The 57,671-nt window shown below is 56.7% G+C and carries 50 protein-coding genes and 1 pseudogene; 40 read left to right on the top strand and 11 right to left on the bottom strand.

All coding sequences use genetic code 11. From position 1 onward, the window contains the following. Positions 1 to 260: 260 nt before the first annotated feature. From Y5S_RS13305 to Y5S_RS13295, 3 genes are all read left to right on the top strand, one after another. A complete protein-coding gene (locus Y5S_RS13305; RefSeq protein WP_052041609.1) occupies positions 261 to 1,376 on the top strand; it encodes an efflux RND transporter periplasmic adaptor subunit in 1,116 nt (371 codons plus the stop codon). Then, positions 1,373 to 4,465 (top strand): efflux RND transporter permease subunit, encoded by a 3,093-nt coding sequence (locus Y5S_RS13300; RefSeq protein WP_035233613.1) that lies wholly within the window; start codon positions 1,373 to 1,375, stop codon positions 4,463 to 4,465. Before Y5S_RS13305 ends, Y5S_RS13300 begins: the two co-directional genes overlap by 4 nt. Positions 4,466 to 4,687: 222 nt before the next feature. Then, a complete protein-coding gene (locus Y5S_RS13295; RefSeq protein WP_035233612.1) occupies positions 4,688 to 5,353 on the top strand; it encodes a M48 family metallopeptidase in 666 nt (221 codons plus the stop codon). A gap of 223 nt (positions 5,354 to 5,576) precedes the next feature. On the opposite strand, the gene Y5S_RS13290 is transcribed toward Y5S_RS13295, so the two are convergent. The 4 genes from Y5S_RS13290 to Y5S_RS13275 all read right to left on the bottom strand — a co-directional run bounded on the left by Y5S_RS13290 (position 5,577) and on the right by Y5S_RS13275 (position 9,268). After that, the gene (locus Y5S_RS13290) at positions 5,577 to 5,978 is read right to left on the bottom strand and encodes an REP-associated tyrosine transposase (protein WP_231552691.1); all 402 of its coding nucleotides are present in this window, start codon (positions 5,976 to 5,978) and stop codon (positions 5,577 to 5,579) included. A 422-nt stretch (positions 5,979 to 6,400) separates the two neighbouring features. Continuing rightward, on the bottom strand, positions 6,401 to 6,604 hold the full coding sequence (gene cspE / locus Y5S_RS13285) for a transcription antiterminator/RNA stability regulator CspE (RefSeq protein ID WP_011590014.1): 204 nt from the start codon (positions 6,602 to 6,604) through the stop codon (positions 6,401 to 6,403). 194 nt (positions 6,605 to 6,798) lie between these two features. Beyond that, positions 6,799 to 7,686 carry a D-hexose-6-phosphate mutarotase gene (locus tag Y5S_RS13280; RefSeq protein ID WP_035233610.1) on the bottom strand — a complete coding sequence of 296 codons (888 nt, stop codon included), beginning with the start codon at positions 7,684 to 7,686 and terminating at the stop codon, positions 6,799 to 6,801. A gap of 208 nt (positions 7,687 to 7,894) precedes the next feature. After that, positions 7,895 to 9,268: a WS/DGAT/MGAT family O-acyltransferase gene (locus Y5S_RS13275; protein WP_035233707.1), complete on the bottom strand. Its 1,374-nt coding sequence runs from the start codon at positions 9,266 to 9,268 to the stop codon at positions 7,895 to 7,897. Between the two features lie 599 nt (positions 9,269 to 9,867). On the opposite strand from Y5S_RS13275, the gene Y5S_RS13270 reads away from it, so the two are divergent. Together Y5S_RS13270 and Y5S_RS13260 are read left to right on the top strand one after the other, a co-directional pair. Continuing rightward, positions 9,868 to 11,466 carry an isocitrate lyase gene (locus Y5S_RS13270; protein WP_035233609.1) on the top strand — a complete coding sequence of 533 codons (1,599 nt, stop codon included), beginning with the start codon at positions 9,868 to 9,870 and terminating at the stop codon, positions 11,464 to 11,466. Between the two features lie 350 nt (positions 11,467 to 11,816). Then, a complete protein-coding gene (locus Y5S_RS13260; RefSeq protein WP_035233607.1) occupies positions 11,817 to 12,242 on the top strand; it encodes a hypothetical protein in 426 nt (141 codons plus the stop codon). 14 nt (positions 12,243 to 12,256) lie between these two features. Here the strand turns inward: Y5S_RS13260 and Y5S_RS13255 are convergent, their stop codons facing one another. From Y5S_RS13255 to Y5S_RS13235, 5 genes are all read right to left on the bottom strand, one after another. After that, complete coding sequence (locus tag Y5S_RS13255; RefSeq protein ID WP_035233606.1) at positions 12,257 to 13,570, bottom strand: choice-of-anchor Q domain-containing protein; 1,314 nt, start codon at positions 13,568 to 13,570, stop codon at positions 12,257 to 12,259. Between the two features lie 154 nt (positions 13,571 to 13,724). Next, complete coding sequence (locus Y5S_RS13250; protein WP_035233605.1) at positions 13,725 to 16,655, bottom strand: COG1361 family protein; 2,931 nt, start codon at positions 16,653 to 16,655, stop codon at positions 13,725 to 13,727. 585 nt (positions 16,656 to 17,240) lie between these two features. Continuing rightward, positions 17,241 to 19,055: an acyl-CoA dehydrogenase C-terminal domain-containing protein gene (locus Y5S_RS13245; RefSeq protein ID WP_035233604.1), complete on the bottom strand. Its 1,815-nt coding sequence runs from the start codon at positions 19,053 to 19,055 to the stop codon at positions 17,241 to 17,243. Between the two features lie 540 nt (positions 19,056 to 19,595). Continuing rightward, positions 19,596 to 20,405 carry an SDR family NAD(P)-dependent oxidoreductase gene (locus tag Y5S_RS13240; protein ID WP_035233603.1) on the bottom strand — a complete coding sequence of 270 codons (810 nt, stop codon included), beginning with the start codon at positions 20,403 to 20,405 and terminating at the stop codon, positions 19,596 to 19,598. Between the two features lie 45 nt (positions 20,406 to 20,450). Further along, positions 20,451 to 22,151, bottom strand: a complete 1,701-nt coding sequence (locus tag Y5S_RS13235; RefSeq protein ID WP_035233602.1) for a potassium/proton antiporter — start codon at positions 22,149 to 22,151, stop codon at positions 20,451 to 20,453. Between the two features lie 370 nt (positions 22,152 to 22,521). Between Y5S_RS13235 and mnmG the strand changes: the two genes are divergently transcribed. The 16 genes from mnmG (at position 22,522) to glmS (ending at position 38,972) form a co-directional block, all read left to right on the top strand. Then, positions 22,522 to 24,417 carry a tRNA uridine-5-carboxymethylaminomethyl(34) synthesis enzyme MnmG gene (mnmG, locus tag Y5S_RS13230; protein WP_035233601.1) on the top strand — a complete coding sequence of 632 codons (1,896 nt, stop codon included), beginning with the start codon at positions 22,522 to 22,524 and terminating at the stop codon, positions 24,415 to 24,417. Next, a complete protein-coding gene (gene rsmG, locus Y5S_RS13225) occupies positions 24,414 to 25,043 on the top strand; it encodes a 16S rRNA (guanine(527)-N(7))-methyltransferase RsmG (RefSeq protein WP_035233600.1) in 630 nt (209 codons plus the stop codon). Before mnmG ends, rsmG begins: the two co-directional genes overlap by 4 nt. 159 nt (positions 25,044 to 25,202) lie before the next feature. Then, positions 25,203 to 26,000 carry a ParA family protein gene (locus tag Y5S_RS13220; RefSeq protein ID WP_035233599.1) on the top strand — a complete coding sequence of 266 codons (798 nt, stop codon included), beginning with the start codon at positions 25,203 to 25,205 and terminating at the stop codon, positions 25,998 to 26,000. A 108-nt stretch (positions 26,001 to 26,108) separates the two neighbouring features. Further along, entirely contained in the window at positions 26,109 to 27,029 is a 921-nt protein-coding gene (locus Y5S_RS13215; protein ID WP_035233598.1) for a ParB/RepB/Spo0J family partition protein, read from the top strand. Between the two features lie 110 nt (positions 27,030 to 27,139). Continuing rightward, entirely contained in the window at positions 27,140 to 28,252 is a 1,113-nt protein-coding gene (locus tag Y5S_RS13210; protein WP_035233597.1) for a hypothetical protein, read from the top strand. A gap of 246 nt (positions 28,253 to 28,498) precedes the next feature. Continuing rightward, positions 28,499 to 28,927, top strand: coding sequence for an ATP synthase subunit I (locus Y5S_RS13205; protein ID WP_231552690.1), 429 nt, complete (start codon positions 28,499 to 28,501; stop codon positions 28,925 to 28,927). Positions 28,928 to 28,942: 15 nt separating this feature from the next. Continuing rightward, positions 28,943 to 29,854 carry a F0F1 ATP synthase subunit A gene (gene atpB, locus Y5S_RS13200; protein ID WP_035233595.1) on the top strand — a complete coding sequence of 304 codons (912 nt, stop codon included), beginning with the start codon at positions 28,943 to 28,945 and terminating at the stop codon, positions 29,852 to 29,854. Between the two features lie 56 nt (positions 29,855 to 29,910). Then, the gene (atpE, locus tag Y5S_RS13195; protein ID WP_007151035.1) at positions 29,911 to 30,132 is read left to right on the top strand and encodes a F0F1 ATP synthase subunit C; all 222 of its coding nucleotides are present in this window, start codon (positions 29,911 to 29,913) and stop codon (positions 30,130 to 30,132) included. Positions 30,133 to 30,181: 49 nt separating this feature from the next. After that, complete coding sequence (locus tag Y5S_RS13190) at positions 30,182 to 30,652, top strand: F0F1 ATP synthase subunit B (protein ID WP_035233594.1); 471 nt, start codon at positions 30,182 to 30,184, stop codon at positions 30,650 to 30,652. A 15-nt stretch (positions 30,653 to 30,667) separates the two neighbouring features. Beyond that, complete coding sequence (locus Y5S_RS13185; protein ID WP_035233592.1) at positions 30,668 to 31,204, top strand: F0F1 ATP synthase subunit delta; 537 nt, start codon at positions 30,668 to 30,670, stop codon at positions 31,202 to 31,204. Between the two features lie 16 nt (positions 31,205 to 31,220). Continuing rightward, positions 31,221 to 32,765: a F0F1 ATP synthase subunit alpha gene (gene atpA, locus Y5S_RS13180; protein ID WP_035233590.1), complete on the top strand. Its 1,545-nt coding sequence runs from the start codon at positions 31,221 to 31,223 to the stop codon at positions 32,763 to 32,765. A gap of 23 nt (positions 32,766 to 32,788) precedes the next feature. Then, on the top strand, positions 32,789 to 33,649 hold the full coding sequence (atpG, locus tag Y5S_RS13175; RefSeq protein ID WP_035233588.1) for a F0F1 ATP synthase subunit gamma: 861 nt from the start codon (positions 32,789 to 32,791) through the stop codon (positions 33,647 to 33,649). 58 nt (positions 33,650 to 33,707) lie between these two features. After that, complete coding sequence (gene atpD / locus Y5S_RS13170; RefSeq protein WP_035233586.1) at positions 33,708 to 35,090, top strand: F0F1 ATP synthase subunit beta; 1,383 nt, start codon at positions 33,708 to 33,710, stop codon at positions 35,088 to 35,090. A gap of 20 nt (positions 35,091 to 35,110) precedes the next feature. Next, positions 35,111 to 35,533 (top strand): F0F1 ATP synthase subunit epsilon, encoded by a 423-nt coding sequence (locus tag Y5S_RS13165; protein WP_035233584.1) that lies wholly within the window; start codon positions 35,111 to 35,113, stop codon positions 35,531 to 35,533. 146 nt (positions 35,534 to 35,679) lie between these two features. Beyond that, positions 35,680 to 37,038, top strand: coding sequence for a bifunctional UDP-N-acetylglucosamine diphosphorylase/glucosamine-1-phosphate N-acetyltransferase GlmU (gene glmU, locus Y5S_RS13160; RefSeq protein WP_035233582.1), 1,359 nt, complete (start codon positions 35,680 to 35,682; stop codon positions 37,036 to 37,038). 104 nt (positions 37,039 to 37,142) lie between these two features. Beyond that, on the top strand, positions 37,143 to 38,972 hold the full coding sequence (gene glmS, locus Y5S_RS13155) for a glutamine--fructose-6-phosphate transaminase (isomerizing) (RefSeq protein ID WP_035233580.1): 1,830 nt from the start codon (positions 37,143 to 37,145) through the stop codon (positions 38,970 to 38,972). A gap of 359 nt (positions 38,973 to 39,331) precedes the next feature. Here the strand turns inward: glmS and Y5S_RS13150 are convergent, their stop codons facing one another. Together Y5S_RS13150 and Y5S_RS13145 are read right to left on the bottom strand one after the other, a co-directional pair. Beyond that, on the bottom strand, positions 39,332 to 40,273 hold the full coding sequence (locus Y5S_RS13150) for an ADP-ribosylglycohydrolase family protein (RefSeq protein WP_052041608.1): 942 nt from the start codon (positions 40,271 to 40,273) through the stop codon (positions 39,332 to 39,334). Between the two features lie 23 nt (positions 40,274 to 40,296). Then, positions 40,297 to 41,031, bottom strand: a complete 735-nt coding sequence (locus Y5S_RS13145) for an NUDIX domain-containing protein (protein WP_022985894.1) — start codon at positions 41,029 to 41,031, stop codon at positions 40,297 to 40,299. Between the two features lie 128 nt (positions 41,032 to 41,159). Here Y5S_RS13145 and Y5S_RS13140 point away from each other — a divergent pair, with 128 nt between their 5' ends. The 19 genes and pseudogenes from Y5S_RS13140 to Y5S_RS13050 all read left to right on the top strand — a co-directional run. Beyond that, positions 41,160 to 42,218 (top strand): bifunctional nicotinamide-nucleotide adenylyltransferase/Nudix hydroxylase, encoded by a 1,059-nt coding sequence (locus tag Y5S_RS13140; RefSeq protein WP_035233577.1) that lies wholly within the window; start codon positions 41,160 to 41,162, stop codon positions 42,216 to 42,218. 19 nt (positions 42,219 to 42,237) lie between these two features. After that, positions 42,238 to 43,332 carry a PIN domain-containing protein gene (locus Y5S_RS13135; RefSeq protein ID WP_052041607.1) on the top strand — a complete coding sequence of 365 codons (1,095 nt, stop codon included), beginning with the start codon at positions 42,238 to 42,240 and terminating at the stop codon, positions 43,330 to 43,332. Further along, a complete protein-coding gene (locus tag Y5S_RS13130; RefSeq protein WP_052041606.1) occupies positions 43,322 to 44,428 on the top strand; it encodes a class I SAM-dependent methyltransferase in 1,107 nt (368 codons plus the stop codon). The genes Y5S_RS13135 and Y5S_RS13130 overlap by 11 nt, the downstream gene beginning before the upstream one ends. A gap of 208 nt (positions 44,429 to 44,636) precedes the next feature. Next, a complete protein-coding gene (locus tag Y5S_RS13125) occupies positions 44,637 to 46,049 on the top strand; it encodes a nicotinate phosphoribosyltransferase (RefSeq protein WP_035233575.1) in 1,413 nt (470 codons plus the stop codon). Positions 46,050 to 46,382: 333 nt separating this feature from the next. After that, positions 46,383 to 47,276 carry an urease accessory protein UreD gene (locus tag Y5S_RS13120; protein WP_052041605.1) on the top strand — a complete coding sequence of 298 codons (894 nt, stop codon included), beginning with the start codon at positions 46,383 to 46,385 and terminating at the stop codon, positions 47,274 to 47,276. 29 nt (positions 47,277 to 47,305) lie between these two features. Continuing rightward, the gene (gene ureA / locus Y5S_RS13115; protein ID WP_035233573.1) at positions 47,306 to 47,608 is read left to right on the top strand and encodes an urease subunit gamma; all 303 of its coding nucleotides are present in this window, start codon (positions 47,306 to 47,308) and stop codon (positions 47,606 to 47,608) included. A gap of 12 nt (positions 47,609 to 47,620) precedes the next feature. Next, on the top strand, positions 47,621 to 47,926 hold the full coding sequence (locus tag Y5S_RS13110) for an urease subunit beta (RefSeq protein ID WP_035233572.1): 306 nt from the start codon (positions 47,621 to 47,623) through the stop codon (positions 47,924 to 47,926). Positions 47,927 to 48,059: 133 nt separating this feature from the next. Continuing rightward, the gene (gene ureC, locus Y5S_RS13105) at positions 48,060 to 49,754 is read left to right on the top strand and encodes an urease subunit alpha (RefSeq protein WP_269319447.1); all 1,695 of its coding nucleotides are present in this window, start codon (positions 48,060 to 48,062) and stop codon (positions 49,752 to 49,754) included. A 31-nt stretch (positions 49,755 to 49,785) separates the two neighbouring features. Then, positions 49,786 to 50,328: an urease accessory protein UreE gene (gene ureE / locus Y5S_RS13100; protein ID WP_035233567.1), complete on the top strand. Its 543-nt coding sequence runs from the start codon at positions 49,786 to 49,788 to the stop codon at positions 50,326 to 50,328. Between the two features lie 43 nt (positions 50,329 to 50,371). Further along, positions 50,372 to 50,956 carry a HupE/UreJ family protein gene (locus tag Y5S_RS13095; RefSeq protein ID WP_035233565.1) on the top strand — a complete coding sequence of 195 codons (585 nt, stop codon included), beginning with the start codon at positions 50,372 to 50,374 and terminating at the stop codon, positions 50,954 to 50,956. 9 nt (positions 50,957 to 50,965) lie between these two features. Continuing rightward, a complete protein-coding gene (locus tag Y5S_RS13090) occupies positions 50,966 to 51,655 on the top strand; it encodes an urease accessory protein UreF (RefSeq protein WP_035233564.1) in 690 nt (229 codons plus the stop codon). A 95-nt stretch (positions 51,656 to 51,750) separates the two neighbouring features. Then, positions 51,751 to 52,398, top strand: coding sequence for an urease accessory protein UreG (gene ureG, locus Y5S_RS13085; RefSeq protein ID WP_035233562.1), 648 nt, complete (start codon positions 51,751 to 51,753; stop codon positions 52,396 to 52,398). Positions 52,399 to 52,724: 326 nt separating this feature from the next. Continuing rightward, a complete protein-coding gene (locus tag Y5S_RS13080) occupies positions 52,725 to 53,741 on the top strand; it encodes a hypothetical protein (RefSeq protein WP_035233560.1) in 1,017 nt (338 codons plus the stop codon). Positions 53,742 to 53,887: 146 nt separating this feature from the next. Then, entirely contained in the window at positions 53,888 to 54,346 is a 459-nt protein-coding gene (locus tag Y5S_RS13075; RefSeq protein WP_035233559.1) for a hypothetical protein, read from the top strand. Positions 54,347 to 54,429: 83 nt separating this feature from the next. Continuing rightward, a complete protein-coding gene (locus tag Y5S_RS13070; RefSeq protein ID WP_035233558.1) occupies positions 54,430 to 54,813 on the top strand; it encodes a hypothetical protein in 384 nt (127 codons plus the stop codon). A 162-nt stretch (positions 54,814 to 54,975) separates the two neighbouring features. Then, positions 54,976 to 55,881, top strand: a complete 906-nt coding sequence (locus Y5S_RS19210; protein ID WP_052041604.1) for a hypothetical protein — start codon at positions 54,976 to 54,978, stop codon at positions 55,879 to 55,881. Between the two features lie 227 nt (positions 55,882 to 56,108). Beyond that, a complete protein-coding gene (locus Y5S_RS13060; RefSeq protein WP_035233557.1) occupies positions 56,109 to 56,501 on the top strand; it encodes a hypothetical protein in 393 nt (130 codons plus the stop codon). Positions 56,502 to 56,683: 182 nt separating this feature from the next. Further along, a complete protein-coding gene (locus tag Y5S_RS13055; protein ID WP_035233702.1) occupies positions 56,684 to 57,331 on the top strand; it encodes a hypothetical protein in 648 nt (215 codons plus the stop codon). A 134-nt stretch (positions 57,332 to 57,465) separates the two neighbouring features. Beyond that, positions 57,466 to 57,671: pseudogene (locus tag Y5S_RS13050) on the top strand (transposase); the annotation flags it as partial.

Genomic DNA, 57,671 nt, shown 5'->3' with positions numbered 1-57,671 from the left:
TGAAGAAATCCCTATGGGCTGCATTAACTAATGTAGGCACCCTAGCAGCCTCCGAATCCTGGCAACATTAACCGAAAGAATAGGGTGCGTGGCGTTTCTGGATCGGTTTGCCTGATCTAGCGCTGCCTGTTGCGTGAAGCAGGAAGCATAAAAATGAATTATCTTCATATTCCGCTGTCATCCTAACGCCATCTGTACGCAATGCTTGCATAATTGGCATCTAGACTAGGCGGCTGAACTTGAATAATACGGAGAATTCCATGGGGCGGGTGATAACGGGGTTGGTGGTGCTTGTTGTGATTGCAGCAGCAGCCTGGTGGTTGTTGGCACCGCAGGAGGGCCCCCGTGGACAGCGTCCGCCTACAGCAGTGAATCTGGCTCCGAGTATCGAGCGTGATCTGGTGGATCAAGTGGAAGCGGTGGGAACGTCTCGAGCGGCTCAGGCGGTAGTCGTGTTGGCGGAGGTGCCTGGCCGGGTTGCGGAGATTCATTTTCAACAGGGCCAGGAGGTCAAGCGCGGCCAGCTGCTGGTATCACTGGATGATCGTAATGCCCGTGCCGATCTGGCCCGTGCTGAAGCGGAATATCAGCGTGCGCTGGATGATTATCGCCGTGGTCAGCAACTGGTGGCCAAGCGGGCAATTTCAGAATCCGAGGTGGACACCTTCCGTACCTCTCTGGAGTCTGCCCGAGCCAACCGGGAGGCCGCCCAGGCCAACCTTCATGATCATCGCATTCGCGCCCCCTTTGCGGGTGTTGTTGGCCTGCGTCAGGTGGATGGCGGCGCTTACCTGCAAACCGGAGATGCCATCACCACTCTGGATAATCTGGGGCACATCGAAGTGGATTTCCAGGTACCGGAACGCTATCTGGCCCGGCTCTCTGTCGGTCTGCCTGTGCTGGCCAGGAACGATGCTTTTCCGAATACCCTCTTCCAGGGCGGCATCAGCCATCTCGATTCCCGGGTGAACAGCAACAGCCGAAGCCTGACAGCCCGCGCCCGTTTGAATAACCCGGGTGATCGCATGCTGCCGGGACAATTCCTGCGTATTACTGTGCAGTTGGATCGTCGCCCGGCCCTGCTGGTGCCGGAACAGGCCATCATTACCCAGGGGGCACAAAGTTACGTGTTCACGGTTGATGCGGCTCAAAATGCGGTGCGTCATCCGGTTACTCTGGGTGGTCGCCGCGACGGCTGGGTGGAAATTACCAGTGGCTTGAGTGATCAGCCGGATGTGATCGTCAATGGACACAGCCGCTTGGGCAGCGGTCAGCCGGTGAATGTCATCGACAATCCAGAGGCGTTGTTGCCTGGCCAGCGAGTCCTGCTCACTCCGGAGAACCAGAACGTCGCAGCCCAGGATGCCGCAGCATGATCTTGTCGGATGTTTCCATCAAGCGGCCTGTATTTGCCACCGTCATCAGTTTGTTGATTGTTGTTTTTGGCATCAGCGCACTGATGAAACTGCCGGTGCGGGAATACCCGGATATTGATCCGCCCGAGGTGTCGGTCAGTGTGGATTATGCTGGTGCCGCGCCAGAGGTGATCGATACCCAGATTGTTCAGGTCATCGAAGGGGCCTTGGCCGGTGTGGAAGGGGTACGCAAGATTGAATCCCGAAGCCGCCTGGGTTCTGCCCGCACCAGTGCAGAATTCACTCTGGATCGGGATGTGGATATTGCCGCCAATGATGTGCGCGATGCGGTGTCCCGAGTGCTGAACCGGTTACCGGAAGAAGCTGATACACCGGTAATTGCCAAGTCTGATGCCGATGCCCGTCCCATCATCTGGGTGACACTGACCAGTAGCACCCTGGCGCCCCAGGAGCTTACCGATTTTGCCGAGCGTTCGCTGGTGGATCGCTTTGCTGTTCTCGACGGCGTATCAGAAGTCATTATTGGTGGTGAGCGACGCTATGCCATGCGGGTGTGGCTGGATCGTCAGCGCATGGCCGCCAACCAGATCACCGTGACGGATATTGAGCAGGCCCTGCGCAGCAATAATGTGGAATTGCCCGCCGGGCGTCTGGAGTCACAATCGCGGGCATTCACCGTGCGTGCGGATAACCGGCTGGACACGGTGGCCGCTTTCGAAAAGCTGGTGGTGCGACGTAGTGGTGATTACCTGCTGCGTCTTGGTGATGTGGCCCGGGTGACGCTGGGGGTGGAGAACGATGACTCCGTGCTGCGCGCTAACGGCCAGACGGCTATTGGTTTGGGCGTTGTCAGGCAGTCCAAGGCAAACACCGTGGCCGTGTCTGACCGGGTACGTGATGAAATTGAGGCCGTGCGTGAAAGTCTGCCTGCGGATATCAGTCTCGACATCAACTACGATGAATCCCTGTTCATTCGTGCCTCAATTCGTGAGGTGTTGATTACTTTGGGAATTTCTGTGGCGCTGGTGATCGGCGTGATCTTTGCGTTCCTCGGTAATCTGCGTGCCACCCTGATTCCCGCAGTGACCATTCCGGTCTCGGTGGTGGGGGCCTTTATCGGTTTCGGCGCACTGGATTTCTCTATCAATGTGCTCACCCTGCTGGCATTGATTCTTGCCATCGGGCTGGTGGTCGATGATGCCATCGTGATGCTGGAAAATATCCAGCGTCGAATCGATGAAGGGGAAAGTCGTTTGGTGGCAGCCTATCTGGGCGCGCGCCAGGTGGCCTTTGCGGTAGTCGCCACCACCCTCACCCTGGTAGCGGTATTTGTTCCTATCTCCTTCATGGCCGGTAACGTGGGTCGTTTGTTTGGCGAGTTTGGTTTTACCCTGGCATCGGCGGTGATTATTTCCAGTATCGTGGCGCTGAGCTTGGCACCCATGTTGTGTTCCCGCTGGCTGCATCGGCACAGCGTCAAGGAGCTGGAGGGGAAAGGTAACTGGCTCGAACGGGGGCTGTCTCGCCTGAACCAGGGCTATGCCGCCGGTCTCAAGGCTACCCTTGGTAAACCCTGGCCGCTGGTCGCGGGTTGTGTGGTGCTTTGTGGTATCGCAATACTGCTGTTCCGTCAGCTTCCGCAGGAATTGGCTCCCACAGAAGACCGTGGCGTTTTCATTATTCCCGCTACCGCCCCCCAGGGTTCCACCATCGAATATGGCGAGCACCATACCCGCTCGCTGGAAAAGATATTGATGCCATTGGTGGAGAACGGAGAGGCAGAACGAGTGCTCGCGATCGTGGGTTTTCGTGGAGTGGCCGAACGGGCATTTACCATTGTCCGTCTGAAGGACTGGGATCAACGTGATCGTACCCAGCAAGAGATCGTCAACAGCATTCGCGGGCCCTTGTCTGAGGTGACTGGCCTGCGTGCCTTCCCGGTGAATCCGCCGGGCCTGGGGCAAAGCCCGTTCGGTCAGTCCCTGGAAGTGGTCGTGGCGGGTCCGGATTACGAACTGGTCAAGGCCTGGAGCGAAACCCTGATGGCAGGGATGCGCGACAACCCGAGTCTGACCAGTATTGATACGGACTTTGAACAGACCCAGCCGCAACTGGATGTATCGCTTAATCGTGAACGTGCCGCCGATCTTGGCATTACTGCTACCGATGTGGGGGAAACCTTGCAAGCCATGTTCGCCACCCTGACGGCATCCACTTATGTGGACCGTGGCCGCGAGTACGATGTCATTCTGGAAGCAGAAGAGGGCTCCAGTCAGGGACCAGAAGATGTGTTGCCAATTTATCTGCGCAGCGGCAGCGGCCAGCTGGTACCGTTTTCCAGCGTGGTGGAAGTGACCACCACCGGGGATTCTCCCGAGCTGCGCCGGGTGGATCGATTGCCAGCGATTACCCTGTCTGCGAATCTGGCGGAAGGCTATGACATGGCCAGCGCCATGGCGTACATCGAGAAGACCGCTCAGGAGACTTTGCCGCTGGAAGCCAGGATTGGTTACAAGGGCATGGCGGAGGAATTGCAGCGCTCTTCTTCCGCTATTCTGGTGACGTTCTCGCTGGCACTGATCATCGTGTTCCTGGTGCTGGCAGCCCAGTTTGAAAGCTGGATCCACCCCCTGATCATTATGCTAACTGTGCCATTGGCGCTGGCAGGTGCGGTGGTGGCCATGACCATGACGGGTGACAGCCTCAACATCTACAGCCAGATCGGCATGATCATGTTGCTGGGTTTGATGGCCAAGAACGGTATCCTGATCGTGGAATTTGCCAATCAGCTTCGGGATCAAGGGCGCAGCGTCAAGGACGCGATTTACGAAGGTGCCATCGTGCGTTTTCGTCCGGTACTGATGACCGGGGTGTCCACCATTTTTGGTGCCATCCCCCTGGTGTTGGCCACCGGCGCAGGTGCGGAAAGTCGCTTTACCATTGGTGTAGTGATCCTCGGTGGCCTGCTGTTCGCCACCGTGTTGACCCTGTTCGTGATACCAGTGTTGTACCAGTGGCTGGCACCCTACGCATCCCCGGCGGATGCGGTGAAGCAGCAGTTGGATAAGGAATTGCCGGACACCCAATGACATCTCCACTGTGGAGTCGTTTTTCGCCCGTAAGCATAGTTGGCGTATTGAAAAAAGTTTCGAGTTGCGAGTAACGAGTTTCGAAAGACCAAAACACCAAATGGCACTGCCTGCAGGTTTTCGTGACTCGAAACTCGTTACTCGCTTCCATTAGCGTTGATAGCGACTTATGGCTTGAAGAGTCCAGAAGCGCTGCATTAATACCAGGGTATGTCTCGCTGAATGACTGATTTCGAACTCATCCGCAGCAAACGCCGCAGCCTGGAACTGCGCGTGCTGGAAGACGGCACGGTACAGGTGCGCGCGCCGCAGCGGGCGCCGGTGCGCATGGTGCAAACGTTTGTGGACAGCCGCCGCCAGTGGATTGCGGATCAGCAGCAGCGCCAGGCCAGCCGCCCACGGCAACGCTGGCTGGATGGCGAGGTGCTGGCCTGGCGTGGTGACAGACTGCAGTTGGATGTCAGCGAGGGGCGTACTCGAGTCGGGATCAGTGGCTGTTACCTGTCGGTACGAGTCACACAGCCGGAAGATGAAATGGTGGTGCGCAGTGCGGTGGAAGGCTGGATGCGCCGTCAGGCAAAGGGCGTGTTTGAAGACAGCATTGAGCGGCAGTTCGGTTGGTTCGCGGCACAAGGTTTTGCTCGCCCCACACTGCGCATCAAAAAGATGCGTACCCGTTGGGGATCACTGTCCGCCCGTGGCTATATCAATCTCAACATGGCCTTGCTGCATTATCCGCCTCTGGCCTTGGACTATGTGGTGATGCACGAGCTCTGTCACCTCAAACACATGGACCACGGCCCCGGCTTCCACGGCCTCATGGATGCGCGCATGCCAGATTGGCGTCAGCGCAAGGCGCTCCTCGAACAACCCCTGTTCCAGCCATAACGCCCACCCTGCCGTAGGAGCGTTGCTGGCGGCGCGATTCCAGAACCGTTAAAAGCGATGTTTACCACAGAGGGCACAGAGCACACAGAGTTTAAAACCGTCGTTTTTTCTCAGTGAACTCTGTGTCCTCTGTGGTGAAACTGCTTTTGATCCAGGTCTGGAATCGCGCCGCCAGCGACGCTCCTACGGCAGGGGCGGCCATTATTTATGATGGTTGATGCTGCTACAGCCACATGGCATTCCAGTAGGGGTAAAGCCGAACGTTTGTTGTAAGCCCGGCCCTAATCGGGTTGGCAACGATATAGCGAGCTATCTGTACGCAATCTTCCTCTTCACGAAGAGCATGGTCGTGGAATCCACGTTGCCAGATGGATTGACCCATGGCCCTTGCGGTTTGGCTTTTGAGCATCCCGACGGTTTGCGACAGTGAATACTTTCCGGAGAGGGAAAGCAGCCAGTGAAAATGGTCCGGCATAACAACAAAACACAGGGTTTCACCTGCGCCCATTTTTTCCATAGCGATGAAGTTTCGGCATAACAGCCTCGCCGCCGCCGTTTCCTCAAACCACGGAGCCCTGTTACGAGTAACGGCGGTCACCAGATATTGTTGGCCCCGAATCGACACCCGGCCTCGCCGGAGCCTGTGTCCATCATGTAAGGAATGCATAAATTCAAGGATGCTTGACGACCCTGATCGGCATAAGCGCCAAACACTGAAAACGCCGTGGGCGATAACCCCGGCTTTTTGTAGGCCGTTGCCCCCGCCGTAGGAGCGTCGCTTGCGGCGCGATACCCGACCTGGATCAAATGCAGTTTCATCACAGAGGGCACAGAGTTCACAGAGTAAACCCCTTCTTTTCCTCAGTGATCTCTGTGCCCTCTGTGGTAAATATCGCTTTTAGATAGTTGGGTTATCGCGCCGCGAGCGACGCTCCTACGGCGGGGGGCGTGGGGAAACAGGAAGGGGAGTAGGTGGTCTGCGAGCGAGCAGTGCCCAGACACAAAAAAACCCGCCGAAGCGGGTTTTTTTGTGTGCCGGAGCAGTGCTTATTCAGCAACTACGTTGGCAGCCTGAGGACCTTTGGGGCCCTGCTGGATCTCGAAGGAAACCTTCTGACCCTCGGCCAGGGTTTTGAAGCCTGAGCCAGTGATTGCACTGAAATGAACGAATACGTCCGCACCACCATCGTCCTGGGAGATGAAACCAAAACCCTTGGACTCGTTGAACCACTTCACAGTACCAGTAGCCATGTGAATCTATACCTCAAAATCTATTACTTAGAGTGTTGCTTGCAAACCATGATGGGGGTGTTCGGAGACAACTTCAGCTTCACGCAGGGAAGGCAACTACCAACACAAACCTCGGCCATAATTCGCAGCCAGTTAAGACTCTACTCCCCTTTTTCAGAGAGCACCACCCCTTTTTATTGACCGTTTTCAGGCGCTTATAACGGGTTTGTCACAAAGCTGACGGACATCTCGTGTGTCTCGCCCGGAGGCAGGAAAAGCACGTCATCCAGGACTCTGGCAGTCTCGATACAGAGCATGCATTGCCAGGCATCGTCAGCAAACTGACTAAGCCGTTGGCTTTTTTCGATCCAGGGATTCCAGACTACCGCAGACCGACTTCCTGAGGTCGACAAAGTGATGCGCCGCTGCCAACCGGGATCCTCAATGTGCAGGATCGGGTCCAGTTGCAGATAGAGCCGGTCGGTTTCTTCCCGGAAAGTGAGCGGGCCGCTTTGCCGGTGGCTGTGCCAGTTATCCATGGCATCCACATAGGGTTTCTGATCGAGCCCTTGCAGGGTCACATGGCGGCTATCGCTGACGGCGAAGTAACTATGCAGGGCCTGGGAAATGACCACGGTATTATCACTGCGGTTATGGTTCTGCAGAGTGATGCTCAAGGTGGTGTCCAGGGTGATTCGCAGAGTCAGCTGTACATCGGGAAATTCGCCGGGCTGTTGTGCCGGATCCGGCTGCAATGCCAGCTCAATACGATCATTGCTCTGGTGTTGCTCAATCAGCACCCAGGGCAGGGTGCGCACCAGGCCATGGGCCGGAGGCTCACTGAAGGCATATTGTTGCTGCACCGCTTCCGGGTTGAAAGTCAGCCCACCAAACCAGGGCCAGCAAACGGGAACCCCGCCTCGCACACCGGCTCCCTTTTGATAAGCGGCCTGCTCGCTGAGCCAGATAATCGGGGGTTCGTTATCCTGTCGATACTCCAGCACCTGGCCACCCTGTTCGGCGATTACCAGTGTCTGGCCACGGTGGCGGACCTGCCAACAGGCAAGTTCGCCACGGGTGATTTGGGTGATTGATGAGGTCATCCGTTACCTGCGATTTTTGTAGGGTGGAAATCGGCGAAAGCCGATCTCCGCCGTTGCCGGGTACTTGCATCTGCTACCAGATGGCGGGTGGGCTTGATCACCGCAATTGCGAGTAACGAGTTTCGAAAATCAAACCCCCCAGTAGTGGCACTGACCGCAGGTTTTCGTCACTCGAAACTCGTTACTCGCTTCTTTATTGCCCAGCGTCTCACTTGATCCCCGCGGCAATCTCCAGCTCACGAATGGACTGTTCCAGATAATCCAGCAAGCGCTGCATGGACGGCAGGGTACGGCGGCAGGCAATCAGGCCGAACTCCAGCTGGTCCACATAACTGGTCAGGGTGATATTGAGCGCGATGCGGTCCAGGGCAATGGAGACCGGATACATCCCTTTCAGTCGGGCACCGTTCCAGTACAGCGGCTCCTTCGGGCCGGGCACGTTGGAGATGACAACATTGAACGCGCGCCACTTGGGGGCCAGTCCGGTGAGCAGGTTGAGGCCGGTGGGGGCCATGGTCAGCGCGGTGAAGTTGAGGATCTCCTCAGGGCTCATCTGGGCGAAGCGCTGTTTGGCTTCTTCAATGGAATTATGAATCACACGGATGCGATTGCCCGGATCGCAGATATGCGTGCCCAGGTTCGCCAGGATCATGCCGATCTGGTTGCCCTCGGCGCTGTCATCCTGACGCAGACTCATGGGCACCATGGCAATCAGCGGTTCATCCGGCAGCGCATGCTGGCTGATCAGGTATTCGCGCAGGGCGTGGCCGCACATGGCCAGCACCACCGTATTCACCGTACAACCGAAGGCCTTGGCCAGCACCTTGAGCCGCGAAAGGCTGTAGCTCTGGGCGGCAAAACGACGTGAGCCGGTGATGCTCTTGTTCAGAATGGTATCCGGGGCCTGGAAGATGGAGACGTAGTTTTCATCCTTCTTGGCTTTCTGGCTGACCTTGTAAATCTCCCGGGCCAGCCCCGGCACGGTAGCGGCCTGCTTACTGATGCCGGCGGTCAGGCGTGCCAGGCTGGAGGCGACATCCACCGGGTTACTGGGCAGGGAGCGACCACGCTTTTTTGGCTGATAGGCCCACACGGGTGGCAGATTGCGCTCTTCCGGATCGGCAGACAGGGCACGCATGCCCAGGCGCATGGCGGAAATGCCATCGACCACAGAGTGGTGGATCTTGGTGTAAAGGGCGAATTGGCGGCCGCGAATGCCTTCAATAAGGTGGGCTTCCCAGAGCGGCCGCTCGCGGTCCATCAAGTTGGAATGTTCTGCGGACACCAGCGACAGCAGTTCCCGGATACGTCCCGGTTTGGGCAGCGCTTCGTGACGCAGGTGATGGTCGATATCGAACTGTTTGTCCTCGGTCCAGTAATACTGACCCAGGCGGCGAGTCAGCTTCTGGTTGAACGGTGCCACCGGGCTGCTGTATTCGCGCATCTGCTCAGCCAGTTCGCTGACATACTTGGGGCCGGCGTCGTCCGGAAACTGGAACAATTGCAAGCCGCCTACATGCATGGGTTGCTGGCGTTTTTCGAGCCACAGAAACAACTGATCCACCGGGCTAAGCGCTTTCATAGAATCCTTTTCCTTATCACTTATCGTTTTTCCATCTGCACAGCGACGCAGTTTGATCACCGTCATAAAAGGGAAATGCACTCTCCATGCCAACCCATATAAAGAGAGGGAGCGCTGTGCAGAGAAGATCATAGTAGCAAAGGGGGCCGGGGGTCACTGTGTCGGAGGTGTAAAGATGCCGGCGCTTGAGTGAACAAATCGGGCTGTCTCAGTGGTCACTGTCATTGAAGGAAATTCATGGCCAGCAAGGGACAAAAAGGGAAACCGAAGCAGGGGTTTTGTTGCTTGCACCCGTGCTGAGTTTGGCAAAGACTTCGGGATGACCAACCGGTGACCAGGGAGTCATTGCCGGTGGAGAGAGAGACGGGCCCAGACTCTTGTTCTGCATCCCGTATCTTGCTCCAGCCAGGATCAGGAAGAAGAAATGCCGTGCGCACCAAAGCATTCACCTCGTGAATACCGAAAATAGATCATATTGATTATGTTTATGGGATGGCGAGGTCTAGAATGCGCTGCATCGTAGGCCGGCATGTCCTGACATGAACAGGGTTGCCCCTCTCCGGTATCGATAAACCAATTTCTTATATCAGAGGTTCACCATGTCATACACCAAAGATATCGAAGCACTTAGCTCCGTGATTGGTGCCAACAGCACCTGGAAAGATATCAATCCGGAATCTGCTGTTCGCATGCGTCTGCAAAACCGTTTCAACACGCATCTGGATATCGCAAAATTCAATGCCAAGACCATGCGTGAAGACATGGCTGCCTATGATGCCGACAACAGCCTGTACACTCAGTCTCTGGGTTGCTGGCACGGTTTCATCGGTCAGCAGAAGCTGATCTCCATCAAGAAGCACTTCGGCACCACCAAGCGTCGTTACCTGTACCTGTCCGGCTGGATGGTTGCTGCTCTGCGCTCCCAGTTCGGTCCGCTGCCTGATCAGTCCATGCACGAGAAGACTACCGTTGCTGACCTGATCCGTGAGCTGTACACCTTCCTGAAGCAAGCTGATGCTTGGGAACTGAACCACCTGTACCGCGCTCTGGACGATGCCAAAGAAGCTGGCGACGCTGCCAAGCAAGCTGAAATCATCGACAAGATCGACAACTACGAAACTCACGTTGTTCCGATCATCGCTGACATCGATGCTGGTTTCGGTAACCCGGAAGCCACCTACCTGATGGCCAAGCAAATGATCGAAGCGGGTGCTTGCTGTATCCAGATCGAAAACCAGGTTTCCGACGAGAAGCAGTGTGGCCACCAGGACGGTAAAGTAACCGTTCCTCACGCCGACTTCCTGGCCAAGATCAATGCCGTACGTTACGCGTTCCTCGAGCTGGGCGTTGACGATGGTGTGATCGTTGCCCGTACCGACTCTGAAGGTGCTGGCCTGACCAAGCAGATCGCTGTTTCCACTCAGGAAGGCGACCTGGCTGATCAGTATAACTCCTTCCTGGAAGGTGAAGAAGTAACCGATCCGTCCACCGTTCAGCACGGTGACGTTCTGGTTAAGACTGCTGGCAAGCTGATCAAGCCGACCAAACTGGCTTCTGGTCTGTTCCAGTTCCGTCGCGATTCCAACATCGACCGTGTTGTTCTGGACTGTGTCACCAGCCTGCAGAACGGCGCTGACCTGCTGTGGATCGAAACCCCGACTCCGAACATCGAGCACATCAAAGGCATGGTTGATCGCATCCGCGAACAAGAGCCGACTGCCAAGCTGGTGTACAACAACAGCCCGTCCTTCAACTGGACCCTGAACTTCCGTCAGCAGGTATTCGATGCGTGGGAGAAAGAAGGCAAAGACGTATCCGGTTACGACCGTGCCCGTCTGATGAGCGCCGACTACGACAACTCCGAGCTGGCTGCTGAAGCTGACAAGTGGTGCCAGAACTTCCAGCGTGACGCTGCTCGTGAAGCTGGTGTATTCCACCACCTGATCACTCTGCCAACCTACCACACCGCTGCTCTGTCCACCGACCAGCTGGTAGAAGGCTACTTCGGCGAAGAAGGCATGCTGGCCTACGCCGCTGGTGTTCAGCGTCAGGAAATCCGTCGCGGTATCGCTACCGTGAAGCACCAGGACATGGCCGGTTCCAACATCGGTGATGACCACAAAGAGTACTTCTCTGGTGAAGCTGCTCTGAAAGCTGGTGGTAAGCACAACACCATGGGTCAGTTCGAGAACAACTAAATTTCTCGATCTAACCTTCGGTTAGTGTGAAAAACGGCTCCCGCAAGGGGGCCGTTTTTTTTTGGCTCATCGCGGATTGATGGGAGGTAGGTTTGTCAGAGGTGTGAACGCGGACTTCGACTGCCAACCCAAACCCCATCCTCCGCCGGTGCAGGGAAGGTTCGACTGCGAATAGCTTTTCCATCATGGCTCGGCATCGCGGCGGAACCGCCGCTCCCACAAAAACGGCACGCACGGGGACCTGGAGGAGCTTTGTATAAGCAACTCCCTGCCTATTGGTATTGCTCCCTGACTCGATGAAAATGGAGGTATGCCGGTTCATGGAAGAATCAGCAGCGTGAGGGAATGCCATGGAAACCACTGACAAGCTTCACAAGGAAGAAATCAGCGGCGTGGAAAGAGTGCTGCGCTGGATGCTGATGTTGATGCTGGGTGCGGTCTTTGTTGTCCACTTTCTGCCGGGCACTTTGCATCTGCTTGCCGCTCTGCCCAAAACGCCGGACCGCGCTGTGCTGATACAGCAGGGGTTTGCCTTGCTGTTGGTGATCACGACCCTGGCGCTGCTGGCGGAACGCACCTGGGCGTTTCTATTGCTCTATATCAGCGCGATTACCGCTACGTTGCTGATGGGTATATCTCTGGTGCCCTGGGTGGTTGGGCTGTTACGGCCTGAGCAAGCCACCGAAGGGATGATTGCGGCCAATCTGAGCGTCCTGATCTTTGGCGCGTTCTGCCATTGGTTGCAAAAAAATCGCAGCGTGGAGGATCTCAGCTGAGTGATGGCGGGGACTTAAGGTTGTACTGACCGCAATATCAGCTGGTTTCCATTCTCTTGTTTTATTGCTACTCCACCATGGCCTCGTACTTCCAGTGATTGACCAGGCTGAAGCTGCAGCGTGATATCGCGTTTGGGTGCAGGCAGTGGCCGATCAAGGGTAATGGTGCTGGCTCCAGGTAACTTTTTCGGGTCCAGAGTCAGGCTGTGTTTTTGCGGGTCGGCATTGAGCAGGGCGATGGCGCCACGCAGGGAACAGTCCTGACTCAGTCGGGTGCAGCGGCGCAGATCCTCATCGGATAGGGTATCCACCTGCAGCTGCAACACCGCTTGTTTTTCAAAGGCACCGAGATCAGCGATGCCGGCGGCAAACCGGGGATCGCCGTTGCCACGTTGATCCCACATCAGCGGATTGCCTGCGGCATCGACGGAAAGTGCATTGTCTGCTTGATTGATCACTGGGCTGTTGCCCCGCAATGGCAACGTCCGGGTAGGGCCGTTGTAATAACCCAGTTCGCCGAGCAATGGATCAGTCGTAAAGCGGGGTGTGCCGCAGCCGCTGGATGACATGATCAAATTGGAAGTATTGTCATCAGGCATATTCTGCGTGGATGGAAAAGATGCCGGTCGACATTCGGCGTCAGGACCGGGCTGGTTGTGAGCCAAAATATTATTGGCCAGGGTAACGGAACCTTGGCGAAACAGTCCGGCACCCGCGGGTGCGGTATTGGCTGTGAGGGTATTGTGGATCAGTGTCAGACTGCCTTGTTCAGAGAAGATGCCTCCCCCCTGTTGCTGCGCCTGATTGTTGAGCAAGGTGCTATTGAGCAACGTAAGCTGCCCTGCCTGTTGATATATGGCGCCACCCTGTTCGGCCCGGTTGTTCATAATCAGCAGGCTATCCAGTAGCACATTGCCCTGACTGAATAGCGCGCCGCCCTGCCGGTTTTTTCCTCCAGTCAGAGTCAGGTAACGAAGGGTGAGGTGAGTATTGCCCGGTACCGTGAAAAGGGGAAAACGACTTTGGCCATCCAGTGTGACCCCGCTGGATTTCCACAATCTATCTGGGATATAGCCATCAATGGTCAGCGTGTCGGTGATGGAGGGCAACGGTTGTTTTAAAACCAGAGTCTGGGGTGTGGCGAACACCACAGGGTCAAAGCGAATTGTGTCAGCACCCGGTTGCCGGTTGGCGAGGTGGATCGCCTCGAACAGGGAGCCGGGGCCATCATTCTCTGTTTGCGAAACGATAATATCAGCCGCCATGCCGGGCTGGCAGAGAAGTAGCGCGCCGAGCAACAGTGCGCAAGCATGGTGGGATCTTGGCATGGGATTATCCTTAATCCTGTTTTACTGGATCGCTACCCGGATCATAGCACCAGATGAAAACGCAAGCGGCGGTGCAGCGATCAAGCAATTGCGGTGTCAAAAAAGGGGCCGGTTCTCACCGGCCCCTGTTGCATACCTCCTCCGCTAAGCGGTTTTAGCAATCGCCAGCTTCATAGTTGGCAAGGTCACGCGTACCGTTGGGATCCGCCTGCGGGATGATGGCACCATCCGCATCTTCGATACTGACGTCATCACCGGAGTTGTTGTACTCATCCAGCTGACCTTGAAGGCGGTTGATTTCCTTGCGGTTGTTGCCGCTCAGTGCTTCCACCATGGCATCAATCAGGGACAAGCCGCTGTCAGGATCAGTGGGTACGGTCGCGCCATTGCTCAGGCCATCATTCAGAATGGCGGCCATCAACTGCCAGGAAGAGTGCAGTTTGGTGCGACAGATCTGGGTACGACGATCACCATCGGACTGTTTGCCCATGTTGGACCAGAAGATGCCGAACACATCCGCGCAGGAGTGCAGGGTCTTCCATCCCAGGTTGATCGGGAAGCCCACATGGTCACGGGCGATGTGGCAGGTGTAGCCCAACTGTACCGGGCTTGGGTAGTTGCGATCGCCATCGCTGCCATGGCTCTTCCAGAAGCCGAGGGTGCGAGTGGCGTCGCCACCTTGCTCTACATCGCAGGTGTCGCCAGCAGAATCATTGAGAACGTTAGCCAGGCCAGTGACAGCAGGCAGCGTTGCGGTGATATCTACCTGATTCACCACTGGGCTGGTACCGGCAATGACACCCGCTTCAATGCGCAGACAGCCATCCGACGGATCGTTGTCATAGGTACAGCTGCCGCTGGTGCCAAACATCACATCCAGCTGATTGATTCCGAGCACACTGTCACTGATGTCCACCAGCAGATCCACATCACCGGTATTGGTGATATCGATGCGGAAGTTGGCGGAGGTACCCGGTTCCACCGGCTCGTTCAGGCAGGTTTTGCTGACAGTGATAGCCGGTGCCACCACATCCACTTCATGGGAGTCCATGTCGGATGCCGTGTTGGCAAACGCATCACTGGCTTGCACGGTCACGGTGTTGGTTACCGGATCGCTATCCGTTGCCAGGGTTTCCCGAGTCAGTTGAATGGTGCAGCTGTTACCAATGTTCAATGTGGCCGGAGCAACCGGACAGTCACTGCTGGTAATGGCCGGATGCGTGCCATCGGTGAGATCCCCGACCAGGTTATCCACGATGCTGTCCAGAGTCAGATCGGAGTCGGAGCCACCGCCATTGGCAATGGTGATGGTGTAGGCCACATCGTCACCCACCTTGGTGTAGTTGTCGCCGGTCTTGGTGACAGTGATGGTGCTTTCACGGCGTTTCACCCGAACCGTCACGGTATCAGAGTCATTGACCACGTTGACGAATCCGGCAGGGCTACAACTTACGGAAGCCACATTGACCACATTGCCGGGGTTGTTGAGTGCGCCGGAATTGGCGGTAATGTTGGTGCTGCCTCCGGGTGCCAACATCACATCAATGGTGCTGGGGTCGCCATCGCCATCGGTGTTGTTTGGATCAATGCTCAGGGTATTGTCCGTTACCGTACAGGACAGCGTTGGCGTATTCGCGCTGCTGGTGTTGCTGACGCTAATCCGGTAGTTCACCGCATCGCCCTGGAGAATCTGGGCGGGGCCATCATTGAAACCGCCATTGCCATCACCGACCTGTTTATCCAGTGATACGGATGGCGTGAATAGTCCTACTTCATGGCTGCTGGTATCAGAAGCGATATCGCTGCCGAACAGGTAGGTGGCGGTAACCGTGTTGCTCAAAGGGCCAGCCATCTCCGGCACCACATAGTTGTATTCAATGGTGCAGGTGTCGCCGGCATCGAGGCTGTCGCCACAATTGTCGAACAGCGTAATGGCGGGATTGCTGCCGTCAGTCAGATCGTTTACCAGAGTATCGGTGATGGAACTCTTGGTAATTGGCAGGGCGCCGTCGTTTTCTATTTCAACGGTATAGCTCACGGTGTCGCCGACCTTGGAAAGCTCAGGACCCGTCTTGCGAACATCAAGGCTACAAAGATCAAACTGGTTGATCACCATGTCTTCCAGTTCGGCGGTTTCGGATTGCGATTGCCGGGTCTCGGCAATATAGGCACCGATACAGGGAATTTCTCCGTCATAGAGTGCACTGAGATTCAGACCACCTTCGAAGTAGGTGATGGGCGGGAAGGTCGGACTGTTACCGTCCACACCTTTGGTGGTGTAGGGCCAGGGGGCAACGGCATCGGTAGCATTGGTGACGCCGCAGGCCTCATCATTGGCAGCACTGTCGCCGCAGTCTGAGCTCTCTATGGCCAGCGTCAGCTCACCCTGGGAGGGCGCCACTGGCTGATTGAGCGCATCGTTGGGGCCCCAGGTATAAACATCATACCGGCCTACACGACCGCCGTTGGTGATATCGGCCTGAACCAGGATGTCGCCTTGCACATGGCCGTGGCTGAAATCGCCATTGGGCAGTGGGGTGACCGGGTTTTGCAAGAACCAGAACCCGATGGCCGCATCACCGTTTTCAGAAAACGCATCCAGGCCGAAGAACAGGAAGTAGTCGTCCTTGCCGTCATTATTGACGTCGACACCGGGTGCTCGCTCCAGAGAAATGAAGACGCTGCCAATGTCGTTCTTGTCGTTAGCGCTACCGAGTTTCCATCCCCAATCACGCTTTCCTCCCAGGATGTCATTCGAATCCTTGGCACCAGCGAAGATATCATCGTTGGGATCGTTCACCTTGTCGCGGTAGAAGGTCGATACGATATGGGTCGACGCGGCAATACCGGCACACATGCCTACCCGATCCGGATCGATGTGATCACAATAAATCAGATTGGCGTCTCCACCCGGTGTCAGTGGGTTATCTACGGCATTTTGATCAAGCTCGAAGACCCCGGTGTCATGGGATGCCTGACTGGCAGCAGGCAGTCCCAGACATAAAAAAGCAGCAAACAGCAGTTTGCCGCTCCTCTTTATCAGGCTCGCGATCCGAGCCTTCTGATCCTGTATTAGCGGCTTCATGACTCTCTCCATAAATCCATTCGTCACGTCCTTTTGAGCGGTGCCTTCCCGGCCCCGTTACCCGTTATTTTTCCCCGATGACAGCTGGAAAAATGCGTCAGTCTGCAATCAAAAAGGGAATGCTTTTTAGCTGCAGGCTGATCCCCTAAAGAGTAGTCCCGGCATGGGGCCTTTGCATGATCGGTAGAAAATATGAGGGCTAAAACGGTCGCGTCCCTTTCCCGAAAATGGAACAGGGAAAAGTCGCAGGAAGAGAAAGTCGACAGAAAGGCTCTGCCTTGTCGGTACTCGCCGAGGCTGTTCAAAAAACAGGAAAGGTGCTGTCCTGAAAACAGGAATTTTTCAAAGACAAAAAATAACATTTTTCTTGTGCGGTCTTCGGCAGCAGTTAACCTCAGGCAATATATTCAAGGCGTTACCCTCTCTTCAGGAGAGGTGGTGCGAAGGTTGTGCAGTAACGAATGGATTCGAAAGGGAGTTTGGTTTCTATATGGCAGGAATGTGAAAGCGGGGAAATAGCATAAACAAAAAAGGCGGCTCGAAAGCCGCCTTTTTTGCAGTGCAACATGACGTTGCCCGTCAGGCTTACTCGTAATCGAACGAGAAGTCTTCGGCCTTCAGCTTCATGATGCTGCGGGTCGGCTTCAGGGCAGCTTCTGCGTGGCCCTTGGCGCTGGGCAGCATGCGCTCGAAGTAGAACTCTGCAGTGGCCAGTTTGGCCTTGTAGAATTCTGCCGGTTCGGCGCCGCCATTTTCCAGCTTGTCCTTGGCTACGCCAGCCTGCAGTGCCCAGAAGTACGCCATCATGGCGTAGCCGCTGTACATCAGGAAGTCGTAGCTGGCAGTGGACACCATGTCGCGATCTTTCGCGGCTACCAGCATGATGCGGGTAGTCAGGTAGTTCCACTCGGCGGCAATCTTCAGCAGCTTCCAGGCGAACGGACGCAGCTTGGGATCACGCAGGTTCTTGGTGCCGAATTCCACCAGATTCTTGGTGAAGTCACGGACACACTTGCCCTTGGTGGTCAGCAGAACCTTACGGCCCAGCAGGTCGAGGGCCTGGATACCGGTGGTGCCTTCATACAGAGTGGAGATACGCGCATCACGCACGATCTGCTCCATGCCGTGTTCCTTGATGTAGCCGTGGCCACCGAACACCTGCATGCCGTCATTGGCCACTTCCAGACCTTTTTCGGTCAGGAAGCCTTTCAGGATCGGGGTAAAGAAACCCAGCTCGCTATCCCAGTGATCGTACTTCTTCTTGTCGTCTTCCAGGATGCCGGAAATCATGTTGTCGGCGTACTGGGCAGAGAAGTACAGCATGGCACGGCCGCCTTCGGCGATAGCCTTCTGCTTGAGCAGCATGCGACGTACATCACCGTGGTGGATCAGGCTGTCAGCGATGGCGTCCGGTTCTTTCTTGCCAGACAAGGCACGCATGGACTTACGCTCTTTGGCGTAAGGCAGTGCACCCTGGTAAGACAGTTCGGCGTGGGCAATACCCTGCATGGCAGTACCCAGGCGGGCAGTGTTCATGAAGGTGAACATGCACTCCAGGCCCTTGTTTTCCGGACCAATCAGGAAACCGGTGGCTTCATCGAAGTTCATCACGCAGGTAGCGGATGCCTTGATGCCCATTTTCTTTTCCAGGGAGCCAACGCTGACACCGTTGTCTTCACCGATCTTGCCCGGCAGGTACTTGGGCACGATGAACAGGGAAATACCCTTGGTGCCTTTCGGTGCGTCAGGCAGGCGAGCCAGCACGATGTGGACAATGTTTTCCACCATGTCGTGGTCGCCGGAAGAGATGAAGATCTTGGTGCCGGAAATCTTGTAGGAACCATCTTTTTGCGGCTCGGCCTTGGTCTTCACCTGACCCAGGTCGGTACCACACTGGGGTTCGGTCAGACACATGGTGCCGCCCCAGGTGCCTTCGGTCAGCGGTACCAGGTAATCCTGCTTCTGTTCTTCAGAACCGTGCAGCTGGATGGTGTTCATGGCACCCAGAGACAGGCCCGGGTACATGGAGAAGGACCAGTTGGCGGTGGCCATCATTTCCTGCTTGATCAGACCCAGAGACATGGGCAGACCCTGACCGCCGTACTCGACCGGGTGGCTCAGACCCTGCCAGCCACCAGCCTGAAACTCTGCGTAGGCTTCCTTGAAGCCTTTCGGGGTTTTCACCACGCCGTCTTCCAGCTTGCAGCCTTCCTCGTCGCCGCTCTGGTACAGCGGGCCAATGGTGTTTTCACACAGCTTGGCCATTTCACCGATGATGGCTTCCACCATATCGGGGGTAGCGTCTTCACCGTTGGGCAACGTTTTGTAGTGGCTTTCGAAATCGAACACTTCGTTCATCAAAAAGCGCATATCGCGCACGGGGGCCTTGTAATTAGGCATGAGAAATCCCTCGTCAGAATCAGTCAGGCTGTCATGATGAAATTCCGGGTCAAACCCGAACAGGACAGCGGATCACGGGGCGCATTGTTGTGGAAAGCCATCGCAAAGACATTGACTGTCAAGGCGGCAAGGGCGCGGCGTTACGGTGAATGGGCGTTCACGGGGGATTGAGCTATGAGCTGCTAGCGACGAGCTGCGAGGAAAACCAACAACATCGCAACGAAGCCGCTGTGGGAACGTAGCGAAGCGGAGTAACGCACGGAGTGCGGCCCCGAAGGGGTGAGCGCAGCGAATAACTTGCCTGCAAGCGATCCGAGCCTTTGCGAGGCAAAAAGGTTCGAGTCACGAGTCACGAGTTGCGAAAGGCAAAACCCCAACCCTGGGGTCCGGCCACCGGTTTTTAGGTTTTCGAAACTCGGTACTCGTCACTCGCTTCTGGAATTCATACCTCGCCGAGGCTCGGATCGCGGTCGAACGACCGCTCCTACAGCAGCTCCGTAGAAAGGGTTTTCCTCAAAGCTCGTAGCTAGAAGCTCGGAGCTATTTCTTCCCCTTCCAGCTATACATGGAAGTCGACACCCCGATCCGGTAGGCCACTTCGTCCCAGATCTTGCGGGGCAGGGCGGCTTTGAGGAGTTCGGTGGATTTGGCGATGGGTGGCTCGATCACGAAGCTGTCTTTCTTGAGCATGCCCCTGATGATGCTCTTCACCACTTTCTCCGGGGTGAGCATGGGCGTCAGTAGCGGGGTTTTCACGCCGTCGAACATGCCTGTGGAAATGTAGCTGGGGCAGACGGTGGTGACGTCCACGTTCTTGATCTTGCGCACATCCAGTTCCAGGCGGATGGATTCCGAGAAACCCACCACTGCCCATTTACTGGCTGCATAGGTGCTTCCGTAAGGCAGACCCACAAAGGCGGAGGCGCTGGCAATGTTGACCAGATAACCCTGTTTGGCCTGGATCAGATCATTGAGGAAGGCATGGGTAGTGGCCATCAGCCCTTCGGTATTGATGCGGAAGGTATTCAGGTGCTGTTCCAGCTCTACCTGCTCGAACTCGCCACCAAACACCACGCCGGCATTATTGATCAGCGCAGTAATGGGGCCGACCTCTTCATGAAGCTTGTCGCGGAACTTGGCAATGGAAGCGAGCTTGCTCACATCCAGTACATAAGCATGGGCCTTGCCGCCCGCCGTCTTGATCCGGTCTGCCACTTCACGGGCAGCCGCAATACGGCGCGCGGTGACAATCACCTCCGCCCCCTGTTTGGCAAACTCTTCGGCCATCAAGGCGCCAATACCGGCACCGGCGCCAGTGATCAGAATGCGGTGATTATTAAAACGGGCCATGATTCATCCTTGCGTACTAATGAGACTGCACTCGATACTGAATATTTATCCCGGCAGTTTCAGGCCAGCCATCACCACCAACCCGTCTTCCACCGATCTGGCCCGCAGGCGCAGGCCACTGACCCGTACCGTATCACCGACCACCGCTTGTTTCCCCACATGTTTGGTAAACAACTCCGCCACAGTCAGGCCCTGCCAGAGTGGCGGGGGGGCATCGACGCCATAGACGGCTACCAATTGCGCTACCGGGGTTTTACCCAGCACGACGAAATCGCCGTAATAGCGTTTCTCATCCTGGCTCATGTAATGACAAAGGTCGGACAGGGCAGGCTTGTGTGCCAGCGGAGCCAGCCAGCTGATCAGGTCACCCGCTTCAATAACCGGGTTTTCCGTCGGGCTCAGCACCTGGTGCTGGCGGTACAGCATCAGGGGGGTGCGATCCTGCTCTGACAACTCGGTCAGGGGTTTTCCTACCGCCTTGGCCCCGGCCTCCACTTCAAATTGCAACAGGTAGCGGTCGCGGGGCGTGGCCAGCGCGACCGTTTGCCGGGGCTCCGTGGAAGGCGGAATCGAGACCTTCATCCGTCGTGCCATAAAGCGCAGGCTGGTGCCTTGGCCAATCAGCGAGATCAGCACCACCACCAAGGTGATATCGAACAGCAGGTAGGTCTGTTCTACCCCGGCCAGCAGCGGGAACACGGCAAGCACAATGGGTACGGCGCCCCGCAAGCCTGTCCAGGCAATGAAGATTTCCTCCCGGGCCTTGAAGCGAAACGGCAACAGGCTGATCCACACGGCCACAGGTCGTGCGAACAGCATCAGAAAGGCTGCCACCGCCAGTGCCCAGGGCAGATTCTCGGTGAGTCGGGAGGGCGTTACCAGTAGACCCAGAATGAGGAACATGCCGGATTGGGCCAGCCAGGCCATGGAATCCATGGATTTGAGCACGTTGTCGCCGGTGCCGCCGCGGCGGTTGCCGGCCACCAGTCCGGTCAGGTAAATGGCCAGAAAGCCGGAGCCACCGGCCAGGTTGGTGAGGGCAAACACCATGGCACCGCCACTGCATAGCAGCAGCGCATGCAGGCCCTCATTGCTGCGTACACGCAACAGCAATTCGCTGATGACGATGCCCAGCAACAATCCCATCACCGCGCCCAGCCCGAATTGCTTGACCAGCGTCAGCAACATGCTGGCCCCCCAGGAGGCATCCGGATCCACCAGCATGCCCACCAGCATCAGGGTAATAAAGATGGCCATGGGGTCGTTTAGCCCGGATTCGATTTCCAGGGTGCTGGCTACCCGCTCATTCAGTTTCACCCCGGCGCCCTTGATGACACTGAATACCGCTGCCGCATCGGTGGAGCCTACGATGCCGCCCAGCAGCAGCCCTACACGCCAGTCCACCCCCATCAGCCAGGTGGCAAAGGCGCCTACCAGCCCGGCCGAGATGGCGACCCCCAGCGTGGCCAGACTCAGGGCAGGGCGCAGCCCCAGCTTGAAGGTGCTGAGCCGGGTGCGCAGGCCGCCATCCAGCAGGATCACCGCCAGGGCGATATTGCCGATCACATAGGCGGTGGAAAAGTCATCGAAATCAATCCCGCCAATCCCGTCTTCCCCGGCCAGCATCCCCACCACCAGAAAGATCAACAGCGACGGTACGCCGAACCGGGCACTCAAGCTGCCCAGCAGCAAGCCGGTAAACATCAGTCCGGTGCCGATCAATAGAAAAAGGTTGAGAGAATCCAAGGAGTTTTCCGGTTAAGTGAGATCAGGGTTCTATAGTAGAATAGCTTACACGCAAGGGTCGGTGCATGGATTCCATTGCGAGTAACGAGTTTCGAGAAGCGAAAATCAAAACCCCATGCTTGATCAATGTTGCCTTTCGAAACTCGTCACTCGCAACTCGAAACTGGTTGAACATATGCACCTGCCGGTGCTGTGCCGCTCAAGCTCCAGAAGTGCTAGGCACCCTCGATGAGAGCAGCACTCTTGCGATAAGTGCGGTTTGCGGGGTTGAGTCCCGCGTGATGCTTGCAGCGTGAAGCGTTCTCCCTATACTATCGCGCCCCTTTGATCATATTTTGAGCAGCAGGCAAGCCTGCGAGGTTGTAGTCAGATGGATTATTCCCAGCGTTTTGGCGTGATCGTGATCGGTGGCGGTCATGCCGGTACCGAAGCCGCCCTGGCGTCTGCGCGTATGGGCGTGTCCACTCTGCTGCTCACCCACAATATCGAGACGCTGGGCCAGATGAGCTGTAACCCGGCCATCGGCGGCATCGGCAAGAGTCATCTGGTGCGCGAAATCGACGCGCTGGGCGGGGCCATGGCCCGCGCCACGGATAAAGGCGGCATCCAGTTCCGTGTGCTCAATGCTCGCAAGGGTCCGGCAGTGCGGGCCACCCGCGCCCAGGCTGACCGTATCCGCTACAAGGCAGCAATCCGCGAGACGCTGGAAAACCAGCCCAACCTGACCATCTTCCAACAGCCCGTTGACGACCTGATCGTGGACAATGGCCGCTGTATCGGCGCTGTTACCAACATGGGCCTGCGTTTTCATGCCGATGCAGTAGTGCTGTGTACCGGTACTTTCCTGGGCGGCGTCATCCATATCGGTCTGGATAACCACCAGGGTGGCCGTGCCGGTGATCAGCCCTCCAATGCGCTGGCCCGTCGCCTGCGTGAGCTGCCGTTCCGGGTGGACCGCCTCAAGACCGGTACCCCGCCGCGCATCGACGGCAAGACCGTGGACTTCTCGGTGATGGAAGAGCAGTGGGGCGACACCCCGCTACCGGTGATGAGCTACCTGGGCAAGGTGGAAGAACACCCGCGCCAGATCTGCTGCTATATCACCCACACCAATGCGCAGACCCACGACATCATCCGCAGTGGCTTCGATCGCAGCCCCATGTTCACCGGCGTGATCGAAGGCACCGGCCCGCGCTATTGTCCGTCCATCGAAGACAAGGTGAACCGCTATCCGGACAAGGATACCCACCAGATCTTCGTGGAGCCGGAAGGCCTCGACACCCACGAGCTGTACCCCAACGGCATCTCCACCAGCCTGCCGTTCGATGTGCAGCTGGCGGCGGTACGCTCTATCCGCGGCTTCGAGAACGCGCACATTACCCGCCCGGGCTATGCCATCGAGTATGACTTCTTCAATCCGCAGGATCTCAAGCACAGCCTGGAGACCAAGCACATGCCGGGGCTGTTCTTTGCGGGCCAGATCAATGGCACCACCGGCTATGAAGAAGCGGGTGCCCAGGGGTTGCTGGCGGGCCTGAATGCAGCGCTGCTGAGCCAGGAGAAAGAGGCCTGGACGCCGCGTCGCGATGAGGCTTACATCGGCGTGCTGGTGGATGACCTGATCACCATGGGCACCCAGGAGCCCTACCGCATGTTCACCAGCCGCGCCGAGTACCGGCTGCTGCTGCGCGAAGACAATGCCGACCTGCGCCTCACCGAAAAGGGCCGCGAACTGGGCCTGGTGGATGACGAGCGCTGGGCGGCCTTTAATGCCAAGCGTGAGGGCATGGAAAAAGAAGAGCAGCGCCTGAAAAGCACCTGGGTGCAGCCCAAGTCTGCACAGGCCGATGCGGTGAACACACTGATCGACAAGCCGCTGACTCGCGAATACAGCTTGATGGACTTGCTCAAGCGCCCTGAGCTGGACTATGCCAGCCTGGCCGATGCGGTTGGCGTGGAAGATCGCCCGGCGGCCGACGTGGTCGAACAGATGGAAATTCTCGCCAAGTACGCGGGCTACATTGATCGTCAGACCGACGAGATCGAAAAGCTGCGCGCGGCAGAAACCACCGCCTTGCCGGCGGATTTCGATTATGAACAGGTGAAAGGCCTGTCCAACGAGGTGAAGCAGAAGCTTGGCACCGTGCGTCCGGAAACCCTGGGGCAGGCTGGCCGTATTCCCGGCGTGACGCCGGCGGCGATCTCCCTGCTGATGATTTACCTCAAAAAACACCACCACCAGAAAAAGGCCGCCCAACAAGCATGAGCCTTCCTGCACAACTGGCTAGCACCCTGTCCCGGGGCATTGAAGCCCTGGGCCTTTCCCTGAGCGATGACCAGCAACGCCTGTTGCTCAACTATGTGGACCTGCTGGTCAAATGGAACCAGGCCTACAATCTCACTGCCATTCGTGATCCGCAGGAAATGGTCATCCGCCACCTGCTCGATTCCCTGGCGGTACTGCCGTTCGTGGGAGAGGGTGACACCCTGGATGTGGGCACCGGCGCCGGCATCCCCGGCATCATTCTGGCGGTGTCCCGCCCGCAGCAGTCCTTCACCCTGCTGGATTCCAACGGCAAGAAAACCCGTTTTGTGCGTCAGGCCCGCCGGGAACTGGGGCTGGAGAACGTGGAGGTTGTACACGGTCGCGTGGAACAGTACCGTAAAGCACCATCACAGATTATTTGCCGGGCCTTTGCCTCCTTGTCGGACATGCTGGCGCTGATGACGCCCATAATGACCGACAATACCCGCCTGCTGGCCATGAAAGCGGCCAGCACGGAAGAGGAACTGGCCACCCTGCCACCAGGCTGGAAGGGTCACCACCACAGCCTGCAGGTGCCGGGTCTGGATGAGGCGCGCACCCTGGTGATCGTAGAGTCGGTTTCGTAGGTCGGAAATGGGCGTCAGCCCATCTCCGACAGGATGCCACGGGGTGGAGCGGTCGGTGGAGATTGCCTGCGGCAATGTCCCCCCTACCCAAAACGGGTTGCAGGGTTTTGCGTCGAGCATCCAGCCTCTGGCGTCAGGCGTACTATCAAGGAGAACAGCGTGACCACCGTATTTGCCGTAGCGAACCAGAAAGGCGGCGTGGGGAAGACAACCAGCAGCGTAAACCTGGCCGCCTCCCTGGCCGCCACGCGTAAAAAAGTGCTGCTGGTGGATATTGATCCCCAAGGGAATGCGACCACCGGTTCCGGTGTGGACAAGTTCGACACCGACTACACCATTTACGACGTGCTCTGCGACGAGGTGCCCACTGAACAGGCCATCGTCGCCACCCCGGAAGACAGCGGCTTCGATCTGATTACGGCCAATGGGGATCTGACTGCTGCAGAAGTGCAGCTGCTGGACATGAAGTCCCGCGAGTTCCGCCTGCGCAATGCCCTGGCCCGGATTCGCGACCGTTACGATTACATCCTCATCGATTGCCCGCCGTCACTGAACATGCTTACCGTGAATGCGCTGACGGCAGCGGATTCGGTGATCGTACCGATCCAGTGCGAGTACTATGCCCTGGAAGGGCTCACCGCATTGATGAACACCATCGAAAAGATTCGCACGGTGCTCAATCCCAAGCTGCACATCGGCGGTCTGCTGCGCACCATGTATGATCCGCGCAACAGCCTGTCCAACGATGTCTCCAACCAGTTGATCAGCCACTTCGGTGACAAGGTTTACCGCACCATCATTCCGCGCAACGTGCGGTTGGCGGAAGCCCCCAGCCACGGCGCGCCGGTGATCACCTATGATCCCAAGTCCCGTGGTGCGGTAAGCTACCTGGCCCTGGCCGGCGAAATCCTGCGCCGTGAACAGGCGCTCAAGAACCAGCCGGCTGCGGCATCGTAATTGCAGTAGAGCTAAATACCTGTGGGAGCGGTCGTTCGACCGCGATTTTCACACTGGAGCGGGGATTGCGGTGGAGTCACCGCTCCCACAGAAGAACAAGGAATCACCATGGCGGCAAAGCGTAAGCGCGGTCTCAGCAAGGGCCTGGATGCCCTGCTCAGCAGCAACGAGTCCTACCAGCAGCGGCATCAGGAAGAAGTCAGCGTCCAGCAGACCGAATCACAGCCTGATCCTGTCAGCCAGCCCCCTCGAGACGGCGAGCTGCGCCACCTGCCGGTGGAATACATGGAGCGTGGCCGCTACCAGCCGCGTCGCGACATGTCCCCCGATGCCCTCGAGGAGCTGGCGGAGTCCATTCGTGCCCAAGGGGTGATGCAGCCCATCGTGGTGCGTCCCCTCGGTGAAAAGCGCTACGAAATCATCGCCGGTGAGCGCCGCTGGCGCGCCGCGCAGATGGCCGAGCTGGAAACCATTCCGGCGGTAATCCGCGAAGTGCCAGACGAAGCGGCCATCGCCATGGCCCTGATCGAGAACATCCAGCGGGAAAACCTCAATCCCATGGAAGAGGCGATCGCCCTCGGTCGGCTGAAAGAAGAATTCGGCCTGACTCACCAGCAAGTGGCCGATGCAGTGGGCAAGTCGCGCACCATGGTCACTAACCTGCTACGCCTGATGGGCCTCGAATCGGACGTGAAGAAACTGCTGGAGCACGGCGACCTGGAAATGGGCCATGCCCGTGCGTTGCTGGCGCTGGAAGGCAACAAGCAAATCGAAGCCGCCCGCACTGTGGTGGCCAAGGGGCTGTCGGTGCGTCAGACCGAAGAGCTGGTGCGCGAATTCGAGAAGGTCAAACCGGCCAAGCCGGCTCCCGCCAAGGAAGATCCCAACGTGAAGGCGCTGGTCAACGACCTCTCCGAGCGCCTTGGTGCCCCGGTCCAGCTGCAGTCTGGCCAGGGCGGCAAAGGCAAGCTGGTGATCAGCTATAACAACCTGGATGAACTGGACGGCATCCTGGCGCACATTAAATAGAATCCCTGCGCCAAATGCGGCCCCCTGTTGCAACACCGGGGGCCGTTGTTTCATTGGTTGCCCCCGCGCGAAGGTGGGCAACGGACAATAAAAAAGAAAACGGGGCAGGGATGGGACAGTTTATCTACCGGGCGAAGTCGCCCAGCGGCGAGGTGTCGGGCATTGAAGAGGCCGACTCTGCAGCCCAGGCAGTATCACAGCTTCAGGCTCGATCCTTCACCGATATTCATCTCCAGAATCACGTCATGCATGCTGCTCAGCCGCTGGATACCCACGGGCTCAGCGAAGCAGAGTATGCCCGTCAATATATCCTCTTCCAGAGCCAGGTGGGCTGGACGGTCTTCCTGCGCATGTTCCTGAGAAACAACTGGGGGCTGTGGCTGATTGCTATCGGCTCGGCAGCCTGGTTGTGCTGGGGTGGGAACGGCTTATGGGCGTCACTGGTGTTGCTGGTGCCAGTGCTGCTGATGGCCTGGGGGGCATGGAAATATCGCGATGCCCTGCTTTTTAACCGGATTCTGGAGCATCTTGCTTTTGGCCGGTGGCCTGAAGCGATGACGGCAGTTGAGACACTTGCCAACCGCTGCAAAGATGACGGCGTGCAGCTGGAAATGGCCGTTCACGAGGCCTGCATCCTGGCTCGGCAGGGCGATGAAGAAGGCGCTGGTGCCATCATGGCGATCTGGAAGCCAGTCATGGAGCTGGCCATGCCGGGCATGTTTCATACCCTCGATGCCCGGGTGTCGCTGGCGAAACGGGACTTCACTGCGGTTCGGGAAAGTCACCGTCAGGCCATGGAGGCTTCCGGTGGCGATGCGGCACTGACGCTGGATTATGCCTTGATGGAGGCCCGTTACGGCTCTGCAGCGCGAGCCGATTGTCTGGTCATGGAACTGGATGCCACTTCATTGCCGGAGTATGGGCTGTCTTTTCTCCCCTGGGTTCGTGGCATTATTGCCCTGCGTCAGGGAAAGATCGATGCGGCGGTGATGGAGCTGAGTGAGGCGCTCGCCGGCTTGCAGCCAATGGCGGACAATCCTGCCATATGGCCAACCCTGGCCATGGTCAGTGGCGATTTGGGGGTGGCGTTGTTGAAGCGGCAGGATCAGAACCGAGCCGCCAAGGCGATCTTGCCGGTTTGGCCGGTTTTGTCCGTCCATGGCGATCCGCAACAGCTGGCGACTCTTCGCGAGGGGCTCGCGGAAGTTCTGAGCCCGGCCTGAAGCCTGAAAAGGATTCGGCAAAGGGTAAACAAATAAATTTTCAGCCCGCTGAATATCATTCGAAGCTGGCCGTGGAATGCCCTGGGACAATTTGTCCTTCCACCGAGGTCGAACTTTGACTAACAATCCACGCTCTACGGTTGCCACTTGCGTGCCAACTCCATATACTTCGCCGCGCTAACGATCAGGGTGCCCAAGACCTTGCGCCTGGTGCGGCATCAAATTGCATCAGCCAGAGGCTTCACGGTGACCACCAGCAACGAATTCCAGCCCCACAGAACATTGTTCTGGGGGTTAATGCGCGCTCAGCTAGCCGCCATTGTGGTCTTCGCCCTGTTGGTAACGGCGCTGGCCGGAACGCTTTCCGGTCTGGTAGCGGCCTGGGGAGGCACTATCAGCCTGATCGCTTACGCCTGGGGCGGCTTCCAGATATGGATGCACCCCAAAAACCATGTGCCAAAGCGCATGGCTACCGCGGCAGTACGGGCGGAAATGGGCAAGATCGCAATCATGTTATTGCTGTTCTGGCTGACATTTTCCAAGGTCCCCGAAACCCGGGAAATGAAAATTGCAATGGTTCTGCTGTTAGGCTTCCTGATCGCCCAGGTCGTGGGCTGGATTCAGGTAGCGCGCCTCGACGGACGCACAGCAGGGCAAGATGGGCAAAACGACTGAGACTGTAGGCATTCTATGGCTGGTAGTAACGCGCAAGACTACATCAAGCACCACTTGGGTAATCTGACCTATGGCGAACTGCCAGCAGGCTATGTCCGTGAATGTGACGGCCGCGATACGCAAACCCTGACCGAAAGCACCTGGACCTTTGCCTGTAATGGTAATGAAGCCAAAGACATGGGCTTCATGGCATTCCACGTGGATTCTCTCGCCTGGTCTGGCGGTCTCGGCATCATTATGTGTCTGTTGTTCTGGATGGGTGCCCGCAAGGCCACCGCTGGCGTTCCTTCCGGCTTCCTGAATTTCGTGGAAACCATCATCGAATTTATTGATACCCAGGTTCGTGACTCCTTCCACGGCAAGAGCAAGCTGGTGGCCCCGCTGTCACTGGTGATTTTCTGCTGGGTGTTCCTGATGAACCTGATGGATCTGATCCCGGTTGATTTCGTTCCGGGCACCTTTAGCTGGATCATGACCTCCTTCTTCGGCTGGACCGCCCAGGAAGCCTACTTCAAGATCGTGCCCAGCACTGACCCGAATATTACCCTGTCCATGTCCTTCTCTGTGATGCTGCTGGTGATCTTCTTCACCATCAAGGCAAAGGGTGTGGGCGGTTTTGTGGGTACCCTGACATTGCATCCGTTCGAGGCCAGCAACCCGGTCCTGAAGGCTCTGCTGATGCCTGTGAACTTGCTGCTGGAGACCATCGGTCTGCTGGCCAAGCCGGTTTCACTGGGTCTGCGACTGTTCGGCAACATGTATGCCGGTGAGTTCGTATTCATTATGTTGGCCGCCATGATGGGCACCTGGCAGTTTATCGGTGCCTGGCCCTGGGCGGTGTTCCATATTCTGGTTATCACCCTGCAGGCATTTATCTTCATGGTACTCACTATCGTGTACCTGAGCATGGCGGTCGAAGACCACTAAGATTTTTTAAACCGGTTTTTAATTAAACCAACCAAGCACTTAACGGGAGTGTAAAGATGGAAGGCATTCAATTTCTTGCTGCTGCTATCGTAGCTGGCCTGGCGGCCATCGGCGCAGGTCTGGGTTTCGGCATGATGGGTGGCCGTTTTCTGGAATCTGTAGCTCGTCAGCCTGAACTGGCTCCGATGCTGCAAACCCGCATGTTCATCATCGCTGGTCTGCTGGATGCTGTGCCGATTATCTGTATCGCTATCGCGTTCCTGCTGATCTTCCAGTAATCGATCGCGTTTGATCCGGTAAATTACCTAACGCGATTGAGGTGATGGCATGAACATCAACATGACGATCATCGGCCAGGCTATCTGGTTCGCACTGTTCGTATTCTTCTGCATGAAGTTCGTCTGGCCGCCCATTTCCCGGGCCCTGGAAGAGCGCAAGCAGAAAATTGCCGAGGGCCTGAGTGCCGCAGACCGTGCTGAGCGCGATCTGGAGCTGGCTCAGGAAAAGGCGACCGCCAATCTCAAAGAAGCTAAAGAGAAGGCGGCCGAAATCATTGATCAGGCCAATCGCCGGGCTAATCAGATTGTGGAAGAGGCAAAAGATGCCGCGCGCACCGAAGGTGAGCGTCTGGTAGCCAAAGCCCAGTCTGAGATTGACCAAGAAGTTAATCAGGCTCGCGAGCAGCTGCGCAAAGAAGTTGCCGTACTGGCGCTGAGCGGTGCCGAGAAGGTACTGGGCGGCGAAGTAAACCAGGACGCGCACAAGCAGATGCTTGAGCAGCTGGCGGCTGAACTCTGAGACTACGGGTAACCCATGGCTGAACTGACCACCATCGCACGCCCCTACGCCAAGGCTGCCTTTGTTTTTGCAAAAGAACAGGGCGCTCTGGAGAAGTGGGAAAAGATGCTGGGCCTGGCAGCAGCAGTGGCAGGTGATGCCAGCATGCGTGCTTACCTTGACCAGCCGGAACTGGATGACGCCGCCAAGGTTTCTGCCTTTGCAGAAGTCTGCGGTGAAGAACTCGACGAGAGCGGGCGCAACTTTGTTGCGCAGCTGGCGCAGAACAAGCGTCTGCCGCTGTTGCCGATCATCCTGCAACTGTTCCACGAGCTACTCGCTGCGGAACAGCAGTTCACCGATGTGGAGCTGATCTCTGCATTCGAGATGGACGACGCTGTTACCGAGAAACTGGTAGCCGCTTTGAAAAAACGCCTTGGCACCGACGTGAATGTCACCACGTCTGTGGACCAGTCCCTGATTGGAGGCGTGCTGGTGCGAGCCGGCGATACCGTAATTGATGGCAGTGTGCGTGGCAGACTGAACCGTCTGGCAGAGCAACTGAACTCTTGAGTTTGAGGGATTAGAGATGCAGCAACTCAACCCGTCCGAAATCAGCGAGATTATCAAGTCGCGCATCGCGAAACTTGATACCTCCACCGAAGCACGTAACGAAGGTACGGTGGTATCCGTATCCGACGGTATTGTGCGTATTCACGGTCTTGCCGATGTAATGTTCGGTGAGATGATCGAGTTTGAGGGCGGCATCTATGGCATGGCCCTTAACCTTGAGCAGGATTCCGTTGGCGCCGTGGTACTGGGCGACTACCTGAGCCTGGCCGAAGGTCAGAAGGTACGTTGTACTGGCCGCATCCTGGAAGTTCCGGTTGGTCCGGAGCTGCTGGGTCGCGTTGTTGACGCTCTGGGTAACCCGATCGATGGCAAAGGCCCGATCAACGCTTCCGCTACTGACGCGGTAGAAAAGGTTGCTCCTGGCGTTATCTGGCGTAAGGAAGTTAACGAGCCGGTTCAGACTGGCTACAAGGCGATCGACTCCATGGTGCCGATCGGTCGTGGTCAGCGTGAGCTGATCATTGGTGACCGTCAGATCGGTAAGACTGCGGTAGCCGTTGACTCCATCATTGCCCAGAAGGGCACTGGCGTTAAGTGTATCTACGTTGCGGTTGGCCAGAAGCAGTCCACCATCGCCAACGTGGTACGCAAGCTGGAAGAGCACGGTGCAATGGATCACACCATCATCGTTGCCGCTTCTGCTTCCGATCCGGCTTCCATGCAGTTCCTGGCCCCGTTCGCCGGTTGTGCCATGGGCGAATACTTCCGCGACCGCGGTGAAGATGCCCTGATCGTTTATGATGACCTGACCAAGCAAGCCTGGGCGTATCGTCAGATCTCCCTGCTGCTGCGTCGCCCGCCGGGCCGTGAAGCTTATCCTGGTGACGTGTTCTACCTGCACTCCCGTCTGCTGGAGCGCGCCGCCAAGGTCAGCGAAGAATACGTAGAGAAGTTCACCAACGGTGAAGTGAAAGGCAAAACCGGTTCTCTGACCGCCCTGCCGATCATCGAAACCCAGGGTGGTGACGTATCTGCATTCGTACCGACCAACGTGATCTCCATCACCGATGGTCAGATCTTCCTGGAAACCGACCTGTTCAACTCCGGCATCCGTCCGGCCATGAACGCCGGTGTGTCTGTATCTCGTGTAGGTGGTGCAGCCCAGACCAAGATCGTTAAAAAGCTCGGCGGTGGTATCCGTCTGGCACTGGCCCAGTACCGTGAACTGGCGGCCTTCGCCCAGTTCGCTTCCGACCTCGACGATTCTACTCGCGAGCAGCTGGAACATGGTCAGGCCGTAACCGAGCTGATGAAGCAGAAGCAGTACAGCCCGCTGAGCGTTGCTGAGATGGGTGTTGTTCTGTACGCCGCTAACGAAGGTTACCTGAAAGGTATCGAAATCGAGAAAATCGGTTCCTTCGAAACGGCCATGCTGGACTACATGAACAGCGAAAAGAAAGCGTTGATGGACAAGATCAACGAGAAGGGTGACTACAACGGCGACATCGAGGGTGAGATCAAGGAATCTCTCGATCAGTTCAAAGCCACCCAGACCTGGTAATTCGCTGATAAAAGGTACTTCCTATGGCCAGCGGTAAAGAGATCAAAGGCAAGATTGCCAGCGTCCAGAGCACGAAGAAAATTACCCGTGCAATGGAAATGGTGGCAGCTTCCAAGATGCGTAAGGCACAAGAGCGTATGGCGGCTTCCAAGCCGTACGCCAGCCGCATGCGTCAGGTGGTTGCCCATCTGGCCAATGCTGATCTGGAATACCGGCACAGCTACCTGCAAGAGCGGGAAGTGAAGAACGTTGGCTACATCGTAGTGACCTCCGACCGGGGTCTCTGCGGTGGTCTCAACGTGAACCTGCTCAAGAATGTCGTGAAAAGCGCGCAAGAGTGGAAAGAAAAAGGCGCCAAGGCCCAATACTGCGTAGTGGGCTCCAAAGGTGTGTCTTTCTTCAAGAGCGTGGGCGGCAATGTGGAAGCGACCGTGAACGGTCTGGGTGATACTCCTCACCTGAACGATCTGATCGGTTCCATCAAGGTAATGCTGGATGCCTATGACAATGGTGCCATCGACCGTCTGTACATCGTGTACAACGAATTCGTGAACACCATGACCCAGGCGCCGACCAACATTCAGCTTCTGCCGCTTGAAGCGGGCGAAGAAGAAGAGTTGAAGCGCCACTGGGACTACATTTATGAGCCCGCTCCGAAAGAGCTGCTGGACGAACTGCTGGTGCGGTTCATCGAGTCCCAGGTCTATCAGGGTGTGGTTGAAAACAATGCCTGTGAGCAGGCAGCGCGTATGATCGCGATGAAAGCGGCCAGCGATAATGCCGGTGACATCATTCGTGATCTGCAGTTGGTGTACAACAAGGCACGCCAGGCTGCAATTACGCAGGAAATCTCCGAAATCGTTGGTGGTGCTGCTGCGGTCTGATTTGTCAGCAGACAAATTGGAAAGACGCGGCAAAAACGCAAGTTAAGAGGATGCAAGCATGAGTAGCGGTCGTATTGTTCAGATCATCGGTGCTGTAATCGACGTGGAATTTTCACGCGAAGACGTACCGAAGGTATATGACGCCCTCACCGTGGACGGTACTGAAACCACGCTGGAAGTTCAGCAGCAGCTGGGCGACGGCGTTGTTCGTACCATCGCCATGGGCTCCACCGAAGGTCTGAAGCGTGGTATCGCCGTGACTGACACCGGTGAGCCGATTCAGGTTCCGGTAGGCACCAAGACCCTGGGCCGTATCATGGACGTGCTGGGTCGCCCGATCGATGAAGCCGGTCCTATCGGTGAAGAAGAGCGCATGTCTATTCACCGTGCGGCTCCTACTTACGCTGAGCAGGCAGCTACCAACGAACTGCTGGAAACCGGCATCAAGGTAATCGACCTGGTTTGCCCCTTCGCGAAAGGCGGTAAAGTTGGTCTGTTCGGTGGTGCGGGTGTAGGTAAAACCGTAAACATGATGGAGCTGATCCGGAACATCGCGATCGAGCACTCCGGTTTCTCCGTGTTTGCGGGTGTGGGTGAGCGTACTCGTGAGGGTAACGACTTCTACCACGAAATGAAGGACTCCAACGTACTGGATAAGGTATCGCTGGTTTACGGTCAGATGAACGAGCCGCCTGGTAACCGTCTGCGTGTAGCGCTGACCGGTCTGACCATGGCCGAGAAGTTCCGTGACGAAGGTCGTGACGTACTGTTCTTCGTCGATAACATCTACCGTTACACCCTGGCCGGTACCGAAGTATCCGCTCTGCTGGGTCGTATGCCTTCTGCGGTAGGTTACCAGCCGACTCTGGCGGAAGAGATGGGCGTTCTGCAGGAACGTATTACTTCCACCAAGGTAGGTTCCATCACCTCCGTACAGGCCGTATACGTACCTGCGGATGACTTGACTGACCCGTCTCCGGCGACCACCTTTGCTCACTTGGATTCCACTGTATCCCTGAGCCGTGACATCGCCTCCAAAGGTATCTACCCGGCGATCGACCCGCTGGATTCCACCTCTCGTCAGCTGGATCCGCTGGTCATCGGTCAGGAACACTACGACATCGCTCGTGGCGTTCAGATGGTGCTGCAGCGCTTCAAAGAGCTGAAGGACATCATCGCGATTCTGGGTATGGACGAGCTGTCTGAAGACGACAAGCTGGTGGTATCCCGCGCTCGTAAGATTGAGCGTTTCCTGTCCCAGCCGTTCTTCGTGGCAGAAGTATTTACCGGTTCTCCGGGCAAGTACGTCTCCCTGAAAGACACCCTGGCAGGTTTCAAGGGTATCCTGAACGGTGACTATGACCACATTCCGGAGCAGGACTTCTACATGAAGGGTTCTATCGACGAAGTGGTAGAAGCCTACAACAAGCGTAGCAAGTAACCTTCACCGGGAGACAACAAATGGCGATGACCGTGCATTGCGACATTGTTAGTGCAGAACGCCAGCTGTTCTCCGGCCTGGTAGAAATCGTGGTAGCTTCCGGTGTGGAAGGCGACCTCGGTATCATGCCAGGCCACGCCCCGCTGCTGACCCGGCTCAAGCCGGGCCCGGTACGGGTGAAGAAGCAGAATGGTGAAGAAGAAGTGTTCTACGTATCCGGCGGCTTCCTCGAAGTGCAGCCGAAGCTGGTCACCGTACTGGCCGATACGGCAGAACGTGCCGACAACATGGACGAAGCCTCTGCCGAGCAGGCAAAACAGCGCGCCAAAGAAGCGCTGGAAGGGAAAAATTCCGAAATGGATTACTCCCGTGCCGCTGCTACCCTGGCCGAGGCTGTTGCCCAGTTGCGTGCAATTCAACAGTTGAAGAAAAAGGGCCGGTAAGGGCATCTTTTGCAAATCTTCAACACATGAAGGGTAGCCGGGTGCTACCCTTTTTTGTTTCTGTTGTGGGATAGAAAAGCGTTTTCATCAAAGGATCAGGACAGGTCCTGCAACGCAGTGCGCAGTGAAACAAATAAGGACAGGGTATGAGTCTAGCTGTTGTAATCCTCGCCGCCGGAAAAGGTACTCGCATGAAGAGTGCCTTGCCAAAAGTTCTCCATGAAGTGGCCGGCAAGGCCATGGTGCAACATGTGGTCGACGCCGCCGGCAGCCTCAACGCCGACAACACCGTGGTGGTTTACGGCCATGGTGGCGATCAGGTGCAGGCCACCGTCACCGGCAACAACCTGCAGTGGGCCGAGCAGGCGGAACAGCTGGGCACCGGCCATGCTGTTGCCCAGGCCATGCCCTCGGTGAAGGAAGACATCGTGCTGGTGTTGTACGGCGATGTGCCGCTGATTCGCCCGGAAACCCTGCGTGACTTTGTCGAATGCGTAGACGACAAGACCCTGGCCCTGATGACTCTGACTCTGGACGACCCCAACGGTTATGGCCGTATTGTCCGTGATGGCCAGAACAACGTGCAGCGTATCGTTGAGCAGAAAGATGCCACGGAAAATGAACTGGGCATCCAGGAAATCAACACCGGTATTCTCGCCTGCACCCGTTCCTTCCTCGCAGACTGTCTGCCCAAGTTGTCCAGCAACAATGCCCAGGGTGAGTACTACCTCACCGACGTGATCGCCATGGCAGTGCAGTCCGGTCTTACCGTGGAAACCCTGCAGCCGCAATTCGCCTGGGAAGTGGATGGGGTGAATGACCGGGTACAGCTGTCCCGCCTGGAGCGGATCTTCCAGTTGGCACAGGCCGAATCCCTGATGCGTGATGGTGTCACCCTGCGCGATCCCGCCCGTCTGGACATTCGCGGCAGCGTACAGATCGCCAGCGATGTGATCATCGACGTAAACGTGATCCTGGAAGGGGACGTGACCATCGAGGAAGGTGTCACTATCGGTCCCAACTGTATTCTCCGCGATGCCAATATTGGTGCCGGCACGGTCGTCGAAGCCAACAGCCTGATCGATGGATCGGTGGTCGGTGACAACTGCACCATCGGCCCCTACGCGAGACTGCGTCCGGGCACTGAACTGGCCGACAAGGCCAAGATCGGCAACTTTGTGGAAACCAAGAAGTCCTATGTAGGCGAAGGTTCCAAGGTCAACCATCTCACCTACATTGGTGACAGCCAGATTGGCAAAGGCGTTAACGTGGGTGCTGGCACCATTACCTGTAACTATGATGGTGTAAACAAGTTCCAGACGATCCTGAAAGATGGTGCCTTTATCGGCTCCAATTCTTCACTGGTAGCGCCCGTCACCATCGGCGAGAATGCCACAGTGGGGGCCGGCAGCACCGTGACCAAGGACGTGGATGACAACGGCCTTGCCGTGGCCCGTGGCCAGCAGCGCAACGTGGCGAACTGGAAGCGCCCAACCAAGAAATAACGGATTGTATCGGGTTCGCCTTTTCTCGTAGGGCGGAAATGGGCGAAAGCCCATCTCCGCCGCAATGAACGGACCCGGCAGGCAACAGCTTTAGGAAAAAACACATGTGTGGAATCGTCGGCGCCATCGCCCAGCGTAATGTAGGCAACATCCTGATCACCGGTCTCAAGCGTCTGGAATACCGTGGCTATGACAGCGCGGGTGTTGCCTTGCTAAACGACAAGGGCATTACCCGGGTACGTCGTCAGGGCAAGGTGGCAGGTCTGGAAGACGCCGTGACCGAAGTGAGCGCAGCCGGCTTCATCGGTGTGGCGCACACCCGCTGGGCCACCCACGGCAAGCCTTCGGAAGCCAATGCTCACCCACACATGTCCGGCAGTGATCTGGCGCTGGTGCACAACGGCATCATCGAAAACTTTCAGGAACTGAAAGACGAGTTGCAGTCACAGGGCTACGAATTCACCTCCCAGACGGATACAGAAGTCATCGTTCACCTGCTGCACCAGGTACTGGAAACCGGTGTGGATTTGTTCGGCGCCGTTCAGCAAGTGGTGAAAAAACTCGACGGTGCTTATGCATTGGGTGTGATCCACAAATCCGAGCCCGACAAACTCATTGCGGTACGCTCCGGTAGCCCGCTGGTGATTGGTCTCGGCATCGATGAAAACTACATCGCCTCCGACCAGCTGGCCCTGCTGCCGGTGACCAACCGCTTTATCTTCCTGGAAGAAGGTGACCAGGCAGAAATCAGCATCGACGGCGTGCGCATCGTCGATGCCGACGGCGATTCCGTTGTCCGTGAAGCCCATGAATTCGATGGTACCCATGAAGATGCCGAGAAGGGCGAATACCGCCACTACATGCAGAAAGAAATCTTCGAGCAGCCGGCGGCCATCCAGAAAACCCTGGAAGATCGTATCGATTCCCCGGCAGATCTGATCAAGGCGTTCGGTGAAAAAGCCCCGGCGATTTTCGATCAAGTGAAGACCGTACAGATCGTTGCCTGTGGTACCAGCTACCATGCCGGCATGGTGGCTCGTTACTGGCTGGAAGACATCGCCGGCATTCCCTGTCAGGTAGAGGTCGCCAGCGAATTCCGCTACCGCAAGCACGTGGTGCCGGAAGGCACCCTGTTCGTCACCATCTCCCAGAGTGGCGAAACTGCCGATACCCTGGCGGCCCTGCGTGACACTCAGTCTCCCAACTACGTGGGTCGTCTGGCCATCTGTAATGTGGACAGCTCTTCCCTGGTGCGCGAATCCGAACTGGTGTTCCTCACCAAGGCTGGTCCGGAAATCGGCGTGGCCTCCACCAAGGCGTTCACCACCCAGCTGGCAGGCCTGCTGATGATGGTGCTGGCTTTGGGGCGTCAGAAGGGCCTCGCCGACAGCGAGATCGAAAAAGTGCTGGCTGAAATGCGCCAGCTGCCCAACCTGATCGAACAGGCCGCCTCCCTGGACAAGCCCATCGAAAAGCTTTCCGAGCACTTCGTGGAAAAACACCACGCCCTGTTCCTCGGCCGTGGGGTGCAATTCCCTGTGGCACTGGAGGGCGCGCTCAAGCTCAAGGAAATTTCCTACATTCACGCCGAAGCCTATGCGGCGGGCGAGCTCAAGCACGGCCCGCTGGCACTGGTGGACAGCGACATGCCGGTGGTCTCCGTAGCGCCCAACGATGAACTGCTGGAAAAACTGAAATCCAACCTGCAGGAAGTGCGTGCCCGTGGTGGTGAGCTGTATGTGTTCGCCGACAAGAACGCCCACGTGAAAGAAGGCGAAGGCATCCACGTGCTCAACATGCCCGCCGTCCCGGAAACCATCGCCCCCATCGTCTACACCGTGCCGCTGCAGTTGCTCAGCTACCATGTGGCCGTGCTGCGCGGCACCGACGTAGACCAACCCCGTAACCTGGCCAAGTCGGTGACGGTGGAGTAAAGGCAGTTAACAGTTAATAGTGAACAGTTAACAGCAAAAGCCCGGCAATGCCGGGCTTTTTATTGCACAACACCTTGTCGAACAATGCTGTAGGAGTTCCCTTCCAGGGGACGAACCGTGCGCAGCACGGAATCACCCGAAGGGTGGCGGAGCCAATAGTTCCTCACGAGAAGATACCCCCCTGTGGGAGCGGTCGTTCGACCGCGATAGCCGTGGCGCGGCTAACCATTCGCGGTGGAACCACCGCTCCTACAAAAAACCTTGCCACCCCACCCTTCCGGGTTTTGACTTTCGCAACTCGCAACTCGCAACTCGTCACTGATCCGCCGTAGGGGACTGCCAGCAGGCGATCTTGTCTTTCACGATTGGAGCACCAACCCAGCCGAAGTTTGGATCTTGTGCGTTCGTTCAAAAAGGGACGTAGCCAGCGTAACGATGTCATCCCGCATGGCGAGTTTGTCTATCCATTCTTCAGGAATAGCGGACGCCCCATAAAATGCCCCCGCAATCTGTCCAGTGATGGCGGCGGTGGTGTCTGCATCATCGCCCAGGTTGGTGGCGGCAAGGATGGCGTCGCGGTAATTGTCGGTATGGAAGAAACACCATAGCGCGGCTTCCAGTGACTGGATGCAGTAGCCGGAGCCGATAATGTCGTCATAACCCGCTTGCAGAAAATCCCCGCCGGCCAGGGCCTGCACCTTGGCTTCCTGCCAGTGTTGGTCAGCCAGGTTTTGCATGAGTGATGCCTTGTCAGTGCCACGCAAACAACGGTCCAGCAACAGGGCAAACAGCTCACAACATTCCACCGCCTCCGCTGCGCCGTGAGTAGTACGGGAACTGAGTGCCGCCAGTTCACGCAAGTGATCTGGGGCAGGATGGGCGAACAGCACCACCGGAGCCAGCCGCATCAGTGAGCCATTGCCAGCGGTATGGGCTGCGGTGTCGCCAGAGTAGGGTTCGCCGGTATCGCGGAAACGAGCCAAAGCGTCGCGCACGGTGTTGCCGATATCAAAGCAGCTGCCGGTGGCGCTAAGGTAGCCCCATTGCCACCAGTTCAAATAGCGACTCATTTGGTCGCGGGCATCAAAGGCCTGCTTTTCAACGAGGCTTTCAGCCAGACACAGGGCCATGGAGGTGTCGTCGGTCCATTGACCGGCTTTCAGGTTGAAGGGGCCGTTGCCTGTCATGTCGGTGACCGGAGCAAAGCTGCCTCGGGGTGAAAATTCCACCGTCGTGCCCACCGCATCACCGCAGGCAAGCCCGGCTAGCGCGCCGATGAAACGATCCTTGAGTGTGTTCATGATGCTTTCCTCTTGATGGGCCTTTACAGGCCTTCACCAAACACCCGCGCAAACAGATGTTGTTCGGAGCCGGTGGCAGGTTGATAGAGTGCCGCAGGCCGGCCCCGCCCCCCTTCGGGAATGCCTTCGCCCACTTCTTCGAGAATCTCCGCATTGAGAATGCGCCGACGAAACGATTTCTTTTCCAGGGTGGCATCCATCAGTTGTTCGAACGCACGCTGTAACTGGGTCAGAGTGAAAGGGCGTTTCAGCACATGAACCGGCAGCACGGTATAGGCTGTCTTGTTCTTCAAACGCTCCCGCGCTGTGGCAATCAGGCTGCGGTGATCGAACGCCAGCTCAATGCCTCCGAGCTGATCCAGCGGCCACCAGCGGGCATCGTTAACTGACGCCACGAAGTCTGCGGTAGGGGCATGGGGGATCAGCGCCATGTACAAGGCCGTGACAGACCAGCCACGGGGATCGCGCAGGCCGTTGCCCTTGCTACACACCTGCTCCAGCAGCGGCGCGGCGACACCGGTTTTTTCCTTCAGCTTGCGGTGGGCGCAGGCGTCCAGGTCGTCATCGCTGTGAATGTCGATAAAACCGCCGGGTAAGGCCCAACGCCCCTTGTGCGGAAAGTCGCCCCGTTCCACCAGTAGCACCTGCAGGGCGCCTTCGTGCAGGGTAAAGATCGCCACGTCCACGGTAACCAGTGGGCTGTCGTAGTCCCTGGCGTTGTACTGTTTGAGGAAGTCGGCTTCTGAGCGGTAGGTCATGGTTCGATCACCAGGGGGTTGCTATATAGTGGCAGTTAGCCAACAATACAGAGCAACACCGGTTCAGGCAACCGGTTCACGGCAGCGAGACAGACTTGCTGCCCACATCCACGGCAAGGAGCTTGCTGATGCAGTACGAATTCGATTTCGCGGTCTTTATTGGCCGCTTTCAGCCCTTTCACGCCGGTCACCTGCAGGTGGTGCGCACCGGTCTGGAGAAAGCCGAACGATTAATCTTGTTGATCGGTTCCGCCTGGCAGGCTCGCAATCCCCGCAACCCCTGGACTCACCAGGAGCGAGAACAGATGGTGCGCGCCTGCCTGACGGAAAGTGAAAACCAGCGCTTGCTGTGTTTGCCGTTGATGGACGTGCCCTACAATGACGAAGCCTGGGTGCGAAACGTGCAGGCCACCGTCGCCGGTATGGTCACCGCCCATCACGCCACCCCGCACCGGCCAGCGCGCATTGCCCTGATCGGGCACCGCAAGGATCACACCGGTTTTTATCTGAACCTGTTCCCGCAGTGGTCCGCAGTGGGCGTAGACAACGTGCGGCAGATCAGCGCCACGCCGATTCGCGAGCGTTACTTTTCCGCTGCCCCGGAAACACTGCTCCCCTCGCTGGTCGATACGGACGTGCTGCCGTCAGCAGTGGCGTCCTACCTCACTGGCTTTGCCAATGATGCCGGTGCTTACCAGCACATCCGCGATGAAATCGCCTTCGTGCGCAAATACCGCGATGCCTGGTCGTCCGCGCCCTATGCGCCCACCTTCGTGACGGTGGATGGTGTGGTGGTGCAGTCCGGCCATGTGTTGCTGGTGGAGCGTCGCGCCAGCCCCGGCAAGGGGTTGTGGGCGTTGCCCGGTGGCTTTGTGGATGGCAGTGAACGGTTGCTGGATGCCTGCCTGCGGGAACTGCGCGAGGAGACCCGCTTGAAAGTTCCGGCCCCGGTACTCAAAGGCTCCATCCGCCGACAGGAAGTCTACGACGACCCCTACCGTTCCGCTCGCGGCCGCACCATCACCCACGCGTTCTATATGGAACTGGAGCCCAATGCCAGCCTGCCAAAAGTGAAGGGCGGTGACGATGCCCGCCAGGCACGTTGGGTACCGTTGGGCGAACTGACCCCGGAGCGGTTGTTCGAAGATCACTACTTCATCATTCAGGACATCCTCGGGTTGATCTGACCGGGAACGTGAGCAGGGCATGGAACTGGACGCCGTTATACAGCGCTATCAGCATGAGCTGGCCACCACCGTCTTCCGGGAACCCCACCCGGAGGACGCCAGTCGCTGGCATCATCAGCGCATTGGTGAGCGCACCTGGCGGGTCGCCCAACCGGTAACGCTGACCCCCTACGCCGCGGTGCAGCCCTGCTCCGCCCGCTGCCGGTTCTGCTCGGAAAACCTGCGAGAAAAGGGCGATACCGGCACCCACGCCAGCCTGCTGCGCCCGGGCACGAACTACTTCAACCAGCTGCAGACAGCGCTGGCGGCGCTACGCGGTCTGCCGTTGTCTTATTCCCTGTCGGGCCTGGAAATGACCGACCATCGTGACTGGTTTCTGCGCCTGCTGGATTGCCTGTCGTCCCATGCGGCGGTGAGCCCGGTGGAGAGCAGGGTGCTGTACAGCAATGGTGCCGGGCTCACTGCGCTGGGGGAGGATGCGGAGCTGGCCGCGGCCATCCGCAGTTTCGCCTTCGACTGGGTGGAGCTGTCGCGGCACCATCCCGACACCGTTACCAACCAGCAGATCATGCGCTTTCGTTCCCACGAAGGGGTCATGATCACGGACCACTTTCGTGAGTGTGTCGCACAACTGGGCGCACTCACAGAGGTCAAGCTGGTGTGTCTGGTGCAGCAGGGCGGGGTGGACAGCCTCGCCGCCCTGCAGCGTTATCTGGACTGGGCTCGCTCGCTGGGGGTACGTCATGTGATCCTGAGGGAAATGTCGCAACTGGATCAGCGCTACCGCGCCAACGGCACCCAGCGCTATATCAGCGCGTCGCGAGTGTCTGTGGCGGGCCTGCTGCAGGCCTTTCTGGAAGCTCATCCCCCGGCACAGGGCACCCGCCTGCGGCAGGCCACCCACGGCTATTACTTTTCCAATCTGGTAATCGAAAGTGATGGCCTGACCGTCACCTTTGAATCTTCCAACTATCAGCGCCTGCACGAAAAGCATGACAGCGGCCAGATCTTCAAACTGGTGTTCCATGCCAACGGCAACCTGTGCGCGGACTGGAATCCGGAGCGCCATGTCCTGATCCACGCCGTCAACGGAGACATCACCCATGCCCAATAGCTGGCTGCACCTGGACGCCAACCAGGACACCCATGCCCTGGATCACACCCTCGCCAGCAACGACCCGTTTGCTGCCCGTGACCGGGGCTGGGTAGAACAGATGCGGCCTTTCGTGCGCGAGTTGTCCCAACCCGGTGATCGGGTGCTGGACCCCTTTGCCGGCTTTGCGTCCACCCTGGTCGCGGCCTGCCAGGAAGGTCGGCAAGGTGTCGGTATCGAAATTGAACCGGGCCGTCTGCACACGGCGCGCCAGCGACTCGATGAGCTGGGCCTTGAGCACGCCACCCTGATCCAGGGCGACTGTGAAACCGCACTGGCGAACATGGAACCCGTCGACCTGGTGCTCACCAGCTTGCCGTATTTCGGTTGCGGCATGGAAAGCGCTCACCATGGCCAGCTCTACGGCGCGGGCAGCTACGCACACTTTTTGCAAAAAGTGCGCGGCATTCTCAAGGCACTCAAGCCGATCATCAAACCGGGGGCTTACATCGTAGTCGGTGCCGAAAACCTGCAACTGGATGGCCTCTGGGTACCCCAGGCCTGGGATGTGGCACGGCTGCTGGCCGAACGATTCCGTTTTATCGAGGAGCGAGTCATTGTTTACGACCGTCCCCACACCGACAGCACCTCACCGCGCAGCAACCGCGCCCATGAATACATGCTGGTGGCGCAAAACAGCGCCCGCGTCTGTGACCGGGATGCCGCAATGTCACTGCTTCAGTTACTGCAAGCGGATTTCCCGCAGGCCATGGTCATCGGCAGTTTCGCTCGCTGGTTGAAGGGCGAAGCGGTAACACCGTCGGATGTGGACCTGCTGTTGCCCAACGATTCACGCGTACTGCAGCCACTCACTCAGTGGCTGGAAAGCCGGGGCTTTCAGCTCACCCGCTGGGGTGCCCCTCTGCAGGCAACCATGACAACCCAGGCCATGGCCGGTGCCAACTACTTGCGCGCCGAACGACTGGCTGCGACCGGCAGCACCCTCACCCTGGACCTGGCCTTCCATGCGGATCCGCAGGTCTACCCGCAGCTGGCAGGCAAGGCGGAAACACGTCAGGGCATTATCTGCCTCAGCGAGCCTGTAGACCTGGGCTAGCGTCCCTTGGGGGAGCGGTCGTTCGACCGCGATTGCCACCTTGTATGCATCAGCCGCAAAGGCCCCGTAAAAAACAGTTGACACATTAGTGGCGTATCGCCAATATATATTCATCGGCACGACGGGACCCGTCAGTGCCGAGCAGCGGATCGCTGCCAGCGTGCTGGAAAGACCGGCGCCAATCACAATCGACAGGAGGAACTCCGTCATGCGTAACCTGATTCTCAACACCGATTCCTACAAGACCTCTCACTTCGCCCAATACCCGGCCGGTGCCGAGTATGTCTCCAGCTATATCGAATCCCGTGGTGGTCGCTACCGCGACACCGTGTTCTTCGGCCTGCAGGCCTTCCTCAAGGAATACCTGAGTCGCCCGATCAGCAAAGCGGATATCGAAGAAGCCGAGGCGGTCTGTGTTGCGCACGGCGTTCCCTTCAACCGTCCGGGCTGGGATTACATTCTCGACAACTACGACGGTTACCTGCCCATCGAAATCGAAGCCGTGCCGGAAGGCACCGTGGTGCCCACCGGTAATGTGCTGGTGCAGGTCATGAACACCGATCCGAACTGCGCCTGGCTCACCAGCTATGTGGAAACCGCCCTGTTGCGCGCCATCTGGTATCCCACCACCGTCGCCACGGTGTCCCGCAACTGCCGCACCATCATCCAGCGCTACCTGGAAGATACCGCCGACAACAGCGACAGCCTGCCCTTCAAACTGCACGACTTCGGTGCCCGTGGTGCCACCTCGGAAGAAGCCGCAGCTCTCGGTGGCATGGCACACCTGGTTAACTTTGCCGGTACCGATACCCTGTCCGCGATCATGGCCGCGCGCCGTTACTACGGTGCCGACATGGCCGGCTTCTCCATCCCGGCGGCAGAGCACAGCACCATTACCAGCTGGGGGCGCGACGGTGAAACCCGGGCCTACGCCAACATGATCCAGCAATTCGGCGGGCAAGACCGGGTGGTGGCGGTAGTCAGCGATTCCTACGACATCTGGAACGCCATCGACAACCTGTGGGGTGGCGAACTGCGTGAGCTGGTAGAGCAGGCCGGCGGCACCCTGGTGGTCCGTCCTGATTCCGGCGAACCGGTGGAGATCGTCCCGGAAGCCATCGAACGGTTGATGGCCCGTTTCGGCTACCGCACCAACAGCAAAGGCTACCGGGTGCTGCCGGACTGCGTGCGCTTGATTCAGGGCGACGGCGTCTGTGCCCAGTCCATCGAAGCGATCCTGCAGGAAATGAAAGCCCGTGGCCTGAGTGCGGATAATGTGGCCTTCGGCATGGGCGGCGAGTTGCTTCAAAAGCTTAACCGCGACACCCAGAAGTTCGCCATGAAAGCCTCTGCTATCTGCATCAACGGCGAATGGCGCGACGTCTACAAGGATCCGATCACCGATCCAGGTAAACGCTCCAAGCGTGGCCGGTTGGCGTTAGTACGCAGAAACGAGAGCGTCGAGACGGTACGCGCCGATGCCCTGAACGGTGAAGGTGTTGAGGGTGTAGATAGTGAAGAGAACCAACTGATCAAGGTGTTCCGTAATGGTGAAACCCTGGTCGATTGGGACTTCGAAACCATTCGCCAGCGGGCGGCACAAGGCAACGGCGGCAATTAATCTGCCAATGTCCTGTACCTCCGTGGCCCAGCCGCTGATCAAGGAGTAATGCTGTTCAATTAAGCTCAGGGTTTTTGTGGGAGCGGCGGTTCCGCCGCGATAGGCCGAGGCATGACTGAAATGCCGTATCGCGGTCGAACGCCCGCTCCTACAAAAAACCTTGCCACCACATCCATCCGGCTTTTGACTTTCGCAACTCGCAACTCGCAACTCGCAACTCATCACTGATCCGCGTCGACTCCCCGCCTTCGCCAACTTGTATACCACCTTGTATGGCACGCTTGATGCATAAACTTGGTGCATATCACACCGTCAGGCAAAAGGGGTCAGGCCGTGACCGTACAAGAGCCGGTGCCAACCGATCAGGCGCACCGGGAGCAACCGACATCGCCGAGCCATGGCAGTGGCTGGCAGGCCAGCCTGCACATGCAGCTGGAATGCTCCATGACGGGGCATGGTGCCAAGACGGTGATGACCGGCCTGCACCATTATGGCCCGCTGCGCGTGCAGCGCCCCTTCTACCCGGAAGGCGACACGGCGCATATCTACCTGCTGCATCCCCCCGGTGGCGTGGTCGGTGGCGATGGTCTGGATATCGACATCACCGCCCGGCGCCAGGCCCATGGCCTGTTCACCACCCCCGGTGCCACCAAGTTCTATCTCAGCGCCGGCGACACCGCCCGGGTCCGTCAGGCCCTCACCGTGGAAGCCGGTGGCACCCTGGAGTGGTTTCCCCAGGAAAACATCTTCTTCCCCGGCGCCAAGGTGCACATGGACACCACCATCGATCTCAGCGGAAACGCCCGCTTCATGGGCTGGGAGATTTCCTGCCTGGGGCGGCCGGTGAACAGCGAGATCTTTGAACAGGGCAATATCGATGCGCGCTTTCGCATCAGCCGTGATGGCAAGCCAGTCATGATCGAACGCCTCAAGGTAGATCAGCCGCGCCACCTGAATGCCACCTCCGGGCTGCGTAACTTCCCTATGCAGGCCCTGTTTGTCGCCACCGGCTGCAACGAGGCCTTGCTGGAACAGGCCCGCGAACTGATCGAAGGCAAGGCTGGCGACATGCCCTGCGGCCTCACCTTGATCGACGACATCCTGGTCATGCGCGTGCTCGGCACCCGCTGCGAAAAGATCCAGGCATTGATGATTCCGGTCTGGCAGAAGCTGCGCCAGACGCTACTGAACAAACCGGCGGGCATCCCGCGTATCTGGAATACCTGAAACGGTAAAAGAGAAAGAGACGCCAAACCATGGAACTGACACCCAGAGAAAAAGACAAGCTGCTCATCTTCACCGCCGCCCTGCTGGCCGAGCGCCGTCTGGCCCGTGGCCTGAAACTGAACTACCCGGAATCCGTGGCACTGATTACCGCTGCCATCATGGAAGGGGCCCGCGATGGCAAGACCGTGGCAGAACTCATGGGCGAAGGACGCACCATTCTGAGTCGTGATGACGTGATGGAAGGGGTGCCGGAAATGATCCACGAAGTGCAGGTGGAAGCCACCTTCCCGGACGGCACCAAGCTGGTCACCGTCCATGACCCGATTGTGTAAAGGAGTGCACCCATGATTCCCGGCGAAATGAAAGTGCAGGACGGCGACATCGAAATCAATCCCGGTCGCGACACCGTCACCGTGGAAGTAGCCAACACCGGCGACCGTCCCATCCAGGTGGGCTCCCATTACCACTTCTACGAAGTGAACAACGCCCTGCAATTCGATCGCGAAAAAACCAAAGGCTTCCGGCTCAACATCCCCGCCGGCACCGCGGTACGTATCGAACCCGGCCAGAGCCGCACCGTGGAACTGGTGGCCTACGCCGGCGAGCGAAAAGTCTACGGCTTCCAGGGCAAGGTCATGGGCCAGCTTTAACAACATTCGCCGTAGGAGCCTGCCTGCAGGCGATCAAAAAACTTCGCCTGCAGGCAGGCTCCTACGGATAAAAATTTCGCCAGAGATTGGACAGCCAGCTCTGGCAAAAAACAGGAGAACCACCGTGGCAACAATGTCCAGACAGGCTTACGCCGACATGTTCGGGCCCACCACCGGTGACCGGGTACGGCTCGCCGACACCGACCTGTGGATCCAGGTAGAAAAAGACTTCACCGTCTACGGCGACGAAGTGAAATTCGGCGGTGGCAAGGTGATCCGCGACGGCATGGGCCAGTCCCAGCACCCCTCTGCCAAAGTCATGGACCTGGTCATCACCAATGCCCTGATCCTCGACTACTGGGGCATCGTCAAGGCCGACATCGGCATCAAGGCCGGACGCATCGCCGCCATCGGCAAGGCCGGTAACCCGGACGTGCAGCCCGACGTGGATATCATCGTCGGCCCCGGCACCGATGTGATCGCCGGGGAAGGCAGCATCATCACCGCCGGCGGCATCGACTCGCACATTCACTTTATCTGCCCGCAGCAGATCGACGAGGCGCTGGCCTCCGGCGTCACCACCATGATCGGCGGTGGCACCGGCCCCACCACCGGCACCAACGCCACCACGGTTACCCCCGGCCCCTGGAACATGGCGCGCATGCTGGAAGCAGCAGATTCGTTCCCCATGAACCTGGGCTTCCTGGGCAAGGGCAACGCCAGCCTGTCGGAATCGCTCACTGAACAGATCGCCGCCGGCGGCATCGGCCTGAAACTGCACGAAGACTGGGGCACCACCCCGGCCGCCATCGACAACTGCCTCACCGTGGCCGAACAGACCGACACCCAGGTGGCGATCCACACCGACACCCTGAACGAATCCGGCTTTGTGGAAGACACCATCGCCGCGTTCAAGGATCGCACCATCCACACCTATCACACCGAAGGGGCGGGCGGTGGTCACGCACCGGACATCATCCGCGCGGCGGGGCTGGCCAATGTGTTGCCATCCTCCACCAACCCCACCCGGCCCTACACGGTGAACACCGCCGATGAGCACCTGGACATGCTCATGGTCTGTCACCACCTGGACCCGAGCATTCCCGAAGACGTGGCCTTCGCCGAATCGCGCATCCGCCGCGAAACCATCGCCGCCGAAGACATCCTCCACGACCTCGGCGCCTTCTCCATGATCGCCTCGGATTCCCAGGCCATGGGCCGGGTCGGGGAAGTGGTCATGCGCACCTGGCAAACCGCCCACAAGATGAAAGTACAGCGCGGCAGCCTCAAGGAAGACCCGTCCGAACACGACAACTTCCGCGCCAAACGCTACGTGGCCAAGTACACCATCAACCCGGCCCTGGCCCACGGCATGGCCCACGAAATCGGCTCGGTGGAAGTGGGCAAGCTGGCGGATCTGGTGCTGTGGAGCCCGGCCTTCTTCGGCGTGAAACCCAACCTGATCATTAAGGGCGGCATGGTCGCCATGGCCAAGATGGGCGACCCCAACGCCTCCATCCCGACGCCACAGCCGGTGCATTACCGCCCCATGTTCGGGTCCTACGGCAAGGCCCGCCAGGCCACCACCATGACGTTCATCTCCCAGGCAGCCATGGATGCCGGCATCCCCGAGCAACTGAAACTGGCCAACCGCATCGGCGTGGTGAAAGGCTGCCGTACCGTGCAGAAGAAAGACATGCTGCTCAACGACTGGCAGCCGAACCTGGAAGTGGACCCGCAAACCTATCAAGTGCGCGCCGACGGTCAGCTGCTCACCTGCGACCCGGCGGACGTGCTGCCCATGGCCCAGCGCTACTTCCTATTTTAACGGGGCGCTTTAGACAGACATTGAGAACACCATGATCGAACTGACGAAAAAATTGAACGAGACCGCCCTGGAAGGCATCGACAACAGCACGCTGAAAATCCTCAGCCTGCCCATCGATGCGCGCATCAAGAGCCGCCAGAAAGCTCTGCTGGAAACCGGCGAGCCGGTGGGCCTGTTTCTGGAACGCGGCACCCTGCTGCGTGGCGGCGATGTGCTCAGCAACGCCGATGGCGTGCTGGTCAAAGTCATCGCCGCCGATGAAACCGTCTCCACCATCCAGTGCGACGACGCCCTCATGCTCGCCAAGGTGGCCTACCACCTGGGCAACCGCCACGTGCCCCTGCAGATCGAAACCGGCTTCGTGCGTTACCAGCACGACCACGTGCTCGACGACATGGTGCGCCAGCTCCCCGGTGCCGATACCAGCGTCACCGTAAACGTAGAGCAGGCCCCGTTCGAACCGGAAGCCGGTGCCTACCAGCAGGGCGGGGGTCACCATGGCCATTCCCATGGGCACGGCCATTCGCACGATCACGACCACAGCCACGATCACTCACACGAACACAGTCATTGAGATAACGCGATGCCCCGGGGCGTCGTCACGAAAGGAGCACACCATGAAACACCTGACTCGCAAGGCCAGCACCGCGGCCCTCACCCTGGCCGCTGTCGCCCTGCCAGCCGCCGCCATCGCTCACACCGGCGAAGGCGCCCACGTGCACGGTGGCCTGATGGCTGGCCTCACTCATCCTGTCACCGGCATGGATCACCTGGTGGCCCTGGTGCTGTTTGGCGCCTTGCTGGCCGGCACCACCCTCAAGGAAAAACAACTGGGTTTTGCTGCCGCCGGCATCAGTCTGGCCGCCGGCTTTGCCGGTGGGATCGCCCTCGGTGGCCACGTGGCCATGGAATGGCTGATCACCGCCTCGGCCTTACTGTTCGCCGCCGCCCTGGCGTTCCCGGCCAGCGTGCGTGGCAAGGCCGCCTGCGCCGTCGCCTTCCTGCTGGGCGCCCACGGCTGGGCCCATGGCGTGGAAATGAGCGGCAGCCTGGCGGGCTTTGGCGCGGGCTTTATGGCCAGCTCCGTACTGCTGATGCTGGCAGGCCTGCCACTGGGCCAACAGATCCAGAAAATCGCCCCGGCCCTGCGTGCCGTACTGGCCGCCGGCGCAGCCCTGGGTCTGATGCTGCTGGCGGGCTGATCACCAACCATGAGCAACAGTGCCTTCTTCCGCCTGCAGCAACTGATCAGCCCGTCGCTGCCCATCGGTGCCTTCACCTATTCGCAAGGTATGGAATGGGCCGTGGAGTGCGGCTGGATCAAGGATGCGGACGACGTCTACGTGTGGCTCGATGGCCTGCTGGAAAGCAGCGTTGGCGCCCTGGAGCTGCCGGTATTGGCGCGGCTCTACCACGCCAGCCAACAGCAGGATGTAGAGGCCTTCAGCCACTGGGCCGACACCCTGTTGGCCTGGAGAGAGACCAGCGAACTGCGCGCCGAAGAATGCCAGCGCGGCCAGGCCCTCACCATGGTGCTGGACAAACTGCCGGACGCGGCAGGCTGGCCGGAGCTGCAACAGCCTGAGTGGCGCGAGGCCCTGGGCCAGACCCAACTGGCCGGCTTCGCCCTGGCCTGCGCCCGCTGGAATGTAGATCTGGAGCAGGCGCTGAACGGCTACCTGTGGAGCTGGCTGGAAAACATGGTCATCGTGGCGGTGAAACTCATCCCCCTGGGCCAGAGCGATGGCCAGCGGGTGCTCTACCGCTTCAGCGACCAACTGGCTGCCGTTACCCAGCAGGCCATGATCGTGGACGACGATGACATCGGCTCCTCGTCCCCCGCCATGGCCATCGCCAGCAGCCTCCACGAAACCCAATACTGCCGCCTGTTCCGGTCGTGAAAAGATACCCACACCCAATGTAGGAGCGGCGCTTGAGCCGCGAATGATTCATGTAGGAGCCTGCCTGCAGGCGATTAAGAACAACGGAGACAACCATGACAACCGAACACAAATCCCCCCTGCGCGTCGGCATCGGCGGCCCGGTCGGCTCCGGCAAAACCGCCCTGCTGGAAAAACTCTGCAAAGCCATGCGCGACGACTACCACATCGCCGTGGTCACCAACGACATCTACACCAAGGAAGATCAGCGCATCCTCACCGAAGCCGAAGCCCTGGAGCCGGAACGCATCGTCGGCGTGGAAACCGGCGGCTGCCCCCACACCGCCATCCGCGAAGACGCCTCCATGAACCTGGCGGCGGTGGAAAACCTCGCCCGCAAATTCGGCAACCTGGACGTGGTGTTCGTGGAAAGCGGCGGCGACAACCTCAGCGCCACCTTCTCACCGGAGCTGGCGGACCTGACCATCTACGTGATCGATGTGGCTTCCGGGGAGAAGATTCCCCGTAAAGGCGGGCCCGGTATCACCAAGTCGGATCTGCTGGTGATCAACAAGATCGATCTGGCCGATCTGGTGGGGGCGGATCTGGGGATTATGGAATCGGATACCAACCGGATGCGCGGGGAGAAGCCCTGGGCGTTTTCTAATCTGAGGAACGATGTGGAGGGGTTGGAGAAGATTATTGGGTTTATTGTGGAGGAGGGGATGTTGAGGAGTCATTCGGAGAAGGCGGCGGCGGGGTAAGAGTTAATAGTTAACAATGAATAGTGAATAGTTGAGCCCGGCGTTGCCGGGCTTTTTTGTGGGTGGGTGATGGCGTAATGATTTCATGGGTGGGTTGGTAGGCATGGGGGTGGATTTGTAAGAGATGGCTTACAGCGGATGTAAACTTTTTGATATAGAGTGAATGTTATTCGAGAAGGGGCTTGAAGAGGTGGGGAGAGTGTTGCGTTGGCGCGTGTGGTCAGATGCTTCGAGTATTCAAGATGTAAGACCTAAAGGCGCCTCCTCGAATCATGCTTACAAAACATTTCGATTGTATCCATATTTGAATGAAAGATGAGGGGATTATGAGCCAAGCAAAACAAGAAGAAGGTCTAAAAGCAGTATTTAGTGAAATAACAAAAACAAAAATTGATAGTCTTGTTTCAGAACCAGAATGGGGAAGTATTACTTTTGAGGGATCAAGGAAAGATCTCGAAAGGGTTTTTGGAATATGTAATCACTTTAAATTGCTTCCTCTAGAGCTACTTCCAGAAGATATAGCATCAGCGATTATAAATCATGGCAATGGTGTGAATGCAGTAATCGAGAAGATTCGTGGTTTTACCATTGAGCAGGATAACCCTTCTGCAGCAAGAAATAATATTGCCGTCGAGCTCAAGAAGAATGTGGATGCATTTTATAAAACAGCACACATATACGTTCCTTACCTAGCCTACCAGAAAGGTGAAATACAGGAGAATATCAGAAACTTAACAAAATCGGTCTCTGATGCCAGAGAGAATTTTGATTCTGCAAGAGAGTATGCAGATAAAAAAAAGATAGAGATAGATAAGATCGTTAGTTCTGCAAAAGAGGCTTCTGCGAGTGTTGGAGTGGGTCATTTCACATCTGATTTCAATGGGGAAGCCGAATATTTAGAAGGGGCTGCTTCAAAGTGGTTGACGGCTACAGTTTTACTGGCTGCGTTAACTTTTCTATTCGGGATTTACTTCCTCAATTCTGATCCGGATTTAGATACAGTTGCAAAGTCGATCCAGTATATATCATCAAAAATCCTTATCTTGGTGCTTCTCATAACGGCAACACTTTGGTGTGGAAATTTATATAAGGCAACCAAGCACCAGTCTTCCGCAAACAAATTTAAGTCAAACGCGCTAAAGACCTTTCAAGCATTTGTTAACGCCACAGATGATGTTGCGGTGAGGGATGCGGTATTGATCGAAACGACACGAGCAATATTCTCTGAAAGCGCAACAGGGTATATAGGCGGTGAAGGAGGAGGGACAGAGAAGAGTACCAAGATTGTTGAGGTAGTTAAAAATGGTGCTCAAGCTGCATCAGCAGCTTCTAGATCAGGATAAGAAAACGGGTGCTAATCGGGGACACGGATGCATTCGGCTACGAGACCAGGTTTTGCATCGCGGGTTTGGCGGAATATTCAAGGCTTTGCCTCGGTGGCTTAATTACAGGTGCATTTAAGATGCGTGTTTTGTTGTTGGGGGGATAAATGAAACATAGCGTTTGGGTTTGGGGAATCGCGATCTTGTTTAGTTTTGTTGGGGTCCGTTTTCTATCAATATATATGAAGCATGATGGGGAGATGCACTTCACCAATCAGTCTGCAGCGATGGCGTCAACGTTCGTTGAGGCCGAAATTGTTAATTCTAACGAGGTGACCTTGACTGTCGAAAATAAATCAAGGTTTAAATATGTTGATTTGATCGTTAGATGTGGTTTTGCAGGAGAAAGTGGTTCTGACATTAAGATGGTTTCAGTTCCCATCTATAATGAATATCCCGCCTACTCTGATTCCGTGATTACAACTGTTGATCTGGATGTTCCGGACCAGGCAGTTAGTGTTAAGTGTGTTGGCCATGAAGCTGAAATTAAATCTGAGAGATTGTGTTCTGTTGTCATATCAGGCGATTCAAAGGGTGAAATGAATTGTAAGGATGTGAATCTATAGCAAGGCGGAGCAATCGGGGATACGCATGAATTGGGGGCTTAGATTCAAGGAAGGAAGTTGGAAAGGATTTGGAGATAATAGACATGCACAAACAGATAATAACTGCGGGTTTCATTTTTATGGCGAATCCAGCTTTGGCGGACATGTCAAATAATATGAAGAAAGCAATGCCACAAATTTGCCATAATTACATTAGTTCAAATGTTCAAACTGTTGCTACGGGACAGATGGTCTTGGTTTCTGGAACCAGAATTCACCCTTTTGATGTCAAAGGTATATATGGTATGAAGCTTGAATATTTGGCTCAAATACAAGCTAATTATGCCTTTACTTATATGTGCGTTTTCGATGAACGCGGTATCGTTAATGATATGTATGGTGTTGACTTTAAAGAGTATGACGATGGGCAGGCTAGGGTTCTTATGAATATAGGGGAGAGATATAGAGCATCAAACGATATTAAGTGATCACAGCCTAATCGATGCAATAATCGAGGAAGGAGTAATCGGAACAGTAATCGTGGGTAATCGGGGACACGCACATCTTGCTATGCTTGGTTTACAGTGATGCAAGACATTCGCCGCTTGCGGTGTAGGAGATAAGAGAATCGATAAGCAATGAGTGAGAGCATGGAAACCACCGAAGCAGTAACAGAAGGCACCGAAGATCAAAATAACAACAGCGAAATTAACGCCACCAATTATTATGGGTACATGATTGCGGGGGTTGTAATTCTACTACTTGTCATTGCTGCATACTTCATCAATTTCAACTTCATCATGAATTCCAAACCGGGTGGCTCGGCTGAATGGGGCGCATTCGGTGATTTTGTTGGCGGTATTGCCAATCCATTTCTAGGGTTCGTCACGATTTTGCTGCTGATTTCCTCGCTTAGGTTGCAAGTAAAGGAATTGAGGGAAAGCACACAAGCGGTCAGGCAGTCAGCCATGGAGTTGGGACTTACCAGAAAATTCCATGCGAATCAGGAGACACTGCAATTACGCGATAATGTGCGTCCACAAATTGATAGTGAGTATAAAAATAGGATCGCTGCTTGCGAATATTTGCTAAATGATGATGTATACAGGGGGCGTTCTTTGAAGGCCTGTATAGATAAAAGCCCTCCTTCGTTGTTTGATCGTTATGCCAAAAGCTCAGATTTGGACGAGCAGGAACAGGATTATCTTGAAGAACAGTACAAGGAAAAGTTGAATGGTTATATCTGTCACATCGACGACTTGATTTCCTGTGCCCTGACATTAATTAAACTATCAGATTCGGATGTGTTTATAGCGCCTGTGGTTAGTGAAGTTGATGATAAGATAATTTTTCTTGTTTGGAATGATGTAATTAGCTTCAAAGAAGCTGACGAGCGCTGGTATTCCCAAATTGAGAAAGAAATTTCAAAAAGGCTTGATAATTCGTTTTTTCCTTCGCTGGAAACAACGAATATTAATTTGATGGAAATCATTGAAAATCGGCGCATGAATGATGCTGAATTTGCGGAGTGGGCAGATCCTGAGGAAACATTCTAGCGGCGGAGTAATCAGGTATTAGGTAATCAGGGACACGCATGAATTGGGGGATGTCTTACGCGGTTTTTGGCTAGTCTCTGATGTAGTTGGTTTCGAGTAGTTAGTAGTGTTGGATGATGGATAAGCAAGGAGGCTTATCATGACCCGGAAAACATGATAGCTAATCACCCAAGATCCTGAGTCTTTCATCATTGCATGTTCAGTGCTGTTATTAAGCTGAGAGAGTTATGAAGTCAAAATTGATTAAAGAGGATGAAATAAGACTTGAGGCCGATAAGCATAGTGAATTCCTGAATACTGCTTTGGGTCTTTTAACATTCACATTGGCACTGACCTGTTTGAGCTTTGATCATCCACAAAGAGCAGCCATCATTTGTCTAGGTGTTGTGATTCCCGTCTACATTCAAGCCTGGAAGCACTTTCCGAAAAGTATAACGGCATTGAGAGAGTTGGTTAAAGACACAGATGATGAGCATGCGAAGCAGTTGTTGAGATATCTAGAAGGTAAATATTTGGGGTTTAGGTCAATGTTGACCAAGAATGTATTGCTTTGGTATGGACTGATATTTTATTTCCTGGTTTTGTTGGATTTTCCTCCACTTGAATGGCTGAAGATATAACGGGCTGATCAGGGACATCCATGAATTGGACTCTCAAATAAGAGATAGAACATGGAAGTTATGGTTAAAGACAAAACGTTAAGCACACGAAGATGCCGACCCATAGAGTAATCGGGGACACGCATGAATTTCTCGGTTGAGATTACTGGGCTTGATCAATTTCAAAGTGGGGAAATATGAAGATGAAATTATTGGTATTGGTCGCCTTGGTGGTCATCACTGGTTGCACAACGGTACGCTACAACGGTGGTGAAACTTTTGTTAAAGAAGTCGATTACCCCGAAATTGGAAAAGTAATTACAGTATATGTTGGCGATCACATGGTTCAGAAAGGGACCATTACAGAAGAAAACGTATTACATGTAATAAAAACTATTGATGGGGCTTTATATGACATACCAGCAAAGAATTACTCACAGATTGGATATGATAATAAGCAAGACTTTTATTCAGCTATTGGTGTGGTGAGAGGGGGTTTGTCAGACCCCGTTAAGGCGCTTGCGCTAAAGAATGAAGATGGGGCCGAACTCTGCGTCGTTACTGTTTTCGGAGGAAAAGCTTGCTACAAGGGGGAATATGAAAAGAGGAAGCAGCTTGCAGAAAGAGGCAATAGCTTTCAGCAAACCCTGATATACAGCGGCCGAGTGGGTGAAAAAATTAATATAGGTTACCGTGAATTCAGCAACAATACGGCCAGGCCAGCATTCAATAACGATGTTGAGTATGATTTATCTAACTCAAACACAATCGGCTATAAAGGTGCTCTCATCGAGGTCATTGAAGCTGACAATAGTAGCATTACATATAAGTTGCTACGCAACTTCCCGTAGAGGAGTAACCGGGGAAGAGGAACCGGGACACGCACGAATTGGGGAATGTCTTACGAGGTTTGTGGTTGTTCTCTGATGTAGTTGGGTTTGAGTAGTCAGTAGTGTTGGGTGATGGATAAGCAAGGAGGCTTGTCATGACCCGAGCGCGTTATAGCCAGGTATCGCTGGATTCCACGTCTTACTATCACTGTATCTGCCGCTGTGTGCGGCGGGTCTTTCTGTGTGGCCAGGACCACTATTCTGGTCAGGATTATGAGCATCCCCGCCAATGGGTGGTGGATCGCCTTGCTGTTCTCGGTGAGGTATTTGCCATCGACCTTTGTGCCTATGCGGTGATGTC

Origin of the sequence: Alcanivorax nanhaiticus (assembly GCF_000756665.1) — a bacterium.
GTDB lineage: Bacteria > Pseudomonadota > Gammaproteobacteria > Pseudomonadales > Alcanivoracaceae > Alcanivorax > Alcanivorax nanhaiticus.
This window is presented reverse-complemented; position numbering and strand designations above follow the sequence as displayed.

Coding starts and splice junctions, on each gene's coding strand:
- Y5S_RS13305 (WP_052041609.1), top strand. CDS start 261: ATGGGGCGGGTGATAACGGGGTTGGTGGTGCTTGTTGTGATTGCAGCA.
- Y5S_RS13300 (WP_035233613.1), top strand. CDS start 1,373: ATGATCTTGTCGGATGTTTCCATCAAGCGGCCTGTATTTGCCACCGTC.
- Y5S_RS13295 (WP_035233612.1), top strand. CDS start 4,688: ATGACTGATTTCGAACTCATCCGCAGCAAACGCCGCAGCCTGGAACTG.
- cspE (WP_011590014.1), bottom strand. CDS start 6,604: ATGGCTACTGGTACTGTGAAGTGGTTCAACGAGTCCAAGGGTTTTGGT.
- Y5S_RS13280 (WP_035233610.1), bottom strand. CDS start 7,686: ATGACCTCATCAATCACCCAAATCACCCGTGGCGAACTTGCCTGTTGG.
- Y5S_RS13275 (WP_035233707.1), bottom strand. CDS start 9,268: ATGAAAGCGCTTAGCCCGGTGGATCAGTTGTTTCTGTGGCTCGAAAAA.
- Y5S_RS13270 (WP_035233609.1), top strand. CDS start 9,868: ATGTCATACACCAAAGATATCGAAGCACTTAGCTCCGTGATTGGTGCC.
- Y5S_RS13260 (WP_035233607.1), top strand. CDS start 11,817: ATGGAAACCACTGACAAGCTTCACAAGGAAGAAATCAGCGGCGTGGAA.
- Y5S_RS13255 (WP_035233606.1), bottom strand. CDS start 13,570: ATGCCAAGATCCCACCATGCTTGCGCACTGTTGCTCGGCGCGCTACTT.
- Y5S_RS13250 (WP_035233605.1), bottom strand. CDS start 16,655: ATGAAGCCGCTAATACAGGATCAGAAGGCTCGGATCGCGAGCCTGATA.
- Y5S_RS13245 (WP_035233604.1), bottom strand. CDS start 19,055: ATGCCTAATTACAAGGCCCCCGTGCGCGATATGCGCTTTTTGATGAAC.
- Y5S_RS13240 (WP_035233603.1), bottom strand. CDS start 20,405: ATGGCCCGTTTTAATAATCACCGCATTCTGATCACTGGCGCCGGTGCC.
- mnmG (WP_035233601.1), top strand. CDS start 22,522: ATGGATTATTCCCAGCGTTTTGGCGTGATCGTGATCGGTGGCGGTCAT.
- rsmG (WP_035233600.1), top strand. CDS start 24,414: ATGAGCCTTCCTGCACAACTGGCTAGCACCCTGTCCCGGGGCATTGAA.
- Y5S_RS13215 (WP_035233598.1), top strand. CDS start 26,109: ATGGCGGCAAAGCGTAAGCGCGGTCTCAGCAAGGGCCTGGATGCCCTG.
- Y5S_RS13210 (WP_035233597.1), top strand. CDS start 27,140: ATGGGACAGTTTATCTACCGGGCGAAGTCGCCCAGCGGCGAGGTGTCG.
- atpB (WP_035233595.1), top strand. CDS start 28,943: ATGGCTGGTAGTAACGCGCAAGACTACATCAAGCACCACTTGGGTAAT.
- atpE (WP_007151035.1), top strand. CDS start 29,911: ATGGAAGGCATTCAATTTCTTGCTGCTGCTATCGTAGCTGGCCTGGCG.
- Y5S_RS13190 (WP_035233594.1), top strand. CDS start 30,182: ATGAACATCAACATGACGATCATCGGCCAGGCTATCTGGTTCGCACTG.
- Y5S_RS13185 (WP_035233592.1), top strand. CDS start 30,668: ATGGCTGAACTGACCACCATCGCACGCCCCTACGCCAAGGCTGCCTTT.
- atpA (WP_035233590.1), top strand. CDS start 31,221: ATGCAGCAACTCAACCCGTCCGAAATCAGCGAGATTATCAAGTCGCGC.
- atpG (WP_035233588.1), top strand. CDS start 32,789: ATGGCCAGCGGTAAAGAGATCAAAGGCAAGATTGCCAGCGTCCAGAGC.
- atpD (WP_035233586.1), top strand. CDS start 33,708: ATGAGTAGCGGTCGTATTGTTCAGATCATCGGTGCTGTAATCGACGTG.
- Y5S_RS13165 (WP_035233584.1), top strand. CDS start 35,111: ATGGCGATGACCGTGCATTGCGACATTGTTAGTGCAGAACGCCAGCTG.
- glmU (WP_035233582.1), top strand. CDS start 35,680: ATGAGTCTAGCTGTTGTAATCCTCGCCGCCGGAAAAGGTACTCGCATG.
- glmS (WP_035233580.1), top strand. CDS start 37,143: ATGTGTGGAATCGTCGGCGCCATCGCCCAGCGTAATGTAGGCAACATC.
- Y5S_RS13150 (WP_052041608.1), bottom strand. CDS start 40,273: ATGAACACACTCAAGGATCGTTTCATCGGCGCGCTAGCCGGGCTTGCC.
- Y5S_RS13145 (WP_022985894.1), bottom strand. CDS start 41,031: ATGACCTACCGCTCAGAAGCCGACTTCCTCAAACAGTACAACGCCAGG.
- Y5S_RS13140 (WP_035233577.1), top strand. CDS start 41,160: ATGCAGTACGAATTCGATTTCGCGGTCTTTATTGGCCGCTTTCAGCCC.
- Y5S_RS13135 (WP_052041607.1), top strand. CDS start 42,238: ATGGAACTGGACGCCGTTATACAGCGCTATCAGCATGAGCTGGCCACC.
- Y5S_RS13130 (WP_052041606.1), top strand. CDS start 43,322: ATGCCCAATAGCTGGCTGCACCTGGACGCCAACCAGGACACCCATGCC.
- Y5S_RS13125 (WP_035233575.1), top strand. CDS start 44,637: ATGCGTAACCTGATTCTCAACACCGATTCCTACAAGACCTCTCACTTC.
- ureA (WP_035233573.1), top strand. CDS start 47,306: ATGGAACTGACACCCAGAGAAAAAGACAAGCTGCTCATCTTCACCGCC.
- Y5S_RS13110 (WP_035233572.1), top strand. CDS start 47,621: ATGATTCCCGGCGAAATGAAAGTGCAGGACGGCGACATCGAAATCAAT.
- ureC (WP_269319447.1), top strand. CDS start 48,060: ATGTCCAGACAGGCTTACGCCGACATGTTCGGGCCCACCACCGGTGAC.
- ureE (WP_035233567.1), top strand. CDS start 49,786: ATGATCGAACTGACGAAAAAATTGAACGAGACCGCCCTGGAAGGCATC.
- Y5S_RS13095 (WP_035233565.1), top strand. CDS start 50,372: ATGAAACACCTGACTCGCAAGGCCAGCACCGCGGCCCTCACCCTGGCC.
- Y5S_RS13090 (WP_035233564.1), top strand. CDS start 50,966: ATGAGCAACAGTGCCTTCTTCCGCCTGCAGCAACTGATCAGCCCGTCG.
- ureG (WP_035233562.1), top strand. CDS start 51,751: ATGACAACCGAACACAAATCCCCCCTGCGCGTCGGCATCGGCGGCCCG.
- Y5S_RS13080 (WP_035233560.1), top strand. CDS start 52,725: ATGAGCCAAGCAAAACAAGAAGAAGGTCTAAAAGCAGTATTTAGTGAA.
- Y5S_RS13075 (WP_035233559.1), top strand. CDS start 53,888: ATGAAACATAGCGTTTGGGTTTGGGGAATCGCGATCTTGTTTAGTTTT.
- Y5S_RS13070 (WP_035233558.1), top strand. CDS start 54,430: ATGCACAAACAGATAATAACTGCGGGTTTCATTTTTATGGCGAATCCA.
- Y5S_RS19210 (WP_052041604.1), top strand. CDS start 54,976: ATGGAAACCACCGAAGCAGTAACAGAAGGCACCGAAGATCAAAATAAC.
- Y5S_RS13060 (WP_035233557.1), top strand. CDS start 56,109: ATGAAGTCAAAATTGATTAAAGAGGATGAAATAAGACTTGAGGCCGAT.
- Y5S_RS13055 (WP_035233702.1), top strand. CDS start 56,684: ATGAAATTATTGGTATTGGTCGCCTTGGTGGTCATCACTGGTTGCACA.